The 54,839-nt window shown below is 70.9% G+C and carries 59 protein-coding genes and 3 tRNA genes (2 of these 62 running past the window's edge); 41 read left to right on the top strand and 21 right to left on the bottom strand.

Features of this window, described 5'->3' with window-relative positions:
• A protein-coding gene (locus IFU19_RS13610; protein ID WP_191926469.1) for a 1,4-dihydroxy-2-naphthoate polyprenyltransferase crosses the window boundary here: on the top strand, positions 1 to 746 show its 3' portion. The gene continues 226 nt to the left of window position 1, outside the view; only the last 746 of its 972 coding nucleotides appear in the window; the start codon falls outside the window, past its left edge; its stop codon occupies positions 744 to 746.
• 31 nt (positions 747 to 777) lie between these two features.
• On the opposite strand, the gene IFU19_RS13605 is transcribed toward IFU19_RS13610, so the two are convergent.
• The gene (locus IFU19_RS13605; protein ID WP_192014397.1) at positions 778 to 1,116 is read right to left on the bottom strand and encodes a DUF4229 domain-containing protein; all 339 of its coding nucleotides are present in this window, start codon (positions 1,114 to 1,116) and stop codon (positions 778 to 780) included.
• A gap of 74 nt (positions 1,117 to 1,190) precedes the next feature.
• On the opposite strand from IFU19_RS13605, the gene IFU19_RS13600 reads away from it, so the two are divergent.
• The 3 genes from IFU19_RS13600 to IFU19_RS13590 all read left to right on the top strand — a co-directional run bounded on the left by IFU19_RS13600 (position 1,191) and on the right by IFU19_RS13590 (position 4,327).
• A complete protein-coding gene (locus IFU19_RS13600) occupies positions 1,191 to 1,607 on the top strand; it encodes a PLDc N-terminal domain-containing protein (protein WP_055938905.1) in 417 nt (138 codons plus the stop codon).
• 3 nt (positions 1,608 to 1,610) lie between these two features.
• Complete coding sequence (gene menD, locus IFU19_RS13595) at positions 1,611 to 3,407, top strand: 2-succinyl-5-enolpyruvyl-6-hydroxy-3-cyclohexene-1-carboxylic-acid synthase (RefSeq protein WP_192014395.1); 1,797 nt, start codon at positions 1,611 to 1,613, stop codon at positions 3,405 to 3,407.
• A gap of 62 nt (positions 3,408 to 3,469) precedes the next feature.
• Entirely contained in the window at positions 3,470 to 4,327 is an 858-nt protein-coding gene (locus IFU19_RS13590) for a polyphosphate kinase 2 family protein (RefSeq protein WP_192014393.1), read from the top strand.
• A 12-nt stretch (positions 4,328 to 4,339) separates the two neighbouring features.
• Here the strand turns inward: IFU19_RS13590 and IFU19_RS13585 are convergent, their stop codons facing one another.
• Positions 4,340 to 5,554: an isochorismate synthase gene (locus IFU19_RS13585; RefSeq protein WP_192211989.1), complete on the bottom strand. Its 1,215-nt coding sequence runs from the start codon at positions 5,552 to 5,554 to the stop codon at positions 4,340 to 4,342.
• Between the two features lie 150 nt (positions 5,555 to 5,704).
• On the opposite strand from IFU19_RS13585, the gene IFU19_RS13580 reads away from it, so the two are divergent.
• From IFU19_RS13580 to IFU19_RS13550, 7 genes are all read left to right on the top strand, one after another.
• Positions 5,705 to 6,268, top strand: coding sequence for a DUF402 domain-containing protein (locus IFU19_RS13580; RefSeq protein WP_192014391.1), 564 nt, complete (start codon positions 5,705 to 5,707; stop codon positions 6,266 to 6,268).
• 9 nt (positions 6,269 to 6,277) lie between these two features.
• Positions 6,278 to 7,000, top strand: a complete 723-nt coding sequence (locus IFU19_RS13575; RefSeq protein ID WP_055839048.1) for a demethylmenaquinone methyltransferase — start codon at positions 6,278 to 6,280, stop codon at positions 6,998 to 7,000.
• An 82-nt stretch (positions 7,001 to 7,082) separates the two neighbouring features.
• On the top strand, positions 7,083 to 8,144 hold the full coding sequence (locus tag IFU19_RS13570) for a polyprenyl synthetase family protein (RefSeq protein WP_055839045.1): 1,062 nt from the start codon (positions 7,083 to 7,085) through the stop codon (positions 8,142 to 8,144).
• A gap of 39 nt (positions 8,145 to 8,183) precedes the next feature.
• Positions 8,184 to 9,557, top strand: a complete 1,374-nt coding sequence (locus tag IFU19_RS13565) for an FAD-dependent oxidoreductase (RefSeq protein ID WP_070409356.1) — start codon at positions 8,184 to 8,186, stop codon at positions 9,555 to 9,557.
• Between the two features lie 210 nt (positions 9,558 to 9,767).
• Positions 9,768 to 10,730 (top strand): alpha/beta hydrolase, encoded by a 963-nt coding sequence (locus IFU19_RS13560; protein ID WP_192014389.1) that lies wholly within the window; start codon positions 9,768 to 9,770, stop codon positions 10,728 to 10,730.
• A gap of 20 nt (positions 10,731 to 10,750) precedes the next feature.
• On the top strand, positions 10,751 to 12,448 hold the full coding sequence (locus tag IFU19_RS13555) for an AMP-binding protein (RefSeq protein ID WP_192014387.1): 1,698 nt from the start codon (positions 10,751 to 10,753) through the stop codon (positions 12,446 to 12,448).
• Positions 12,449 to 12,616: 168 nt separating this feature from the next.
• Positions 12,617 to 13,411: an SGNH/GDSL hydrolase family protein gene (locus IFU19_RS13550; protein WP_342343424.1), complete on the top strand. Its 795-nt coding sequence runs from the start codon at positions 12,617 to 12,619 to the stop codon at positions 13,409 to 13,411.
• Between the two features lie 30 nt (positions 13,412 to 13,441).
• Here the strand turns inward: IFU19_RS13550 and IFU19_RS13545 are convergent, their stop codons facing one another.
• The 3 genes from IFU19_RS13545 to IFU19_RS13535 are packed head-to-tail and all read right to left on the bottom strand — an operon-like array spanning position 13,442 to position 14,725.
• A complete protein-coding gene (locus tag IFU19_RS13545; RefSeq protein ID WP_191916551.1) occupies positions 13,442 to 13,579 on the bottom strand; it encodes a hypothetical protein in 138 nt (45 codons plus the stop codon).
• Positions 13,576 to 14,217 carry a dihydrofolate reductase family protein gene (locus IFU19_RS13540; protein ID WP_191916550.1) on the bottom strand — a complete coding sequence of 214 codons (642 nt, stop codon included), beginning with the start codon at positions 14,215 to 14,217 and terminating at the stop codon, positions 13,576 to 13,578. The genes IFU19_RS13545 and IFU19_RS13540 overlap by 4 nt, the downstream gene beginning before the upstream one ends.
• Positions 14,218 to 14,236: 19 nt before the next feature.
• Entirely contained in the window at positions 14,237 to 14,725 is a 489-nt protein-coding gene (locus tag IFU19_RS13535; protein ID WP_055839030.1) for a YajQ family cyclic di-GMP-binding protein, read from the bottom strand.
• 770 nt (positions 14,726 to 15,495) lie between these two features.
• Between IFU19_RS13535 and IFU19_RS13530 the strand changes: the two genes are divergently transcribed.
• The 3 genes from IFU19_RS13530 (at position 15,496) to IFU19_RS13520 (ending at position 17,044) form a co-directional block, all read left to right on the top strand.
• Complete coding sequence (locus IFU19_RS13530; RefSeq protein ID WP_191915900.1) at positions 15,496 to 15,996, top strand: FBP domain-containing protein; 501 nt, start codon at positions 15,496 to 15,498, stop codon at positions 15,994 to 15,996.
• Positions 15,993 to 16,874 carry a PfkB family carbohydrate kinase gene (locus IFU19_RS13525; RefSeq protein ID WP_192014385.1) on the top strand — a complete coding sequence of 294 codons (882 nt, stop codon included), beginning with the start codon at positions 15,993 to 15,995 and terminating at the stop codon, positions 16,872 to 16,874. Before IFU19_RS13530 ends, IFU19_RS13525 begins: the two co-directional genes overlap by 4 nt.
• Positions 16,875 to 16,962: 88 nt before the next feature.
• Positions 16,963 to 17,044 (top strand) — tRNA-Tyr (locus IFU19_RS13520).
• Between the two features lie 133 nt (positions 17,045 to 17,177).
• On the opposite strand, the gene IFU19_RS13515 is transcribed toward IFU19_RS13520, so the two are convergent.
• From IFU19_RS13515 to IFU19_RS13505, 3 genes are all read right to left on the bottom strand, one after another.
• Positions 17,178 to 17,930: an ABC transporter permease gene (locus tag IFU19_RS13515; protein WP_192014383.1), complete on the bottom strand. Its 753-nt coding sequence runs from the start codon at positions 17,928 to 17,930 to the stop codon at positions 17,178 to 17,180.
• A 134-nt stretch (positions 17,931 to 18,064) separates the two neighbouring features.
• Complete coding sequence (locus tag IFU19_RS13510; protein ID WP_191915903.1) at positions 18,065 to 18,415, bottom strand: hypothetical protein; 351 nt, start codon at positions 18,413 to 18,415, stop codon at positions 18,065 to 18,067.
• A 77-nt stretch (positions 18,416 to 18,492) separates the two neighbouring features.
• A complete protein-coding gene (locus tag IFU19_RS13505; RefSeq protein WP_055839018.1) occupies positions 18,493 to 18,852 on the bottom strand; it encodes a DUF7882 family protein in 360 nt (119 codons plus the stop codon).
• Positions 18,853 to 19,001: 149 nt separating this feature from the next.
• Between IFU19_RS13505 and IFU19_RS13500 the strand changes: the two genes are divergently transcribed.
• Positions 19,002 to 19,430: a MarR family winged helix-turn-helix transcriptional regulator gene (locus tag IFU19_RS13500; protein WP_192014381.1), complete on the top strand. Its 429-nt coding sequence runs from the start codon at positions 19,002 to 19,004 to the stop codon at positions 19,428 to 19,430.
• Here the strand turns inward: IFU19_RS13500 and aztA are convergent.
• Positions 19,423 to 20,100, bottom strand: coding sequence for a zinc ABC transporter ATP-binding protein AztA (gene aztA / locus IFU19_RS13495; RefSeq protein ID WP_249405454.1), 678 nt, complete (start codon positions 20,098 to 20,100; stop codon positions 19,423 to 19,425). The genes IFU19_RS13500 and aztA overlap by 8 nt on opposite strands.
• Positions 20,101 to 20,155: 55 nt before the next feature.
• On the opposite strand from aztA, the gene aztB reads away from it, so the two are divergent.
• The 4 genes from aztB to aztD are packed head-to-tail and all read left to right on the top strand — an operon-like array spanning position 20,156 to position 24,413.
• Complete coding sequence (gene aztB / locus IFU19_RS13490) at positions 20,156 to 21,010, top strand: zinc ABC transporter permease AztB (RefSeq protein ID WP_192014377.1); 855 nt, start codon at positions 20,156 to 20,158, stop codon at positions 21,008 to 21,010.
• Positions 21,011 to 21,023: 13 nt separating this feature from the next.
• Positions 21,024 to 22,238, top strand: a complete 1,215-nt coding sequence (locus IFU19_RS13485) for an ABC transporter (protein ID WP_192014375.1) — start codon at positions 21,024 to 21,026, stop codon at positions 22,236 to 22,238.
• Position 22,239: 1 nt separating this feature from the next.
• Positions 22,240 to 23,148 (top strand): zinc ABC transporter substrate-binding protein AztC, encoded by a 909-nt coding sequence (gene aztC / locus IFU19_RS13480; protein WP_192014374.1) that lies wholly within the window; start codon positions 22,240 to 22,242, stop codon positions 23,146 to 23,148.
• 32 nt (positions 23,149 to 23,180) lie between these two features.
• Complete coding sequence (gene aztD, locus IFU19_RS13475; protein ID WP_192014373.1) at positions 23,181 to 24,413, top strand: zinc metallochaperone AztD; 1,233 nt, start codon at positions 23,181 to 23,183, stop codon at positions 24,411 to 24,413.
• A 3-nt stretch (positions 24,414 to 24,416) separates the two neighbouring features.
• On the opposite strand, the gene IFU19_RS13470 is transcribed toward aztD, so the two are convergent.
• Entirely contained in the window at positions 24,417 to 25,304 is an 888-nt protein-coding gene (locus IFU19_RS13470; RefSeq protein WP_192014371.1) for a LysR family transcriptional regulator, read from the bottom strand.
• Between the two features lie 99 nt (positions 25,305 to 25,403).
• Here IFU19_RS13470 and IFU19_RS13465 point away from each other — a divergent pair, with 99 nt between their 5' ends.
• Positions 25,404 to 28,862, top strand: a complete 3,459-nt coding sequence (locus IFU19_RS13465) for a bifunctional proline dehydrogenase/L-glutamate gamma-semialdehyde dehydrogenase (protein WP_192014369.1) — start codon at positions 25,404 to 25,406, stop codon at positions 28,860 to 28,862.
• Positions 28,863 to 29,033: 171 nt separating this feature from the next.
• On the opposite strand, the gene IFU19_RS16490 is transcribed toward IFU19_RS13465, so the two are convergent.
• The coding region (locus tag IFU19_RS16490) for a pyridoxamine 5'-phosphate oxidase family protein (protein ID WP_207301772.1) at positions 29,034 to 29,549 on the bottom strand (516 nt) is incomplete at its 3' end.
• Positions 29,550 to 29,630: 81 nt separating this feature from the next.
• Here IFU19_RS16490 and pdxR point away from each other — a divergent pair.
• Positions 29,631 to 31,133, top strand: coding sequence for a MocR-like pyridoxine biosynthesis transcription factor PdxR (gene pdxR, locus IFU19_RS13455; protein WP_192014367.1), 1,503 nt, complete (start codon positions 29,631 to 29,633; stop codon positions 31,131 to 31,133).
• Between the two features lie 79 nt (positions 31,134 to 31,212).
• On the opposite strand, the gene IFU19_RS13450 is transcribed toward pdxR, so the two are convergent.
• Positions 31,213 to 32,796, bottom strand: coding sequence for a phytoene desaturase family protein (locus tag IFU19_RS13450; RefSeq protein ID WP_192014365.1), 1,584 nt, complete (start codon positions 32,794 to 32,796; stop codon positions 31,213 to 31,215).
• Positions 32,797 to 32,857: 61 nt separating this feature from the next.
• Between IFU19_RS13450 and IFU19_RS13445 the strand changes: the two genes are divergently transcribed.
• From IFU19_RS13445 to IFU19_RS13430, 4 genes are all read left to right on the top strand, one after another.
• Positions 32,858 to 33,658 carry an inositol monophosphatase family protein gene (locus IFU19_RS13445; protein WP_055838988.1) on the top strand — a complete coding sequence of 267 codons (801 nt, stop codon included), beginning with the start codon at positions 32,858 to 32,860 and terminating at the stop codon, positions 33,656 to 33,658.
• Positions 33,659 to 33,910: 252 nt separating this feature from the next.
• Entirely contained in the window at positions 33,911 to 35,329 is a 1,419-nt protein-coding gene (locus tag IFU19_RS13440) for a M23 family metallopeptidase (RefSeq protein ID WP_070409374.1), read from the top strand.
• A gap of 68 nt (positions 35,330 to 35,397) precedes the next feature.
• Positions 35,398 to 35,469, top strand: a tRNA-Thr gene (locus tag IFU19_RS13435).
• A gap of 33 nt (positions 35,470 to 35,502) precedes the next feature.
• Positions 35,503 to 35,576: transfer RNA gene (locus tag IFU19_RS13430), tRNA-Met, on the top strand.
• A gap of 404 nt (positions 35,577 to 35,980) precedes the next feature.
• Here the strand turns inward: IFU19_RS13430 and IFU19_RS13425 are convergent.
• Positions 35,981 to 36,811 carry a GAF and ANTAR domain-containing protein gene (locus IFU19_RS13425; protein WP_192014363.1) on the bottom strand — a complete coding sequence of 277 codons (831 nt, stop codon included), beginning with the start codon at positions 36,809 to 36,811 and terminating at the stop codon, positions 35,981 to 35,983.
• 30 nt (positions 36,812 to 36,841) lie between these two features.
• A complete protein-coding gene (locus tag IFU19_RS17075) occupies positions 36,842 to 37,414 on the bottom strand; it encodes a GAF and ANTAR domain-containing protein (RefSeq protein ID WP_192014361.1) in 573 nt (190 codons plus the stop codon).
• Positions 37,415 to 37,689: 275 nt separating this feature from the next.
• Here IFU19_RS17075 and IFU19_RS13415 point away from each other — a divergent pair, with 275 nt between their 5' ends.
• From IFU19_RS13415 to IFU19_RS13380, 8 genes are all read left to right on the top strand, one after another.
• Positions 37,690 to 38,040, top strand: a complete 351-nt coding sequence (locus tag IFU19_RS13415) for a DUF7882 family protein (RefSeq protein ID WP_156784890.1) — start codon at positions 37,690 to 37,692, stop codon at positions 38,038 to 38,040.
• A gap of 77 nt (positions 38,041 to 38,117) precedes the next feature.
• Positions 38,118 to 38,357, top strand: a complete 240-nt coding sequence (locus tag IFU19_RS13410) for a hypothetical protein (RefSeq protein ID WP_156784891.1) — start codon at positions 38,118 to 38,120, stop codon at positions 38,355 to 38,357.
• 122 nt (positions 38,358 to 38,479) lie between these two features.
• A complete protein-coding gene (locus IFU19_RS13405) occupies positions 38,480 to 38,782 on the top strand; it encodes a hypothetical protein (protein ID WP_055838980.1) in 303 nt (100 codons plus the stop codon).
• A gap of 184 nt (positions 38,783 to 38,966) precedes the next feature.
• Positions 38,967 to 39,866, top strand: coding sequence for a helix-turn-helix domain-containing protein (locus tag IFU19_RS13400; RefSeq protein WP_192014359.1), 900 nt, complete (start codon positions 38,967 to 38,969; stop codon positions 39,864 to 39,866).
• A gap of 73 nt (positions 39,867 to 39,939) precedes the next feature.
• On the top strand, positions 39,940 to 40,722 hold the full coding sequence (locus IFU19_RS13395) for an IclR family transcriptional regulator domain-containing protein (RefSeq protein ID WP_192014357.1): 783 nt from the start codon (positions 39,940 to 39,942) through the stop codon (positions 40,720 to 40,722).
• Positions 40,723 to 40,885: 163 nt separating this feature from the next.
• Complete coding sequence (locus tag IFU19_RS13390) at positions 40,886 to 41,632, top strand: 3-oxoacid CoA-transferase subunit A (protein WP_055939438.1); 747 nt, start codon at positions 40,886 to 40,888, stop codon at positions 41,630 to 41,632.
• Entirely contained in the window at positions 41,629 to 42,276 is a 648-nt protein-coding gene (locus IFU19_RS13385; RefSeq protein ID WP_070409381.1) for a 3-oxoacid CoA-transferase subunit B, read from the top strand. Before IFU19_RS13390 ends, IFU19_RS13385 begins: the two co-directional genes overlap by 4 nt.
• A gap of 1 nt (position 42,277) precedes the next feature.
• Positions 42,278 to 43,444 (top strand): thiolase family protein, encoded by a 1,167-nt coding sequence (locus tag IFU19_RS13380; protein WP_192014355.1) that lies wholly within the window; start codon positions 42,278 to 42,280, stop codon positions 43,442 to 43,444.
• Between the two features lie 39 nt (positions 43,445 to 43,483).
• On the opposite strand, the gene IFU19_RS13375 is transcribed toward IFU19_RS13380, so the two are convergent.
• Positions 43,484 to 43,684, bottom strand: a complete 201-nt coding sequence (locus IFU19_RS13375) for a zf-TFIIB domain-containing protein (protein ID WP_192014353.1) — start codon at positions 43,682 to 43,684, stop codon at positions 43,484 to 43,486.
• Between the two features lie 122 nt (positions 43,685 to 43,806).
• Between IFU19_RS13375 and IFU19_RS13370 the strand changes: the two genes are divergently transcribed.
• A complete protein-coding gene (locus IFU19_RS13370; protein WP_192014351.1) occupies positions 43,807 to 44,742 on the top strand; it encodes an aldo/keto reductase in 936 nt (311 codons plus the stop codon).
• 84 nt (positions 44,743 to 44,826) lie between these two features.
• Here IFU19_RS13370 and IFU19_RS13365 read toward each other — a convergent pair whose 3' ends face one another.
• Positions 44,827 to 45,219 (bottom strand): PaaI family thioesterase, encoded by a 393-nt coding sequence (locus tag IFU19_RS13365; protein ID WP_070409384.1) that lies wholly within the window; start codon positions 45,217 to 45,219, stop codon positions 44,827 to 44,829.
• 124 nt (positions 45,220 to 45,343) lie between these two features.
• Between IFU19_RS13365 and IFU19_RS13360 the strand changes: the two genes are divergently transcribed.
• Complete coding sequence (locus IFU19_RS13360; protein WP_055838960.1) at positions 45,344 to 46,663, top strand: MFS transporter; 1,320 nt, start codon at positions 45,344 to 45,346, stop codon at positions 46,661 to 46,663.
• Positions 46,664 to 46,721: 58 nt separating this feature from the next.
• On the opposite strand, the gene IFU19_RS13355 is transcribed toward IFU19_RS13360, so the two are convergent.
• From IFU19_RS13355 to IFU19_RS13335, 5 genes are all read right to left on the bottom strand, one after another.
• A complete protein-coding gene (locus IFU19_RS13355) occupies positions 46,722 to 47,351 on the bottom strand; it encodes a TetR/AcrR family transcriptional regulator (RefSeq protein WP_055938683.1) in 630 nt (209 codons plus the stop codon).
• Between the two features lie 12 nt (positions 47,352 to 47,363).
• On the bottom strand, positions 47,364 to 48,773 hold the full coding sequence (locus tag IFU19_RS16905; RefSeq protein WP_342343423.1) for a dihydrolipoyl dehydrogenase family protein: 1,410 nt from the start codon (positions 48,771 to 48,773) through the stop codon (positions 47,364 to 47,366).
• 75 nt (positions 48,774 to 48,848) lie between these two features.
• Positions 48,849 to 49,103, bottom strand: coding sequence for a hypothetical protein (locus IFU19_RS13345; protein ID WP_055938680.1), 255 nt, complete (start codon positions 49,101 to 49,103; stop codon positions 48,849 to 48,851).
• A gap of 173 nt (positions 49,104 to 49,276) precedes the next feature.
• Positions 49,277 to 50,119 (bottom strand): NAD-dependent epimerase/dehydratase family protein, encoded by an 843-nt coding sequence (locus IFU19_RS13340; protein ID WP_192014349.1) that lies wholly within the window; start codon positions 50,117 to 50,119, stop codon positions 49,277 to 49,279.
• Positions 50,120 to 50,249: 130 nt separating this feature from the next.
• Positions 50,250 to 50,678, bottom strand: coding sequence for an Asp23/Gls24 family envelope stress response protein (locus IFU19_RS13335; protein ID WP_055838946.1), 429 nt, complete (start codon positions 50,676 to 50,678; stop codon positions 50,250 to 50,252).
• A gap of 122 nt (positions 50,679 to 50,800) precedes the next feature.
• Between IFU19_RS13335 and IFU19_RS13330 the strand changes: the two genes are divergently transcribed.
• From IFU19_RS13330 to IFU19_RS13305, 6 genes are all read left to right on the top strand, one after another.
• The gene (locus IFU19_RS13330; RefSeq protein ID WP_192014347.1) at positions 50,801 to 51,343 is read left to right on the top strand and encodes an RNA polymerase sigma factor; all 543 of its coding nucleotides are present in this window, start codon (positions 50,801 to 50,803) and stop codon (positions 51,341 to 51,343) included.
• 4 nt (positions 51,344 to 51,347) lie between these two features.
• Entirely contained in the window at positions 51,348 to 51,920 is a 573-nt protein-coding gene (locus IFU19_RS13325) for a hypothetical protein (protein ID WP_055838940.1), read from the top strand.
• Positions 51,917 to 52,237: a hypothetical protein gene (locus IFU19_RS13320; RefSeq protein ID WP_055838936.1), complete on the top strand. Its 321-nt coding sequence runs from the start codon at positions 51,917 to 51,919 to the stop codon at positions 52,235 to 52,237. Before IFU19_RS13325 ends, IFU19_RS13320 begins: the two co-directional genes overlap by 4 nt.
• Before the next feature lie 69 nt (positions 52,238 to 52,306).
• Positions 52,307 to 53,155, top strand: a complete 849-nt coding sequence (locus IFU19_RS13315) for an SDR family oxidoreductase (RefSeq protein WP_055938671.1) — start codon at positions 52,307 to 52,309, stop codon at positions 53,153 to 53,155.
• A gap of 128 nt (positions 53,156 to 53,283) precedes the next feature.
• Complete coding sequence (locus tag IFU19_RS13310) at positions 53,284 to 54,288, top strand: pyridoxal-phosphate dependent enzyme (RefSeq protein WP_192014345.1); 1,005 nt, start codon at positions 53,284 to 53,286, stop codon at positions 54,286 to 54,288.
• Positions 54,285 to 54,839, top strand: the 5' portion of a protein-coding gene (locus tag IFU19_RS13305) for a cystathionine gamma-synthase (protein ID WP_192014343.1). It continues 606 nt past the right edge of the window; 555 of the gene's 1,161 nt are visible here — the first part of the coding sequence; the start codon lies at positions 54,285 to 54,287; its stop codon lies off the right edge, out of view. The genes IFU19_RS13310 and IFU19_RS13305 overlap by 4 nt, the downstream gene beginning before the upstream one ends.

Genomic DNA, 54,839 nt, shown 5'->3' with positions numbered 1-54,839 from the left:
TAGCCTGTCTCGCCGTGGCGTTCGCTCTGCAGATCGGCGTGAACTACGCCAACGACTACAGCGACGGCATCCGCGGCACCGACGACGTGCGCGTCGGGCCCGGCCGTCTCACCGGCGGCAAGAAGGCGAAGCCGCGGACGGTGCTGATCGTCGCGCTGGCGTTCTTCGCGCTCGCCGCCCTGATCGGGCTGGCCCTGGTCATCCGCACGGGGCAGTGGTGGTTGCTGCTGGTCGGCGCCGTCTGCATCGTCGCCGCGTGGTTCTACACCGGCGGCAAGCGCCCGTACGGCTACAACGCGATGGGCGAGCTGTTCGTCTTCGTCTTCTTCGGCCTCGTCGCGACCCTGGGCACGACGTGGCTGCAGGTGCAGTCGTTGCCGCAGGAGGCCTGGCTGGGCGCGGTCGCCGCGGGTCTGCTCGCCTGCGCGGTGCTGCTGGCCAACAACCTGCGCGACATCGAGCAGGACCGCCTCGCGGGAAAGCGCACCCTGTCGGTGCTCATCGGCCGCCGTGCGACGCAGGTGCTGTTCACCCTGTTCGTCCTCGCGCCGTTCGGGATCGCGGTGTTCCTCGCGTTCGTGTACCCGGTGGCGTGGCTGACCCTGGTCGCCCTGCTCGGCGGACTCGCGGCGATCCTCATTGTCTGGACCTACCGCACCCCGCGCGAGCTCATCACGGCGCTGCAGGTGACGAGTTTCACGTCGGTCGCCTACGGCGCCCTGCTCTTCTGGGCCTTCGCGTTCTGAGCCCCCGGCGGGTTCGCAGAACGCGCAGGGGTCAGCGCAGCGGAGCGTCGCCCTCGGAAGTGCCGGTCGCGGGCGCGTCATCGTGCCGCGTGGCATCGACCACCGCGTCTTCGGTGTCGGCGTCGGTCTCGGCGCCCGTACGGCGCCCGGTGGCGGTGCGCTGCGCGCGACGCTCGGCCAGACCGCCGGTGACGCTGTCGAGCGGACGACGCAGGAACAACAGCGACAGGCTCAGTCCGATGAGGGCCGCGAAGATCGCCGCGAGCCAGGGCAATTCCTGGAACACGGGGAAGAACAGCAGCACGACGAGCGGTACGAGGAACGCGAGCAGTCGCAGCACGGTGTAGACGAGGGCCGAGCGAGCACGCATGCCCCCATCCTACGGCGGCCTCGGAAACCGCCGGCGCCCGGCCCGCGTCCAGCGGGCACACGTACACTCAGGTCATGGCACGGTTGCTCCTCATCCTCGCGCTCGTGGCGACCGTCTTCTGGGTGTACACGATCGTGGACTGCGCCGTGCAGCCGGCGGGACGTCACCGCGGCGTCAACAAGGGCGCATGGATGGCCATCGTCATCCTGCTGCCGGTGCTCGGCGGCATCCTGTGGTTCGTCATCGGTCGCGGTCGTGCGAGTCAGCCCGTGGTGAGACGCGCTCCCGACGACGATCCCGAGTTCCTGGGCCGTATGTCCGACACCGCGCGCGCCGATCAAGACGAGCGCATCCGGCGGCTCGAAGAAGAGCTGGCGCAGCTCGACTCCGAAGCCGACGACCCTCGCGCCCCGAAGCCCACCGACGACCCGGGCGACATCCCGGGCAAGGGCGACGACGACACGCTCGGCCAGCGCGGCTCCGTCGGCTGAACCATGACCTCGTCGAACGACCGCTCCGCCGCGCCCGCGACCGACGCCGCCGCCGCTCTGCTCGCGGGCCTCGTGTCGCGCGGGGTGCGGCACATCGTCGTCAGCCCGGGGTCGCGCTCGCAGGCGCTCGCGCTCGTGGCTGCCGACCTGGAACGCGCGGGTCTGGTTCACCTGCACGTGCGCATCGACGAGCGCGTCGCCGGCTTCACCGCCCTCGGGATCGGACGTGAGACCGGGATGCCGGCGGTCCTCGTCTGCACCTCGGGCACCGCCGTCGCCAACCTGCTGCCCGCCGCCCTCGAAGCCCATCACGCCGGGGTGCCGCTGGTGCTGCTCACCGCCGACCGGCCGCCCGAGCTGCGCGGCGTCGGCGCCAACCAGACCACGCGCCAGCCGGGGCTGTTCCGCTCGGCGGTGCGGTTCGAAGCAGACCTCCCCGTTCCCGAGACCGTCGACGACGACGGGTCGTCCGCCCAGACCGCTGACGCCGACGCCCTGGCGGCTGCGACGCTCGCGGCCGCGCTCGGTGAAGGCGCCCGGGTGCCCGGACCCGTGCACCTGAATGTGCCGTTCCGGGAGCCCCTCGCCGGCGCCGTTCCCGCGTGGCTCGCCGCGCGGGCGGCATCCGGGATCGCCCCCTCGTCCGACGCGCAGAGCGACGCGCTCGGCGACGCGGAGGCGTCGGGAGCGCTGTACCAGGGCGGCGGCGGCATCGGTGTCGCCGACGTGGCCCCCGAGGTCGAGGACGCCCACACGCTCGCGCCGGGCCCGCGCACCATCGTCGTCGCTGGAGCGGATGCCGGAGCGGCGGCCGAGCAGTTCGCGCACGACGGGGGCTTTCCGCTGGTGGCCGAGATCGTCAGCGGGGCTCGCTTCGGTCGGCAGATCGTGCACGGCTACCGGGCCCTGCTGAACGACCCGGCCCTCGGGGGACGCATCGAGCGCGTGGTCGTCTTCGGGCGTCCCACCCTGAGCCGCGAGGTGACGCGCCTGCTGTCGCGCGACGACGTCGAGGTGATCGCCGCCCGCGGCCCCGGAGAACCCGTCAACCTCAACGGCGCGACGATCGCCGTCGACCTGATCCGCCCTCACCCCTCGTCGGGAGACCGCGCGTGGCTGGGGGAGTGGATGCGTGCCTCGCGCGACGCTGCCGTCGATCTATCGCCCCCGGCTCCCGATGCCGACGGCCTGGCCTCGGCCGTTCCGCACGAGCGGCTGGGCGCCCTGAACGCCGAGGTGCAGGTCATCCGTGCCCCCCTCGACCGGGCGACCCTCGTCGACGCGGTCTGGCGGGCCACCTGGCCCCACGATCGCCTCATGTTCGGCTCCTCGCGTCTGGTGCGCGTGGCCGACGAGGTGCTCGGCGGCAAGAAGGTGGCCGTGCACTCCAACCGCGGCCTCGCCGGCATCGACGGCACCATCGCGACGGCGACCGGCGTCGCCCTCGCCAGCCAGATCGAGGAGCGCCCGGGCGTGACACGCGTGCTGCTGGGCGACCTGGCCTTCCTGCACGACGTGGGCGCGTTGCTGCTGCCCCCGGGGGAAGACGAGCCGCGCCTGCAGGTGGTGGTCGGCAACGACGGCGGCGGCACGATCTTCGACGGCCTCGAGGTGGCCGGCATCGCCGGCTCCGACGCGATGGCGCGCGTGCAGTACACCCCGCACACCGCGCGCCTCGAGCAACTGGCCCTCGCCTTCGGCTGGGAGTACCACCGCTGCACCACCCGCGTCGCTCTCGACCAGGTGCTCACCTCGCCGACCGGCGGTCGCCAGCTGATCGAGGTTCCGCTGCCGCGTTGACGGGCGGGACGTCGACGCGTCAACCACTGGCGCGCGCCGCCGACGCCCCACACGATGGGGACATGAGCACACGCCGCAGATGGTCCACGCCCGCCGCCGACGCGCTGCGCGTCGAGCCCGGATTCCGCCTCACCGACATCGACCCGCGATCGACGCCCGGCTACGACGGCGACAAGACCGACGGCAAAGCCGACCTCGACGCGGGCCGCGAACCCCTCGAAGCCCTGCAGGAACGCCTCTTCGCTCAGAGCGTGGCGGGCACCGCGACCGGCTCGGTGCTGCTGGTGCTGCAGGCCATGGACACCGCGGGCAAGGGCGGGATCGTGCGCCACGTCGTCGGCACGGTCGACCCCCAGGGCGTGGAACTCGCGTCGTTCAAGAAGCCCACCGCCGAGGAACTCGCGCACGATTTCCTGTGGCGCATCGAGAAGCGCCTGCCCGACGCGGGCCACCTCGGCGTCTTCGACCGTTCGCACTACGAAGACGTGCTGATAGGCCGGGTGCGCGAACTCGCCCCCGCCGACGAGATCGAACGACGCTACGGCGCGATCGTGAATTTCGAGGCGGAGGCGGCCGATCTCGGCATCCGAGTGGTCAAGGTCATGCTGCACATCTCGAAGGACGAGCAGCGCGCGCGTCTCGCCGAGCGCCTCGACCGTCCCGACAAGCACTGGAAGTACAACCCGTCCGACGTCGACGAGCGGGCGCTCTGGGACGACTACATGCAGGCGTACCAGGTGGCGATCGAACGCACCTCGACACCCGTCGCCCCGTGGCACGTGATTCCGGCCGACCGCAAGTGGTACGCCCGCCTGGCCGTGCAGCAGCTGCTCATCGACGCGCTCGCCGACATCGACCCGCGGTGGCCCGCGGTGGACTACGACGTCGAGGCCGAGAAGGCACGCCTCGCGGCATCGTGACGCTCAGTCGGATCAGGCGAGGGCCTCGACGATGGGGCGGAACTTGACGCGGGTCTCGAGCAGCTCCGACTCGGGAACGCTGTCGGCGACGATCCCCGCACCGGCATAGGCCGTGATCGGGGCGGTGGAAGAGGACGGCGCCGCGCGGTCGACCTGCGCGCACCGCAGGGCGATGGCCCACTCGCCGTCGCCCGACGCTCCCGTCCACCCGACGGCGCCGGCGTAGCGGCCGCGATCGAAGGGCTCGAGGCGGCGGATGACATCCATCGCCGCGGCGGTGGGGGTGCCGGCGACGGCGGCGGTGGGGTGCAGCACCGAGATCAGGTCCAACGACGACGCGTCCTCGCTGAGGGTGCCCTCGACATCGGTCGCGAGATGCCAGACGTTGGGCAACTTGAGGGTGAAGGGCTGCTCGGCCGCCGCGAGCGCCGAGGTGTGCGGGCGCAGCGAGGTGAGCACGCTCTGCACCGCGAAACGGTGCTCCTCTTGATCTTTCGAGCTGCGCGTGAGGGCGAGGGATGCCGCGACGTCGGCGTCGGCGTCGCCGCCGCGCGCGGTGGTGCCCGCCAGAACGCGGGCGGTCACCGTGCCCTTCGACACGGTGACGAGTGTCTCGGGGCTCGCGCCGATCAGACCGTCGACCGCGAACACCCAGCAGTCCGGATACCCCTCGAGCAGCGACCGGACGAGCCGGCGCAGGTCGGACCCGGCCGGAACCGTGCCCACGATGTCGCGTGCGAGCACGACCTTGCCCACCTCGCGGGCGCCGATGGCCTCGATGGCCGTGCGGACGGCATCCTGATACCCCTCGGCACTCTGGCGACCGGGACCCAGGGTCGCCGACCAGTGGGGGCCGAAGGGCGAGCGCGGGGGCAGCTCGGGTTCGGGTTCGTCGGGGGTGTCGTCGAAGGCGAGGCGGGTGACCCAGGCGCGTCCGCCGTGGCGCCCGACGATCATGCCGGGAACGCGCAGAACGTTCTCGCGCTCCGAGCGGGGGTCGAACACGAACGAACCGAAGGCGACGAGTCCGGTGCCCGGCAGCTGCACGGGGTCGTCGACCTCGGCGGCGGCGGCGATCGCCCGCCAGCGCGCCGAGATCGTGGCATCGCCCGGCTGGTGCCCCGTGTAGCGCAGCGTCAGCAGGTCGCCGAAGGCCGCCAGCGATTCTCCCCGCCGCGTCCAGAACAGGGGATCGTAGGGGGTCGTATAGGCGAGCACGTCGTCCATGGGGGGCAGCTCGCGCGTGACCACGCGCAGGCGCGGCACGACGTCATCCGCGGGTTCCAGCACGTCTTTCAGCGTAGACCCGCGGCGCCGGCCGAGGCCGCGGACGCCGGGCGCGGAGACCGACGCCGGACGGCGTTTTAGACTCCGAGCATGGACAATCGCCCCGCTCCCGGCACCCGCCTGCTGTTCGAGTGGCGCAAGTGGGACGGTTCACCGCACTGGGTGCAGGACAGCGTCTACCTCGGCTCCGACAAGTGGGGCGAGTGGTTCGGCCAGCAGGTGGGGTGGCGCAGCGAACGGCCCGGCGCGGCCTTCGTCTGCCGTGAGCCCAACGTGACCCTGGTGCCGGCGAGCGCCGACTGGGCCTTCACCCACAACGCCGCACCGCATCCTGTCGCGGTGTACATCGACCTGGCGTGGGATGTGCGCTGGGGCGACGACGGCGTGCCGCGCGGCATCGACATGGACCTCGACGTCGTGCGCCGTACCGACGGCCGCGGCACCTGGGTCGACGATCGCGACGAGTGGGACGAGCACCGCGTGCGCTACGGCTACCCGGCCGAGATCGTGACGCACCTCGAGGCGACGGCGCTCGATCTCGAGCACCGCGTGCGCGAGGGGGTCGCCCCGTTCTCGGATGCCGTCACCCGGCCCTGGCTCGATCGGCTCGCGGCGCTGGCAACCCCCGGCGACCGCCCGGGTGACCCGGCCTAGACTCGACGGGTGAGCAGCGACCCCAACCGCGCCGACCTCGGTAAAGACCCGCAGCGCGTCAGCGGCATGTTCGACCAGGTGGCAGCGGCCTACGACCGCACCAACACCGTGCTGAGTCTCGGCAACGACCGTCTGTGGCGCGCCGCGACGCTGCGCGCCGTGGCCCCGCAGCGGGGGGAGCGCATCCTCGATCTGGCCGCCGGCACCGGCACCTCGTCGATGGCGTTCGTCCCGAGCGGTGCGCACGTCGTCGCCGCCGACTTCTCGCGCGGCATGATCGCCGAGGGGCGCCGCCGTCACGGCGACGTGCCCAACCTCGAGTTCGTGCAGGCCGACGCCACCGACCTCCCCTTCGCCGACGCGGAGTTCGACGCGGTGACGATGTCGTTCGGTCTGCGCAACGTCAACGACCCGCGCCGGGCGCTGCGAGAACTGCGCCGGGTCACGCGTCCCGGAGGACGCATCGTGGTGTGCGAGTTCTCGCATCCGCCGTCCCCCGTCTTCAACGGGCTCTACCGCTTCTACAACGACCGGGTGCTGCCGATCGTCGCGCGCTCGGTCAGCTCGAACGCCGAGGCCTACGACTACCTCAACGAATCGATCCGCGACTGGCCCGATCAGCCGACGCTCGCGCGGTGGATGCGCGACTCCGGCTGGGACGACGTGGCCTACCGCAACCTGACGTTCGGCATCGTGGCGCTGCACCGCGGCGTCGTCGCGCAGAGCGCGTGACGCGCCGGAGGCCCCGGCCCGGGGTGTCACCCCGTCGAGATACTCGCGGCGGGGCGCAACGGCGCCAGGATAGGGTGAAAGCGTGACCCCGAGACCGCCCGCGGCCGGCACCCGCCTGTCGGGCAAGCTGGGCCTGAGTGACCGCATCTTCGCAGGCCTGCGTTCGCGCACCCTGCTCTCCACCGTCGAGGCCGGTCTCGCCCAGGTCGAGGGCACCCTCGAGGGCGAAGTCCGAAGCGCCGACCGTCTGGCCGACGTCACCGCCCGGTACCTGTACGAGGCCGGCGGCAAGCGCGTTCGCCCGATGCTCGCCATCCTCACCGCTCAGCTCGGTCGCGGAACGACGCCCGAGGTCATCGAGGTCGCCACGGCGCTCGAACTGACGCACCTGGGCTCGCTCTACCACGACGACGTCATGGACGGCGCTGACAAGCGCCGCGGGGTGCCCAGCGCCCAGACGGTGTTCGGCAACAACATCGCGATCCTCACCGGCGACCTGCTGTTCGCCCGCGCCAGCCAGCTCATGGCGCGTCGCGGTGAGCGCGCGATCCAGCTGCAGGCCGACACGTTCGAGCGTCTCGTGCTGGGCCAGATGCACGAGACCGTCGGCCCGCAAGAGGGCGACGAGCCCGTCGACTTCTACCTCAGGGTGCTCGCCGACAAGACCGGTTCGCTGATCGCCGCGGCCGCCCAGTCGGGCGTCATCTACTCGGGCGCCCCCGAGGAGTTCGAGAAGCCCATGGTCGTGTTCGGCGAGAAGGCCGGTGTGGCCTTCCAGCTGCTCGACGACGTGATCGATCTGTCTCCGGATCCCTCCGAGACCGGCAAGGTGCCCGGCACCGACCTGCGCGCGGGCGTGCCGACCATGCCGTACCTGCTGCTCGGTCACCGCTCCGACGCGGCCTCGGCCGACCTGCGTTCGCGCATCGACGAGGGCCAGGAGCGCATCGCCGCCGGGGCAGACCCCTCGATCCTCGACGCCGCACTCGCGGAGCTGCGCGATCACGAGACCACGCACGAGACGCTGAAGCTCGCGCACCAGTGGTCGCAAGAGGCCATCGACGCCCTCGCACCGCTGCCCGACGGCGCCGTGCGTGAGGCGCTGACGCGCTTCGCCCGCGCGGTCGCCGACCGCTCGGCCTGAACTTTTCCCACCCCCCCCGATCCCGATCGAGAGGACCCCATGACCAAGCTGCGCCTCGCCATCGTCGGAGCCGGCCCCGCCGGCATCTACGCGGCCGACATCCTGCTGAAATCCGAGCGGCAGTTCGACGTGTCGATCGACCTGTTCGAGCAACTGCCCGCACCCTACGGTCTCGTGCGCTACGGCGTCGCCCCCGACCACCCGCGCATCAAGGGTGTCGTCACGGCGCTGCGCGAGGTGCTCGACCGCGGCGACATCCGCCTGTTCGGCAACGTGCGCTTCGGCGAGGACATCACCCTCGACGACCTCAAGCAGCACTACAACGCGGTGATCTTCTCGACCGGCGCGATCCGCGACGCCGACCTCGACATCCCCGGCATCGACGCCGAGGGCTCGTACGGCGCCGCCGACTTCGTGAGCTGGTTCGACGGCCACCCCGACGTGCCGCGCGAGTGGCCGCTCGAGGCGGAGTCGCTCGCGGTCATCGGCAACGGCAACGTGGCGCTCGACGTCACGCGCATGCTCGCCAAGCATGCCGACGACCTGCTGCCCACCGAAGTTCCCGACAACGTGTACCAGGGGCTCAAGGCCTCGCCCGTCACCGACGTGCACGTCTTCGGCCGCCGCGGTCCCGCGCAGGTGAAGTTCACGCCTCTCGAGCTGCGCGAGCTGGGCGAGCTGCGCGACGTCGACATGGTCGTCTACGACGAGGACTTCGACTACGACGAGGCGTCGCTGGCCGCCATCCAGACCAACAAGCAGGTCAAGGTCATCGACCGCGTCCTGCAGCAGTGGCGCACCCGCCCGGGCGTGAACAACTCCGGCGGAGAAGCGTCGCGACGCCTGCACCTGCACTTCTGGGCCAAGCCCGTCGAGGTCGTGAAAGACGCCGAGGGTCGGGTGGCCGCGTTCCGGTACGAGCGCACGAAGCCCGACGCCGAGGGGGGCGTCGTGGGAACGGGCGAGATCCGCGAGGTGCCGATCCAGGCCATCTACCGCGCGGTCGGCTACTTCGGGTCGCCGCTGACCGGCGTGCCCTTCGACGAGCGTCACGGCGTCATCCCCAACCACGAGGGTCAGGTGCTCGCTGCCGACTCGAACGACCGCCTGCCGGGCGTGTACGCCACCGGGTGGATCAAGCGCGGCCCCGTCGGCCTCATCGGACACACCAAGTCGGATGCCATGGAAACGGTGCGCCACGTCATCAACGACCAGGGCGAGTGGTGGCAGCCGGCCCACCCCGAAGAAGAGGCCATTCCGGCCCTTCTCGAGGAGCGCGGCGTGCGCTGGACCGACCTCGACGGCTGGCACCGCCTCGACGAGCACGAAGTCGCCCTCGGCGCCCCGCACGAGCGCGCCCGCGTCAAGGTCGTGCCCCGCGACGAGATGATCTCGATCTCGCGCGGCGAGTAACCCTCACATACGCACAGCGAGCCGCCCCCGTCCCTCCGGACGTGGGCGGCTCGCTGTCTTTGAGGCGCCGACGGGCCGGGCCGAACTCCTGAGTCATCGCGCGCCACAGCCCCCTCGGCGCGCCGGCGAGCCCGCACGGCCCGACTTCTCAGGAGTTCGGCCCGCCGTGGGGGTATGCCGGCCCCCGCCCCGCATGCCTAGGCTGGGGCGATGGGGGAGTGGCATCCGGACGTCTTGGGCGACGGCTTCGAACAGCAGACCCTGCCACTCGGCGACGATGCCGAGGGGAAGGTCGTGGCGACGCTCGTGCGCGCGCGGCCGCACGCCGGCGCCCGCCTGTTCGGTGAGTTCCGCGACATCGACGTGCTGTACGTGCACGGGTGGTCGGACTACTTCTTCCAGGTCGAGCTCGCCCGGTTCTTCACCGATCGCGGTGCCCGATTCTCGGCGCTCGACCTGCGAAACTACGGCCGGAGCCTGCGGCCCGGGCAGGCGCCGGGCTACGTCGCGGCCCTCGACGTGTACGACGCCGACATCGCGGCGGCCCTGGATGCCCTGGGCACCGCGCGCGAGGGGCGGCGGCTTGTGCTGCTCGGACACAGCACGGGAGGACTCACGCTGACGCTCTGGGCGGCGCGGCATCCGGGGGTCGCCGACGCCCTCGTTCTCAACAGTCCGTGGCTGGAGCTGCAGCTCGGCCCGCTCGGACGCCAGGCGCTCGCCCCGCTGGTGAACGCCCGCGCGCGATTCGACCCGCTCGGCACGCACCCGGTCGTCGATCTCGGCTTCTACACGCGCGCGCAGCGGGAGCTGGGGACTTTGCCCGACAGTCCCGAGGGCTGGCGCCCGGCGCAGGGATTCCCCACCCACCCCGGCTGGTTGGCCGCCGTCATCGCGGGGCACGCGCGGGTGGCATCCGGCGTCGACGTGGGATGCCCCACCCTCGTGCTGTTGTCGCAGCGCTCGACCTCGGCGCTCAGCTGGAACGACACGATGCTCTCGAGCGACTCGGTGCTCGTCGTCGACGACATCGCGCGCGCGGCCACCCGCATCGCCCGCACGGTGACGATCGCGCGCATCGACGGGGCGCTGCACGACGTGTTCCTGTCGGCGCCCGAGGCGAAGGACGCCGCGTTCACCGCGCTCGAGACCTGGATGACGCAGCTAGCGTAGAACGCGATCGAAGGAGCCCCATGATCCCCACCGCCGCGTCCGCGACCGAGCGCTACCGTGCCGCACGAGACGAGCTTCTGGCCGCGCGCACCGATCCGGCCCGGGCGGCGGGGTTCACCTGGCCGGTGTTCGACGGTGCCTTCAACTGGGCGATCGACTGGTTCGACCCGATGGCGCGGGGCAACGAGGCACCCGCGCTGATAGTGGTCGACGACGACGGCACGCGGCACCAGCGCACGTTCGACGAACTCGCGCGGCGGTCCGATCAGGTCGCCGCCTGGCTGGCGTCCCGCGGGGTGGCCCGTGGCGACGCCGTGCTGCTCATGCTCGGCAACCAGGTGGAACTGTGGGAGGCGCTGCTCGCCCTCATGAAGCTCGGCGGGGTGATCGCTCCCACCACGACCGCGCTCGGCACCGCCGATCTCGCCGACCGCATCGAGCGCGCCGAGATCCGTCACGTGGTCGTCGGGGCGGCGGACGCCGCGAAGTTCGACGATCTGCCCGAGGGACTCGGCCGCATCGTCGTGGGCGGCACCCACCCGGGCTGGGCCGCGTACGACGACGCGTTCCTCACCGAGGCGCCGCCGGCCCGGCATCCGGGAACCACCGCCGATGACCGCCTGCTGCTCTACTTCACCTCGGGCACCACCTCGAAGCCGAAGCTCGTCGAGCACACGCACGCCTCGTACCCCGTGGGACACCTGACGACGATGTACTGGCTCGGGCTCGAACCCGGCGACGTGCACCTCGCCATCAGCTCGCCGGGGTGGGCGAAGCACGCGTGGAGCTGCTTCTTCGCGCCGTGGATCGCCGGGGCGACGGTGCTGGCGCTGAACTTCGCGCGATTCTCGGCCGAGCGGCTGCTGGAGGAGCTGGAGAGCGAGGCTGTCACCACGTTCTGTGCGCCGCCGACGGTCTGGCGCATGCTCATCCAGACCGACCTGTCGGGGCGTCGCGGGAGACTGCGCGAGGTCGTCTCGGCGGGCGAGCCGCTGAACCCCGAGGTCATCGCCGCGGTGCAACGCACCTGGGGGCTCGACATCCGCGACGGGTACGGGCAGACCGAGATGACGGCGGTCGTCGCCAACACTCCCGGGGCGCCGCTCGTGCCGGGATCGATGGGGCGCGCGCTCCCCGGATGCCCGGTGGTGCTCGTCGATCCCCTCAGCGGCGCGCGCGCCGACGAGGGCGAGATCTGCCTCGATCTGACCGAGCGTCCGCTGAACCTGATGACGGGATACGTGGGCGACGCCGAGCGCAACGCCGAAGCCTTCGCCGGTGGTCTCTTCCACACCGGCGACGTGGCCCGGCGCGACGAGACCGGCAGCATCACGTACATCGGGCGCACCGACGACGTGTTCAAGGCCTCGGACTACAAGATCAGCCCGTTCGAGCTCGAGAGCGTGCTCATCGAGCATCCGGCGGTCGTCGAGGCAGCCGTGGTCCCCGCGCCCGACGCGGTGCGCCTCGCGGTGCCGAAGGCGTACGTGGTGCTGGCCGCGGGATATGAGCCCGGCGACGAGGTGGCCCTCGACATCCTGCGCTACGCCCGCGAGAAGCTCGCTCCGTACCAGCGCGTACGCCGCATCGAGTTCCACGACCTGCCGAAGACGATCTCGGGAAAGATCCGCCGCGTCGAGCTTCGTCAGCGCGAAGAGGCCGCCGCGCGCGGTGAGGTCGTGTGCGTGGAATGGACGGATGCCACCCTGCGGGGCTGATCCGCGCGCCGCAACGGTTCGCGCCGGCCCCGTCGGCGTGTGAACATCGACTCATGCACCTGCACGACGACCGGCTGACCGCGCGCTCTGCCGCGGCGACCCCTGCCGCGGTGACCAGACACGCCGTCCTGCGGTGCGGCGCGCGCGGCGGGCGGGGCTGAGTCCGCCGTGCGACAGCGAGTGGCGTGGCTGATCGGCGCGGGCATCGTGCTCGTCGCGATCGGTGTTGCCGTGCTGCTGGTCATGACCGCCGGTTCGCGCGCGGAGCCGAGCTCTCCGGCGACGGCGACGCCCTCGGCATCCGTCACCCCCACGCGATCGGCCACCCCCACGCGGTCGGCGACTCCCACGCGAACCCCCACCCCGACAGCCACGCCGACCCCCACGGCGCGGCCGGGAACGGCTCTCGTGACGCGCGGCGAGGGCGGCACGGTGCGCATGCTCGTCGCCGGCGACTCACTGGCCGCGGGCTTCTTCGCGTCGCAGAAGGATCGGGGCTTCACCTCTCTCGTGGCGGATGCCGTCGGCCCGGTCGAGATGACCACCGCGGCCCAGGCGCACCAGACGCTCACCACCGTCGCCGCCATCACCGACGTGCCCGACGATCTCGATCTCGCGGTGATCGAGCTCGGGACGAACGACGTCGGCCTGCCCACTCCGGTGGCCGACTTCGAGCAGCAGTACGTCGGACTGCTCGATCGCATCCGCGCCTCGTCGCCGAAGGCCGCGCTCGTCTGCCTCGGTACCTGGACGAGCGACGGCGCCGCGTACGACGAAGCGATCGCCCGCACCTGCGCCGCGCGGGGCGGGGTGTACGTCGGGCTCGCCGACGCCTTCTCGACTTCCGCGTACCACGGTCCCGAGGGGCGCGACTCGTTCGCCGGTGCCAGCGACTATTTCCACCCGAACGACACCGGGCACCGCGCGATCGCCGACGGCGTGCTGAAGGCCCTCACCTACTGAGCCGCCCGCGCGAGCCGTGAGCGCCGCGCGTCACACCGGTTCGGTCGTGCGGATGAGGCCGCAGCTCACACACGACCACGCCACGAGAAACCGCTCGTCGTCGAGGATCTCGAACGAGAGCGGGTCGCCGCAGGTGGGGCAGGGGAGCGGGCTCGGCCGGCTGGTCATCGTGAGAAGGTCACGTGCACGACGCCGCTCTCGGCGACCTCGGTCGTCACCGTGTAGCGGCGGTCAAGATCGCGGAGGTCGTCCCACAGGCGCGTTCCCCGCCCCAGGATCACGGGGCGGATGGCCACGTGCAGGTGGTCGACGAGGTCGGCCTCGAGGGCCGCGCGTACCACCCCGACACCCCCGCCGATGCGCACGTCGGCGTCGCCGGCGGCCGCGGAAGCCCGTGTCACGGCATCCGTGATGCTCTCGCAGACGAAGGTGAATCGCGTGCCGTTCGCGAAGTCGATCTCGGGCCGCTCGCGGTGCGTGAGGACGAACACCGGTACGCGGAACGGCGGCTCCTCGCCCCACCACCCCCGCCAGTCGGGATCGTCGGGGAAGGCGTGCAGGCCGAACATGCCCGCGCCCATCACCTCGGCGCCGATGCCCTCGAAGTACGCGGCGGCGTACCGGTCGTCGACGCCAGTCGTCCCCGCGCCCGACGTGTCGCCGAAGACACGCTCACGGAACGTTCTCGTCGCCATGTAGTCCGCGACGAGACGCCCCCAGTCCTCGCCCATCGGATTCTCGGGCGACGGGTCGGCGGGCATCGCCACCCCGTCGATCGAGATGTTCAGATCGACGCGGACGGGCAAGGTGTGCTCCGGGGAGGGGTTACCGGTAGTTGGTGAACTGCAGGTCGACGTCGAGGTCGGCGGCCTTGAGCAGGCGCTGCACTTCCTGCAGGTCGTCGCGCGACTTCGACTGCACGCGCAGTTCGTCGCCCTGGATCTGCGACTTGACGCCCTTGGGACCCTCGTCGCGGATGATCTTGTTGACCTTCTTCGCGTCGTCCTGCGAGATGCCCTCCTTCAGCGTGGAGGTGATGCGGTACTCCTTGCCGCTGGCGACGGGCTCACCGGCATCCAGGCTCTTGAGCGAGATGCCGCGCTTGATGAGCTTCGTCTGGAAGACGTCGAGGACGGCATTGGCGCGCTCCTCGGAGTTCGCCTTGATGACGATGGAGTCGCCGCTCCACGCGATGGACGCGTCGGTGCCCTTGAAGTCGTAACGCTGCTCGACCTCTTTGTGAGCCTGGTTCAGCGCGTTGTCGGCTTCCTGTCGGTCGATCTTGGAAACGATGTCGAAGGAAGAATCAGCCATGGTCCGATTCTATTCGCGGGCCCCCGATCCACACCCCCTCGACATCGCCCGCCCCGTCTCGGTATGCGCGCTCGTAGACTCGACCGACCCGGAGCGTGACGTTCAGGGCGTCTACGGGAGCCCCTCAATGGCGCGACGAGCGAGATCGCATCCTTGCGCCTACGTGGATGGTGCATCCCGCGAGCAGGACGAGCATCAGGGCCGGGAACCAGATGTTCGCGTCTTCAGCTGCCTGCGTCCGCACGACCCAGGGCTTGTTCACGTTGAAGGTATCCGTCGGACGAAAGAAGGCCGACACCGTTCCGTCCGAACCAGGAGCACCGTCCAAGACAACGCCGTGCAATCGAGAGCTGCCATCGTCGCTCACCCATCGGCCGATGCTCCGGCATCCCCCGCGGTTCTCGACGCACCGCTCCTGAGTAAAGGTGCCCCACGTCGATGGCTCGGTGCGATCGAGCATCATCGTGGTCGCGACTACGGCGACAACGATCGTCAGGACGACAAGTACAGTCAGCCCGATCCAGTTTCTTATGGGGCTTGTGGGACCATCCGCGCCCCGGTCGCGACGCCGCAACACAGCAGCCTTTCATGAGTGTTCTCGGACGCGGCAACGCAGGTTGTGGAGCGATCCCGCGTCGTTCGACCGTTATCGGGAAACGATGTCGAAGGAAGAATCAGCCATGATCCGATTCTATTCGCAGGCCCCCGATCCACACCCCCTCGACATCGCCCGCCCCGTCTCGGTATGCGCGCTCGTAGACTCGGATGCCATGCGAGCACTCACCGAGAACGAGCTCCGCGCCGCGTTCGTCAACGCCACGCCGGACGAGGTGCGCGTTCTGGCGCTTCCTCACGACTTCGTGCTGACCGACTGGGATCATCTCGACTTCCTCGCCTGGCGTGATCCGAGCACGCGGGGCCGCGGATACCTCGTGATCGAGCGCGACGCGGAGCCGATCGGAGTGCTGCTGCGCGCCGCCGACGGGCAGTCGCGCGCCCGGTCGTCGATGTGCAACCTGTGCCACACGATGCAGCCCGGTGATCAGGTGACGTTGTTCACCGCACGCAAGGCCGGCGCGGCCGGTGAGCACGGCGACACGGTGGGCACCTACATGTGCGCCGACCTGTCGTGCCACGAGACGGTGCGCCTGGCGGCACCCCTCGCCCCGAGCGAGATCCGCGCGAGCGTCGACCGAAAGATCGACGGCACGCGGCGCCGCACCGAGGAGTTCGTCGCGCGCGTGCTCGAGACCGCCGAGGTGACGCGATGAGCGGGCGGGTCGTCGTCATCGGTGACGCCCTCATCGACGAGCTGCGCGACGAGACGGGTGTGCGCGAGTTCGTCGGCGGCGCGGGCCTCAACGTCGCGGTGGGGCTCTCGCGCCTGGGCGTTCCGGCATCGCTCATCGCGATGGTGGGCGACGATGCGGCGGGCGAGCAGATCCGCGATTTCCTCGCCGAGCACGGCGTCGAGCTGCTGGCGAGTCCGTCGGAGCACGGCTCGTCGCGCGCGGTGAGCACCCGCTCGCCGGGCGGAGAGCCCGAGTACGTCTTCAACGACGCGGCCCAGAACCGACGGGTGCGCTACGGCGACGCGGAGCGCGCGGCGATCGCCGACGCCCCCATGGTCGTGGTCAGCTGCTTCCCCTTCGACGACGCGGAGCAGACCCGCCTCCTGATGGATGCCACGGCCTCCCCGTCGACGCCCCTGGCCATCGACCCGAACCCGCGCAGCGGCATGCTGCACGACCGCGCCGCGTTCGTGCAGGGCTTCGAGCGGGCGGCATCCGGAGCCCTTCTGGTGAAGGTGGGCGACGACGACGCGCAGCTTCTCTACGGCGGCTCGCTCGACGACCTGCGCGTGCGACTCGTCGGCCTCGGCGTGGGTGCCGTGCTGGCGACCTATGGCGCGGGCGGCGCCGCGATCGACGCCGCCGGAACCTCGGTCGCGCGGGGGATCTCGGAGCTTCCCGGCCGCATCGTCGACACGATGGGTGGCGGCGACGCCGTACTGGCGACCACCGTCGCGCTCGTGCGCGACCGCCTTCCGGTCGACGCCGAGGAGTGGGATGCCGTGCTCACCCGCGCCATGGATGTCGCCGCCGCCACCTGCCGCCACGAGGGCGCCCTGCTGCGCACGCCGGAGTGACCCCACCGTGGTTGGAGGCACCCTCTGCGAGATAGTAGAGTGGTTTCTCGCGCCTCTGGTCGACTGAACAAGCCGGGCGGGCGCGCATGGCGAGTTACCCAAGCGGCCAAAGGGATCTGACTGTAAATCAGACTGCATTGCATTCGGGGGTTCGAATCCCTCACTCGCCACAAAACGTCCGTCTCTCGAGACGGACGTTTCCTGTTTCAGGAGAGTGCGTCCGGAGCGCCCCTCAGCTGTCTGCGCTCGCTCACGCAGCGCTCGGCCCCACTCCGGACGCTGAAACGGGTAGAGCGACAGTTGTCACACCGGCGCCCTCGGTGGGCGGTTGAGTGCCCCGCCCGTGAGCCGAATCGCGGTGACCGACGTGATGGCGCCCGCTGCCATGATCGCCGCGAGGACGACCAGCTGAAATCGTCCTGCCTCCACGGGTGAGAGTCCGCCGAAGATCGCTCCCACGAACGCTCCGGGCAGAACGACCACGCCGGTCGTCTTGACCTGGTCGATCCCGGGGAGGAGGGCGTCGTGTACCGCGCGCCGCCCGAGGTCGCGGGTGGCGCGGCGAGGTGTCGCTCCCAGCGCCAACCAGGCCTCCACTTCGGGCCAGCGGTCAGCGCGCAGCTGCGCGAAGGTGCGACCGGTCACCGAGGCGACGGTCATGGCGTTGCCGATCACCATCGCCCCGACCGCGAGAACGAACCGAGGTGAGTATTCGACGGCGCCGGTGAGGAACACCACGCTTCCGGCCACACCCACCCCGGCGAAGAGGGCAAGCGCTGTCCTCCATGCCTGAGAGGGCGGATCTCCGATGCGACTCGTCGACACCGACACCGCCACCAGGAACATCACGACGAGCGCGACGCCCACCCAGACGGCATCCTGGATGACCCCCGTCAAGATGACGCTGAGAAGGGTGAGCTGCACGGTCGCCCGCACGAGAGCAAAGGCCGGACCGTGCCACCGCGGCACTCCCGAAGCGAGCAGGATGCTTACTGCGATGCCGGCGAGAACCACAATCGCCACCGCCGTGCGCACCAGCACATCGACTGTAGGCATGCCGAAAGAGTACTGGCGGTGCGGAACATCGTCGTCTGCCTGGCCTACGTGCACGGGCGCGACGGGTACCGCGAAGCGTTCGCCGATCTGCGGGCACAGTTCCCAGACTTGTGATGCCGGGAGCTCGGCTCACGTCAGACCGAGGCGGCGAGCAGGGTCTTGGACTTGCCGTTCAAGAAGTTGACGAGCGCGCCGAGCACGTTCACCTCGTTGCCGAGGTTGACCAGCGCGACGGCGTCCAGCTCGATGGTGGCGTCTCGCGCTTCCATCATCGCCGTCCAGATCCCGTCACCGCCGGTCACGGGCTGCAGGTAGGTCACGGTCTTCGCCTCGCTGAGGTCGACGACGATCAGACCCGAGTCGGGATCGGTTTCGTCATCCTGCTCCAGGAGGCGGATGTCGCTTCCCGTCAGGTAGCCGAGGGCGCGGAATTCCGCGAGCCACTCCTCGAGCAGGTCCTTGTTCAGCAGGCGGCGTACCGGCACGGCTCTCTCCGATTTCTTCGCGCGAGATCGCGCGTCACCACATTATGTCGGGTGCGGAGAGGTTCGGCTTCGTGCGTTCAGGCGGCGCGCATCGATCGCACGGGCGTGCGGGCGGGGGTGCGGGTCGCCTTCTCGGCGACCTCCCACTCGCGCACGTCGATGACGAGACCCGATGCGGCGTTGGACTGGTCGGCCAGCGTGCGCAGGTACTCGCCCACCAGCTGCTCGGGCTCGACGGATTCGAACACGAACCGCAGGGGGATCGAAGGCTGCAGCCAGATGGTGGAGCGTCCGGGATCCTGCTCCGTGCCGGTCCAGGTGAACGTGAACGACTCGCCGCGGCGCAGCTTCGTCGAGGCGATGACCTTGATGTAACCCATCAGGCGATCGGGAAGAAAAATGGGGGCGGTGTCGGAACCGTAGTAAAGAGTGGCCATTGCGATCTCCTAGAGTCGGGGTCGGCGGGCTAATCACTAAAGTAGCACGTATTTCACAAACTTAATTAATTAACTGAAATGTTCACGACCTTGAGTAAGGTGGGCCTTAGCAATCGGCCGGATTGCCCCAGGACTGAGGAGGTGCGGCGTTGACGAATCCCTCCGCGTTGACCGCAGCGCTCGATGACTACGTGTCCGCACGTGATGATGCCGTCGCGAAGGCGAGAACCGACCTGTCGGTCAGTGAACTCGAGGCGACGGCTCTGTGCTGCATCGCCGACGAGCCCGGCATCCGCCCCTCGGTCCTGCGCTCCCATCTGGGTGTGACCGCAGCCGGGGTCACCACGATGGTCGATCGTCTGATCGGACGAGGCCTCGTGCGCCGCGAGCTCGATGCCGAAGACCGTCGGGTCAACCACATCCACCTCGAGATCGACATGGAGCAGGAGCCCTGGGCGGCGCTCCGGCGTTTCCCCGTCGAGGTGGACGCCGCCGTGCGCGCCGAGTCGCGCGATGTCGTCGAGGTGGCCGCCGAGCTGCTGCGTCGCATTACGGATCGCGTGCGCACCTTCAGCTGAGCGGGCGCCTCGGCGCCGTCATCGCGGACTCTGCGCCGTCGGGCCTCACGCGGCCTCCTTCGAGCCGGATGAGGTGATCGGCGTCGGCGATGAGCCGGTCGTCGTGGCTCACGCACACGACCGTCGCCCCACGGGCGACCTCGTGCGCGATGGCCGCACGGTTGAGTTGCGCGCTCGCCGCGTCGAGTCCGGTGGTCGGTTCGTCGAGCAGCAGGATGTCGGCTTCGCGGGCGAGGCCCTGGGCGAGCAGCGCTCGCTGTCGTTGTCCCCCCGAGAGTGACGAGAACGGATGCCGTGCCAGCGGCGCGATGTCGAGTCGCTGCATCGCGCCGTCGATGGCGGCCCGGTGCGCGGCGGTGAGTCGCCGGAGCGGCCCCGTGCGTCCCCACGCCCCGACCGACACGACGTCACGGACGGTGAGCGGGAGGTGGGGCGAGACGGCTGCGCGCTGCGGCACGAAGGCGCGCGTGCGCTGCGCGACCTCGACCGTGCCGGTTGACGGCTCCCGTGCGCCGGCGAGCACCTCGAGCAGCGTCGACTTGCCCGCACCGTTCGGGCCCACGATGACGGTGAGCGCTCCGGCGTGCAGATCGACGTCGACGCCGTCGAGGGCGAGGGTGCCGGAGTGGTCCACGCGCAGGGCGCGTGCGAGGACGGCGGTGAGGGGCATGGCATCCATTGTATGAGTTTGAGAATCGTTCTCATTCTCGATACGGTCGGGCATCGTGACCTGGCTCCTCGATCCCTTCTCTCTCGAATTCGTGCAGCGCGCGCTGCTCGGGGGAGTGCTCGTCGCCGTGCTGTGCGGCGTCGCCGGCACGTGGGTGATCGTGCGCGGCATGGCGTTCCTGGGCGAGGCACTCGCCCACGGCATGCTGCCCGGCGTCGCTCTCGCCACCGTGCTCGGCCTTCCGGTTCTGCTGGGGGCGGCGGCCAGCGCCGTCGTGATGAGCCTCGGCATCGGTGTGCTGCAGCGGCGCGCCCGGCTCTCGTACGACACGAGCATCGGCCTGCTCTTCGTCGGAATGCTCGCCCTCGGCGTCATCGTCATTTCGCACGCTGGCAGCTTCGCCACCGATGCCACGGCGATCCTGTTCGGCGACATCCTCGCCATCGGCGCCGGTGACCTCGTCGTGCTCGCGGTGGCGGCAGGCCTGGGCATCGCGGCGGCCGCGGTCGCCCATCGTGGCCTCGTCGCCCTCGCCATCGACGAGCGGGTCGCCCGGGTGCTCGGCCTCGGCCCGCGCGTCGCGCAGACCGTTCTCGTCGGGCTCGTCACCCTGGCCGTCGTCGCGTCGTACCAGGCCGTCGGCTCGCTGCTGGTGGTGGGCCTTCTCATCGCGCCCGCGGTCGCCGCGCGCCAGTGGACCCACCGCATCGCCACGACCATGGCGCTCGCCGCCATGATCGGGGCGGTCGCCGTCGCCGTCGGCCTTCTCATCTCGTGGCACGCCGCGACCGCCGCCGGCGCGACCATCGCCGCCACCGCCATCGCCGCAGCCGGCGTCTCGTGGGCCCTACGCGCCTGCCGTGACGCCGCGCGCCGCCGCGTGGCATCCCCTGTTCTCGTTCCCGCCTGACCGGAAAGCCCCCATGCCCGACCCCGACTTCCCCCGTCGCCTCGCGCCCCTCAGCGTGGTGTTGCTCCTCTCGCTCGCCGGCTGCGCTGCGCCTGCCGCCGCCCCCGACACCGCACCCTCGACCGACACGCACGGCGAGATCGCGGGTGCCGCCGAACTCGCCGAACCCGCGGTGGGTCTCACCTCGATCGACGGCGACGGACGCGTGTCGCACCTCGATCTGCTCGACGAGACCACGACCGGGCTCGGCACCGTGCGCTCGCCCTCGACGGTGCACTCGGACGGTCGGTACCTCTTCGCCGCCGACGACACGGGCGTCTCGATCGTCGACAGCGGCGTGTGGACCTGGGACCACGTCGACCACTTCCACTACTACCGCGCCGACGCCCGCCTGCTGGGCGACGTCGAGGGTGAGGGAACCGCTGTCGTGGCGACCTCGAACTCGTCGACCACGGGCGGGACGGGCCTGTTCTTCCCCGGATCGGGTGAGGCGGTGCTGCTCGACACCGAGGCGTTGTCGAGAGGTGAGGTCGTCGAGCGGTTCCGCCTCTCGACGTCTCCCGGTGCCGGCCTCGTCGTGCCCGCCGGATCGTTCGCCGCGGTGGCCGCGGACGACGAGGTGACCCTGCACGACGCCGACGGCGCCGAGGTCGGCGAACCGGCCGCGTGCATCCAACCCGCGGGAACGATCACCACCCGCGTCGGAGCGGTGATCGGATGCCAGGACGGCGCCCTCCTCATCAGCGTCGACGACGACGCACCCGTCGTCGAACGCATCGCCTACCCCGCGGGAACGACCGCGCCGCGGGCGACGGCCTTCGCCAACCGCGAGGGGCGCCCGAAGGTCGCCGCGGTCGCCGGGGACGCCGGGGTGTGGATCCTCGACACCCGCGAGCGCACGTGGACGCTGCTGCCCACCCCCGAGCCGGTCGTGCAGGTCACGGCGGTCGACGACAAAGACGCGAACCTCCTCGCCCTCACCCCGGACGGGCGGGTGCTCGTGCTCGATGGTGAGACGGGCGCGCAGCGCGCGGCATCCCCCGCCCTGGTGGGAGCGAGCCTCGCCGCGGGCCAGACCGTCAGCCTGGTCGCCGACCAGCAGCGGGCGTATCTGAACGGCCCCACCGAGAACCGCATGTGGGAGATCGACTTCGCCGACGACGCCCGCGTCGCCCGGGAGTTCGCGCCCGAGCGCGCGCCGCTGTTCTTTGCCGAGACGGGACGCTGACATGAAGAGAGCTCTGGCCGTCGCCCTGACCGCCGCCCTGCTCGCCCTCACCGGGTGCGCCGGGGGAGCGGCATCCGATCGCCCGCTCGTGGTGGTGACGACGAACATCCTCGGCGACGTCGTGTCGCAGCTGGTCGGCGATGACGTGGAGGTGCTCACCCTGATGCGCCCGGGCGCCGATCCGCACTCGTTCGAGATCTCGGCGTCGGAAGCCGCGCGCCTGCGCTCGGCCGACCTGCTGGTGGCCAACGGCATCGGCCTCGAAGAGGGTCTGCAGCAGCATCTCGACGCGGCGTCCGCCGACGGGGTGACCACTTTCGTCGCCGGCGACGCGGTCACGGTGCTGCCGTACACCTCGACCGATGCGGGCGGTGCCGACGATCCGCACTTCTGGACCGATCCCGCCCAGATGGCCGCGGTCGTCGACGCGCTGACCCCGGTGCTCTCGGGCATCGACGGGATCGACGCCGCCGCGGTCACCGAGCGCTCGACGGCGTACCGCGCCGAGATCGAGGACCTGGATGCCGAGATGACGGCCGCGTTCGCCGCGATCCCCGCCGAGCGTCGGGCACTCGTGACCAACCACCACGTCTTCGGCTACCTCGCCGAGCGCTTCGGGTTCCGCCTGGTGGGAGCCGTGATCCCCGGCGGCACCACGCTGGCGGCGCCGAGCACGAGCGACCTCGCTGACCTGGTGTCGGCGATCGACGAGGCCGGAGTGCCCACGATCTTTGCCGAGTCGTCGTCGCCCGACCGCCTGGTGCGCGCGCTCGCCGACGAGGCCGACCGCCACGTCGAGGTGACCGAGCTGTTCACCGAATCGCTCACCGACGCCGACGGCGGCGCCCCCGACTACCTGACCATGATGCGCGTCAACACGGAGCGCATCGCCACCGGCCTGTCGCCGTGAGCGACCGGCCACCCACCCAGAAAGAGAATCACATGCGCACCTCTTCCCACCGCCGCGGGGACGCCCTCCGTCGTGCGGGCCTGCTCACGCTCGCGGTCGGCGCGACCGTCGCCCTGTCGGCGTGCGCCGGCGGCGCCGGCACCGGTTCGGCTGCCCCCGCCACGAGCTCGGCCCCGTCGTCGACGAGCGACACCGGCACCCGCGTCGCCCTGTCGTACCCCGGCGGCATCGTCGTGCTCGACGGCGCGAGCCTCGAGACGATCGGCGACTTCTCGTCCGAGGAGTTCACCCGGCTCAACTCGGCCGGTGACGGCCGTCACGTCATGGTGACCACGAGCGAGGGCTTCCAGGTGCTCGATGCCGGCACCGCGTCGGAGCAGCCCGAGCTCACCGACCTCGTGTTCCCGGCGTCCAAGCCCGGTCACGTCGTGACGCACGGCGGCAAGACCGTGCTCTACGCCGACGGCACGAGCGACTCGACGATCTTCGACACCGACGCCCTGCTCGCCTCGACCGATGCGCTCCCCGCCGTCGAGACCATCCCGGGCGTCGAGGCGCACCACGGGGTGTCGATCATGCTCGAAGACGGGTCGTTCGTCACCACGGTCGGCAACGCGAACGGCCGCACCGGCATCGCCGTGACCGACGCATCGGGCGCGACGATCGCCCAGGACGCGACCTGCCCCGGCGTGCACGGCGAGGGCACCGCGAAAGACGAGGTCGTCGTCTTCGGCTGCGAGAACGGCGCCCTGATCTACGACGACGGCGAGATCACGAAGGTCGACGCCCCCGACCAGCCCTACGGTCGTACGGGCAACCTCTTCGTCAGCGAGACCAGCCCGCTGGTGCTCGGTGACTACAAGGACGACCGCGACGCCGAGGGCTACCTGCTGCAGCGCGTCTCGCTGATCGACACCGCAGCCAAGACGCAGACCGTCCTCGACATGCCCGCCGGCGCCGAGTACACGTTCCGCGACCTGGCCCGCGGCCCCGAGGACCGGGGCTACATCCTGGCGTCGGACGGCGCGATCCACGTCCTCGACCTCGAGAAGGGGGCCTTCACCGAGGCGTTCCCCGTGATCGACGCGTGGGAGGGGCCGGTCGAGTGGCAGGACGCCCACCCCGCCATCAAGGTGTCGGGCGACATCGCCTACGTCACCGAGCCGGCGAAGAACGCCGTGCACGCGGTCGACCTCACCAGCGGTGAGATCACCGCCACCGCGACCCTCGACGTCACGCCCAACGAGATGGCGCTCACGCGCTGAGCATCACCGACCGCCCCGGTCGTACGCCACCTGCAGTGCACCCCGCACCGCGCGTACGCCGGGGCGGTCGGCCGTTCCGCGGCGGACGGCCGTGAACACCTCGCGTCGGGGTTCGCCGGGCAGGTCGACCAGGCGCACGGGCGGATCCTCGCCGGCGAAGACGAGGTCGGGGATCATCCCCACCGCGTGACCGGATGCCACGAGCCGCGCGTGCGCGGTCAGATCGGCCATCTCGAAGCGCACGTCGGGCTCGAACCCCACCGCGCGACACTGCTGCGTCGCCCATTGACGCGCGGCCGTGCCCTCGGGCTCCATCACCCAGGCGCGCTCGCGCAGGTCGTCGAGTCGCTCGGCGGGATCGGTGCGCGCCACCGCGAGGCGGATGGCATCCCGTCCCAGCAGGCTCCGCTCGATGCCGTCGCGGTGCTCGCGCGTGTGCCCCGGGTACTGCTCGGCGACGGCGAGATCGAAGCCGCGGGCGGCCACCTCGAACAACCCTTCTTCGGGGGCGAGCTCGGCGACTTCGACGCGCAGCTGCGGTTCGGCCTCGGCCAGGGCGTCGAGAGCGCGGGGGAGGAGTCCGTGGGCGGCGGACTGCATGACGGCCACGCGCACGGGAGCGAGCGAGGGGCGCAGGTGTTCGAGCTCGGCGCGGGCCGCTTCGTCGGCGGCGAGCATGCGGGCCGCGTGTGCGGCGAGGGCCGCACCCTGCGCGGTGAGGCGCAGGCGTCGACCGTCGGGCTCGAGCAGGGCGACGCCGGCCTCGCGTTCGAGCAGAGCCAGTTGCTGCGAGATCGTCGACGGACTGTACGACAGGGCCTCGGCGACGGCCGCGAGCGTGCCCCGGAGTGACAGCTCGTGCAGCAGGCGCAGACGGCGGAGATCGAACATGGCATCCCTTCGATGACATCGAACATAACCCATCGTTAATCATCGCTTTTCTCGAATGGACGCGAGTCCCATGCTGATCACATCCGAGGAAGGACCGCCATGTCGCTCACCGATGCCCCCCGCACCACGTCCGGCACCACGCCCGAGACTCTCGTCTCACCCGCCGAACTCGCCGACGACGCGATCGCCCTCGTGCGCCGATGGCTCGCCGAGAGTCGCGACGAGCCCGTCGACGCCGCCGCCCAGCGCCTCGCCGGCGTGCTGCGCGATCCGCACGGACTCGACTTCACGGTCGGCTTCGTCGACGGGGTCGTGCGCCCCGAAGACCTGAGCGTCGCGGCGCGCAACCTCGCCGCCCTGACCCCGCTGATCCCCGGGTTCCTCCCCCTGCACCTCAAGGCCGCGATCCGGCTCGGCGCGTTGACCGCGCCGATCCTTCCCCGCGTCGTCGTGCCGGCGGCGCGCACGGCGCTCCGCTCGATGGTGCGTCACCTCATCGTCGATGCCAGCGACCGCAAGCTCGGCGACGCCATCACGTCGATCCGCGGCCGGGGCGACGGCATCCGTCTCAACGTGAATCTGCTCGGCGAGGCCATCCTCGGCAAGAAAGAGGCCGCGCGCCGCCTGGCCGGCACGCGCAAGCTCCTCGCCCGCGACGACGTCGACTACGTCTCGATCAAGGTGTCGTCGACCGTCGCCCCGCACACGCCGTGGGCATTCGACGCCGCCGTCGCCGACGCGGTGGCGGCGCTTCGCCCCCTCTACCGGGTCGCGAAAGAGACCGGCACGTTCGTCAACCTCGACATGGAGGAGTTCAAAGACCTCGACCTCACCCTCGCGGTCTTCGAGACCCTGCTCGCCGAGCCCGAGTTCCACGACGTCGAGGCCGGCATCGTGCTGCAGGCGTACCTGCCCGATGCCCTCGCCGCGATGATCCGCCTGCAGGAATGGACCGCCCGGCGCGTGGCATCCGGGGGTGCGACGATCAAGGTGCGCGTCGTGAAGGGCGCCAACCTCCCCATGGAACGCGTCGACGCCGACGTGCACGACTGGCCGCTGGCTACCTGGCCGTCGAAGCAGGCGACGGATGCCTCTTATAAGGCGGTGCTCGACTACGCGCTGCGACCCGAGCACGCGCAGCACGTGCGCATCGGCGTGGCCGGACACAACCTCTTCGACGTGGCCCTCGCCTGGCTGCTCGCGGAGCGGCGCGGGGTGACCGGCGGGATCGACGTCGAGATGCTGCTCGGCATGGCCACCGCGCAGCAGGCGGTCGTGCGCCGCACGGTCGGGTCGATCCTGCTCTACACGCCCGTCGTGCACCCGCAGGAGTTCGACGTCGCGATCGCGTACCTGATCCGCCGCCTCGAAGAGGGCGCATCGAGCGAGAACTTCATGTCGGCCGTCTTCGACCTCGACACCCACGCGGCGCTGTTCGATCGCGAGCGCGACCGCTTCCTGGCCTCGCTCGCCGACATGCCCGAGGGCGTACCGGCGTCGAACCGCGTGCAGGACCGCACCGCTCCCGCGCCCGCGGCTCCCGCCACGGGCTTCCACAACACCCCCGACTCCGACCCCGCGATCGAGGCCAACCGCGGCTGGGGCGCCGGGATCGTCGCGCGGATGCAGGACTCGACCCTGGGCAGCGACACGATCGCCGCGCACACCGTCACCGACGCCGACGCCCTCGACGCCCTGATCCGCGAGGCCGCGACCGCCGCCACCGCGTGGCGCGAGCTCGGCGCGGGGGCGCGCGCCGCGATCCTGCACCGGGCGGGCGACGCGCTCGAGAAGCGTCGCGCCGACCTGCTCGAGGTCATGGGCGTGGAGTGCGGCAAGGTGTTGGAGCAGAGCGACCCCGAGGTGTCGGAGGCCATCGACTTCGCGCACTACTACGCCGAGCAGGCCCGCACCCTCGACGACGTCGACGGAGCCCGCTTCACGCCCGTGGGCGTCACCGTGGTCACCCCTCCGTGGAACTTCCCCGTCGCGATCCCCGCGGGATCGACCCTCGCCGCGCTCGCCGCAGGGTCCGCCGTGGTCATCAAACCCGCCGCCCTCGCCCAGCGCTCCGGTGCGGTCATGGTCGAGGCGCTGTGGGAGGCCGGTGTGCCCCGCGAGGTGCTGAAGCTCGTGCAGCTGTCGGAACGCGACCTCGGCACGCAGCTTCTCACGCACCCCGCCGTCGAGCGGGTCGTGCTGACCGGCGCGTACGAGACGGCCGAGCTGTTCCGCTCGTTCCGTCCGGACCTTGCGCTGCTCGCCGAGACGAGCGGCAAGAACGCCGTGATCGTGACGCCCAGCGCCGACCTCGACCTCGCCGCGAAAGACGTCGCGATGTCGGCCTTCGGCCACGCGGGGCAGAAGTGCTCGGCGGCCTCGCTCGTCGTGCTCGTCGGCTCGGTCGCCCGCTCGCGGCGCTTCCGCGACCAGCTCGTCGACGCGGTGACCTCGCTCGAGGTCGGGATGCCGTGGGATGAGGCCTCGCGCGTGGGACCGCTCATCGAGCCGGCCAACGGCAAGCTGCTGCGGGCACTCACCACGCTCGAGCCCGGCCAGCGCTGGGTCGTCGAACCGCAGCGTCTCGACGACGAGGGGTCGCTGTGGCGCCCCGGCATTCGCGAGGGCGTGCAGGCGGGCAGCGAGTTCCACCGCACCGAGTACTTCGGACCCGTGCTGGGCATCATGACCGCCGAGACCCTCGATGAGGCCATCGAGATCGTCAACGCCATCGAGTACGGGCTCACCTCGGGCTTGCACGCGCTGGACGAGGCCGAGATCCAGCGGTGGCTCTCGCGCATCGAGGCCGGCAACGTCTACGTCAACCGCGGCACCACCGGCGCGATCGTGCAGCGCCAGCCGTTCGGCGGGTGGAAGAAGTCGGCCGTCGGCGCGGGCACCAAGGCCGGTGGGCCGTCGTACCTGTTCGGATTCGGTTCGTGGGCGGATGCCGAGACCTCGGCGCCCCGCTCGGGCGATGCGCTGGCCGCCCCGGCGCTCGCGGCCGTCCCCTCGGCCGACCGCGACTGGCTGGCATCCGCTCTCGCGAGCGACGCCGCCGCGTGGGCCGCCGAGTTCTCACTGGCCCGCGATGTGACCGGCCTGGAGTCGGAGCAGAACGTGCTGCGCTACGGCACGGTGCCGGTCACCGTGCGGCTCGACGACGCGACCGAGACGGCGCTGGTCCGTGTCGTCGCCGCCGGCGTGCGCGCCGGCGCCCCGGTGACGGTGAGCACGGCCCGCGCGCTGTCGCCCGCCGTGCGCGCGTGGCTCGAGGGCGTGGGAGTGCGCGCGAGCGTCGAGGATCCCGCCGAGTGGCAGCGCCGCGCCGCGCGCCTGGCGCGCACCGGCGGGCGGGTGCGCCTGCTCGGCGGCTCGACCGTCGCGATGGCCGACGCCGTGGGCGGCTCGCCCTCGGTCGCGATCTACGCGGGCGAGGTCACCCGCGCCGGGCGCGTCGAGCTGCTGCCGTTCCTGCGCGAGCAGGCCGTGTCGATCACGGCGCACCGCTTCGGAACGCCGCGCCGGTACGTCGTGCCGCCGCTCGTCACGCGCTGAGCGCACGCGGGCCCCGCGGCTGTCGCGGGGCCCGCGTGGGTGCTCATCACGCGGTTCCGGTGGTGGCCACCCGCGCGGCGGCGCGGCGCACCGAGTCCGGAACGCGCGTTCCGGGGTGCGTCTGCGCAGACGTCCTCGGCTCGTCGGCGACCCAGCGCAGGGGGAGGGTANGTCCTCCTCGACGAGGCCCGCGTTGTCCTTGACACTGGCCTCGACGAGGGGGATGCGCAGCACCATGGTGGCGGCGAGCTCACGGGCCGTCATGGGGCGGACGTCTTCGCTGCGGCCGGGCATGAGGTGCTCCGACAGCACGAGCAGGGCCGCTTCTTTTTCTTCGGGCGGCACGACGGATGCGACCCCGTGCACGACCGCGCACCGGTACCGCATCGAGCTGTCGAAGAGCGACCGCGCGTACTTCAGGCCCATCAGGTGGGTCACGGTGATGCAGACGGGGGTACCGGCGGCGATGCGTCGGAAGAAGTCGCTGCCGGTGGATCCGTGCAGCAGGAGGTCGTCGCCGTCTCGGGCGATGCCGATCGGCAGCGCGACCGGGCGGTCGTCGCGCACGAGGGCGATGGTGGCGGCCAGGGCGCCGTCGATCACGTCGTAGAGCGCGGCGCGGTCGGTGACCTGGTGGTGCGGAAGGCGGCGCACCCGCGTGCGCGCGGTGAGGGGAAGATCGGTCATGGTCCGAGTACATTCGCTCGCGTGGTCCATCGCATAGTCCGCTTCTCGCGCTTTCGTCTGGACCAGTGACAGACTGTCGCCGTGATCTCCCTCGGCATCCTCGATCGATCCTCCGCCGTGCCCCTGCACGAGCAACTCGCGCACGGCCTGCGCGCGGCGGTGCTCGCGGGGCGCGTCGACGGGGGCGAGGCGGTCCCCTCGACGCGGGCGCTGTCGGCCGATCTGGGGGTCGCGCGGGGGACGGTGGTCGCGGCCTACGAGATCCTCGCCGGCGAGGGGTACCTGCTCACGCGGCCCGGGGGCGGAACGGTCGTCGCCGACATCGCCGTGCGCGCGCCCGTCGCGGTCGCCGATGCGCCGGACCGCCCCGTCGTGGAGCCCGGGGTACTCGACCTGCGGCCCGGGCGCCCGGGCACGACCGGTCTCGCCGATGCCGCGTGGCGCTCCGCCTGGCGGCGGGCGAGCGCCACCGATCCCGACGCCGACGTCGCCGACCCCGCGGGCGCCATGGCGCTGCGGGCCGAGATCGCGCGGCACCTCGGGCGCACGCGCGGCGTCGACGTCTCGGCCGGCGACGTGCTGATCACGGCGGGCACCAGCGACGCGATGCTGCTGACGCTGCTCGCGCTCGCGCCGCGCGGTGACCGGCGGCGCCTGCGCGTCGGTATCGAAGACCCGGGGTACCCCCGCGTGCGCATGATCCTGCGCCGTCTGGGGATCGAGGCCGTCCCCGTGCCGGTCCGTCTCGGCTCGGGGCTCGACCTCGACGCGCTCGAGCGGCAGCGCGATCTCGACGCCGTCATCGTGACCCCGAACCATCACTACCCCCTCGGGAGTCGTCTGGATGCCGAGGACCGCGCCCGCCTGCTCGCCTGGGCCGCGCGGGACGACGTGGTCGTCGTCGAAGACGACTACGACAGCGAGTTCCCCCACGGGCGCGCACCGCTTCCGCCGCTGCACCTGCTCGATCCGGCGCGGGTCGTGCTGATCGGAAGCCTGTCGAAGGTGCTCACCCCGGCCGTGCGGTGCGGGTGGATCGTCGCGACCGGCGCGGTGGGGGAACGCATCCGCGCGGCGCGCGACGACCTCGACTCTCCCGTTTCGCTCGTGCAGCAGCACGCGCTCGCGCTGTACCTGGCCGAGGGAGCCCTCGCCCGGCACACCGCGCGGCGGCGTCGCGAGTACCGCCATCGGCGCCGCCTGCTGCTCGAGGCCTTCGCGGGTGTGCCCGGTGTCGAGCTGGCCGCCACCGACGGCGGACTGCACGCCGTGGCGCTGCTGACGGGCGGCGGAGAAGGTGCCGAGAACGCCGTGGTCTCGGAGCTGGGCGCGCGCGGCATCCGCGTCGCGCCGCTCGCGGGCTATGCGGTGGGCCATGACTCCGCCGGGTGCGCCGGTTCAGCGGCGAGCGATCCAGCCGTCGTCCCCGCGCGCTCCGAGGCGCCGGCGGGGATCGTCTTCGGATACGCCGAGCCCTCGACGGTCGCCCTCGTCGAGGCGGTCGGCGTGATGCTCACCGTTCTGCGGACGCACGCGCGCGGGGGGCGGGGCGCCGACCCGGACGCCCGGCCTCAGCCGAGCTGAGGGCTCCGCCCCCTAGGGCGCTCACCGCGGCGCGTCGTCGACCGGAGGGGCAAACCGTCGCCGAGCGCCCCCGTGTTCCTCACCCCTCCAGGATCTCGAGCGCCGCCATGGCCGCGTTCTGCCCGGCGATCCCGCTGACGGCGCCGCCGCGCTGCGCGCTCGAACCGCAGAGCAGCACGCGCGAGTGCGGGGTCGACACGCCCCACCGCGCCGCCGGCGTCGTGGCCGGCGCCGCGAGCCAGGGCCACGACAGCCCGCCGTGGAAGATGTCGCCGCCCACCATGTTCAGCGACCGCTCGAGGTCGCTCGTGGTGCGCGCCTCGATGCAGAGCCGTCCGTCGGGCGCCCGAAAGATGCAGTCGCGCAGCGGCTCGGCCAGCACCGCGTCGAGCGACTGCTGCGCCGCGGCCAGCAGGCGCGCTCCCGCGGCGACGGGATCGGTGTCGTCGATCAGGCGGTGGGGCACCTGCAGGCCGAACATCGTCAGGGTCTGTGCCCCGCTGGCCCGCAGGTCGTCGCCGAGGATCGACGGGTCGGTCAGCGAGTGGCAGTAGATCTCGACGGGAAGAGGCTCGGGGATGAGCCCCCCGGATGCCGCGACGTACGCGGCATCCAATTGGGTCATCGTCTCGTTCACGTGGAAGGTGCCCGAGAAGGCGGCCTCGGGGGTGACCGAGGAGTCGCGCAGCCGCGGCAACCGCGACAGGAGCATGTTGACCTTGACCTGCGCGCCCTCGGGCGCCTCGGCTGCGCTCGCCGGGGATCCCCCCGCGGTGAGCAGGCCGTCGAGCACGGCGCGACCGACTCCGCTCAGCACGAGCGTGCCGTGGTACACCTCGGAGCGGTCGGTCATCGTGTGCACGTCGCCGTCGGGCGAGATCGAGATCACGTCGGTGCCCGTGACGATCTCGGCGCCGGCCTCGCGCGCCGCGCGTTCGAGCTCGGCGGCGACGGCGCCCATGCCGCCCACCGGCACGTCCCAGTGCCCGGTCTCGCCGCCGATGACGTGGTACAGGAAGCAGCGGTTCTGCGCCAGCGAGGGGTCGTCCGACGAGGCGAAGGTTCCGATGAGGCCGTCGGTGAGGGCGATGCCGCGGGCGAGATCGCTGTCGAGCGAACCGCGCAGCAGGTCGCCGAGCGGACGCTCGGTTAGCGCCGTCCACAGCTCATCGTCGCCCACCCTCTCGCGCACCTCGTCGGCCGTCGGCAGGGGACCGGTCATGGTGGGGAAGATCGCGCGACCCAGCGGGGCCAGGCGCTCGCCGAACGCGGCGAACCGCTCGGCCTCCCCGGTCTCGCCGAGGGTCCGCGCGAACGAGGCGGCGGTGGCCGCGGCATCCTGGGTGTCGACGAGGATGCCACGGGTCGGGTCGTGCGGGTCGGGCGTGTACGACGAGTAGCGACGCCGACGCAGGTCGATGCGCAGCCCCAGATCGTCGATGATCTTCTGCGGCAGCAGGCTCACGAGGTACGAGTAGCGCGAGAGGCGGGCATCGACCCCGGCCCACGGGCGCTCCGACACGGCGGCACCGCCCACGGCATCCGATCGCTCGATCACCACCACGCGGCGCCCGGCGCGGGCGAGATAGGCCGCGGCGACGAGGGCGTTGTGCCCTCCTCCCACGATGACGACGTCGTACCGGCGAGTATCCGAAGCGGTCATGCCTCCACGCTAACGACGGCGACGACTTCTGCGGAGGGGGTGGCGCAGTAGCGTGGATGCCATGACTCTCGCTGCGGAACTGCTCGACATCGCCACGCGGATCGTTCGGGAGGCGGGCGAACTCGCGCACCGTCGCCGCATCGAGGGGGTGACGGTGGCCGCCACCAAGTCGGCCGCCGCCGACATCGTCACCGCCGCCGATCGCGAGGTCGAAGCCTTCATCCGCGCAGAGCTCGCGCGGGTGCGTCCCGACGACGGCTTCTTCGGCGAGGAGTCCGGCGCCGACGTGGGGACGAGCGGCATCACCTGGGTGGTCGATCCGATCGACGGCACCGTCAACTACGCCTACGGCATTCCCGCCTGGGCCGTGAGCATCGCCGCGGTCGAGGGTACCGCCGACACCGCGACGTGGACGGCGATCGCCGGCGTCGTCTTCAACCCGGTGACGGGTGAGCTGTTCCGCGCCTCGCGCGGCGGGGGAGCCTGGCTCGGCGATCAGCGTCTCTCGGTCTCGGCCCACGTGGGAGAGGCGGGCGGTCTGGTGGCCACGGGCTTCGGATACAACCCCGCGACGCACGGTCCGGCGCTGGCGCAGCTGTCGCGCGTCATGCCCATCGCGCGCGATGTGCGCCGTATCGGCGCGGCCTCGCTCGACCTGGCCTCGGTCGCCGCGGGCCGCATGGACGCCTACTACGAGCGCGGGACGCAGCCCTGGGATCACGCGGCGGGAGCCCTCCTCGTCGAGGAAGCGGGCGGGGTCGTGGGTGGCGCGCCGGGTGGTCGTCCGGGGAACGGAATGGTCATCGCCGCGGGCGCGGCGTTCTACGCGCGCCTCGAGCCGCTGCTCGATATCGAGGGGTGACGCCCGGGGCGCTCATGGCTTTCCCAGACCGCCCGAGGTAGTGTGGTTACCTGTTCGTTATTTTCCGCGACCCGAACCCGCGGAAACGGCCAAGCCCCACAGCCCGAAGCCGTCGCGCTTGCGACACGACACGAGAGCCATCGCGCGTTGCCGTCAGAAGCCTTTTCGACTGAGCCTGCCCATACTCGGCGGTCTCGTCGCCCCCTCGCTGTTCCCGCCTCCGAAGCCGCTCCCCGGCTGACCCGCGCCGAGATGCGCCGCCTCACGGTGGGTGACACCGCGCAGAGCGACGACTCGCGCAGCGAGGTCGCCGCGACGGCGATCGACGACGCGGCCCCCACCGCACAGATGTCGTCGGAGCCCGCCCCGGTCGACGCCGAGGTCGCCGCGCAGTCCGAGATGCTCGAGACCGTCGCCGCCGCCGTCATCGAGACGGTCATCGCCGCGACGATCGAGCCCACGCTCCCCGAGGTCTCGGCGCCCGATGCCGCTGCCGACGCCGACGCCCTCGAGGTCACCGTCGTCGACGAGCGCCGCACCGCCGACGCCGATGTCGCCGTCATCCTGCAGAGCGCCGACACCGACGTCGCCACCACCCCCGTGGCGCTGCCCACCTCTCCCATCACCCTGCCCGTGACGCGACGCGCGCGTCGTCGTCCGCAGGCCGCGGTCATCATCGACAGCACCCAGGCCGATGACGCATCGCCCGCCGTCGAGATGCCGGATGCCGCGTCGCCCGAGGGCCATGGCGTGCCCGCGACCCCGACGGCCACCGATGACGACTCCGCCGACGAGTTCGCCTCGGCCGCCCGTCTCTTCGCGTTCACCGGTGAGACCGCCGTTCAGCGGCCCGCGCCCGTCGCCACGGCATCCGAGCCCGTCGTCGAGGGGCTGCCCGCCGCGGCCGCCGCTCCCCGCACGCGTCGGAACGTGCGCCGCATCGCGACCGCATCGTTCTCGGTGGGCGTCATGGGCGTCGTCGGCCTGCTGACCGTGGGCATGACCATGCCGGTCAGCGCGCTCGCCTCGGCGAACGGCACCGACAGCGTCACCGCCCCCGCGACCGCCACGACGCGCCTCGCGCTCGGTGGCGACGTGCAGGGCGGCGACGCCACGGACGCGATCCAGGCGTACGTCGCTCCCGCGCAGGCGCAGGCCGCCGTGGTCGACCGTGCCGATGGATACAGCGCGACGACGTACGCCAAGATGGCGGCCGACTCGGGCATCACGAACCCCTCGAACTTCTACGTCAACGACCCGACGGCGCCCATCCAGTGGCCCTTCGCCGTCGGTGTGCCGATCACGTACGGCTTCGGCATGCGCGACGGAACCATGCACGAGGGTGCCGACTTCGTTCCCGGCGAGGGCTCGCCCGTGCAGGCGATCGCCGACGGCACCGTGCGCATCGCGACCGAGCAGGGCGGCGCCTTCGGCGTCACCGTGCTCATCGATCACGAGATCGACGGACAACTGGTCTCGAGCCGCTACGGACACATGCAGTACGGCTCGCTCCAGGTCACGCAGGGTCAGCACGTGAAGGTCGGCCAGTTCCTCGGACGCACCGGCAACACGGGTCGGTCGTTCGGTGCGCACACCCACGTCGAGATCCTGCAGAACGGCACCACGCCGATCGACCCGATCGTCTGGCTGCGTCAGCACGCCGGAGGGTGATCAATCGATTCGTGTGAGAGTGTCGCGGTCTGATATTCTCTTCTAGTTGCCCGGAGTGATCCGGGTACGCCCCGATAGCTCAGTGGCAGAGCACTTCCATGGTAAGGAAGGGGTCGTCAGTTCAATCCTGACTCGGGGCTCAAGGCATTCTCATCGTCATCGGAATGCTGTGCGGCGGGGTAGCTCAGTTGGTGAGAGCGCACGACTCATAATCGTGAGGTCGCGGGTTCAAGCCCCGCTCCCGCTACGTCAGCCCCCGGAATCGTGCGATTCTCGGGGGCTTTTTCGTGTTCGCGGGTACGGTCAACCCCGCGCAGACCCCGCATACTCACAAACGCTCTTGACCTCCATGCCGACGCGGAGGTCATTCTCGGCGACGTTCTCGACCTTCACGCCGGCGCGAGGTGATTCTCGATGCCGGGGTCGAGGCGTTTCGGAGGATTATTCCCCGCCGCCAGTAAGGGGGCGGTTGTGTGCCTGACGGCGGGGACATTCCAGACGCTACACGTCTTTGTCCCCCAAATGGGGGACAAGGCTTTCTTTTCTGAGAGAACGCAGCGATGAGCCCGTGGCAGTAACCGCCGCGCGCGACAGCGCGAATCCCCCGTCTCGCGCGGTCGGTCGAGGTGCAGGGCGAGGAACGCGCGAGCGTCAGAACGTCTTCTCGTCGCCGTCCTGACGACCCCGTGCCTCCGGCGCCCGTACTTCGGGGGAGCCCCTGTCGATGAGAGACGGGCGGGCATCGTCCGTCACTCCACCCGGAGCACTGCGGCCCTCCGTCGCGTCCTCGATCACTCGTCGAGCGACATCCGACAGCTTCTGCTGAGTGCTTCGAGCGCGTTCACGCAGCTGGTGGAAGGCGGCATCCATATCGATGTGATGAACGTGCGACAGGATCCCCTTCGCTTGTTCGATGACGATCCGACTGTCCAGCGCACGTTGCAGCTGCCGACGCGCGAGGTCGGCTTCGCGAAACGCCCTCTCGTGCAGAATGCCGATGGTGGCGATGTCCGCCAGTCCGCGAGCCGCCAACGCGTCATCGGCGCTCAACGCTGCGGCTTGATCGCCGAAGAGGTTCAGGGAGCCGATGACCTCGTCACGGAGCCTCAACGGGATCGCGTGCATCCATCGATACCCGAGTTCGCCGGCTGCGCGAGCGAACCGCGGCCACCGCTCCTGGATGCCGGCGATGTCGACGACGGTGACCGGCTCTCCCGAGTGGTACGCGTCTACGCACGGCCCCTGGTCTTCACTCAACTGCAGAAGGCTGATGAGCTGACTTCGCTCGCTGGTCGACGCCACCACCTCGAGGTTTCCGTCGGCATCCGGGATCAGGATGCCGACTCCCGCCACGTTCAGGGTCTGGGCGCACCGGGTGACCAGTCGGTGCAGAAGGTCGACGACGTCGTAGCCGCTGACCATCGTGTCGGCGAGTTCGACGAACGTATCGACCAGTTCTCTCTCTCGCGTCGTCTTCGTCATACCGGAAATGTACTTTCCTTTGCTCCGCAGTCAGACCGAAAAATCGATGTCACGTCGGATGATGGCCTCCGCGACGTCGGGAATCGACGTGCCCGTGGAAAAAGCGTGGGCGCGTATCACGACAAGCGCATCGGTCGAGGGCACCCGCAACTGTGCCATCACCATCCCCGTCGCTTGATGAATGAATCGCCCTGGCAGACCCTGCGGGCTGGGAGGAAAATTCAGTTCGGTGAGAATCCGATCGACGACGCGAACGGCAGCGACACCCGCCATCGCCCAGGCATTCTCGACCTGCCGCGTATTCAAGGCGTGCGCGGTCGTCGCATAGAGATCGACAACCCCCACATCTATTGCTCCCACCGTCATCGGGAACGCGTACATGGCTCGAATCCGGTGAGCATGAGCCGCGGTCAGAAGAGCGGACCACGCAGCGGGGTGAGCGTGCTCCACGTCAGGGAGGAGCGTCGGAACTCGCGCCGTCTTCGCCTGCCAGCCGGGCCCGAATCCCAGATCGAGCTGTGTCTGCTCGAGTTCGGTGGCGACATCGTCGCTCGCGCAGACAATGCCCAACTCGAACGGATCGCTCAGCGTCGAGATGGCCACGTGCTGGACGGGAAGAGTCGACACGAACCACATGCACAGGGACGCAGACGAGGGTGCAGACGTCGACATGATGCTCCTGACCTGGGCAAACGGCAGGACCTAGGTCTCGGGAACGCCTCGATCTCACTGTACGGCCTCCCGCCCACTCCTTTGCGTCGACTTTCTGCGAGCGGTTCGACGCGGCCCTTGATCTTTCGGAGCCGGTCGCCGTATTGTGTGCGCAGTTGTCCCCAGTCCCCGGCCGACTTTCTTTTTCGCGCGGATCGGGGCACGTCGTGGGGCATTTGTTTTATGGTTCGGCTCGCGAGCCGATATTCCTCTCAGATCTTCCGCTTGCGTATCTGCAAGTCGTCGCGGTCGCGAAACTCCGTCGACGCGAGAAATTTCTGGCCTCGTGGTGTCACCCCCGCGATACCGCGGGGGACCATTCCTCTCTCTGGTTTCACCCCTCGATACCGTTGATGTTCGTCATCGGCGCGGCGCGGGAGATCCGCCTCGATCCGGCGATACTGGACCGACTGATGGCGGACGCCGCCTCGCCGACCGGTCTCACCCTCGACCGCGTGAATCCGATCGCGACACCGACGGCCGCCCCGTTCGTCACGGCGTCATCGGGATCGCGTTGAGGTGCTCGATCAGCCGGCTGGGCGGTGCCGCCGTCGCGGGGTGGCGCGTCGAGGAGCCCGGCCATTACGTGCTCGTCATGGATGAGCGCGTTCTCGGACACGTCGTCGATACGCCCGATGGCGATTTCATCTCCTTCGACGCGACGGCGACACCGATCGGACGACACCACACGCTCGCCGGCGCCCAGGCGCGCACGGTCGAGGCGAGCGGCGCACGTCGCAGCTCCCCGGCGACGTTCTCCCGCAACCTCCTCGCCGTCGGGGGTTCGTCTCTGCTGGTGCTTCTCGCTCTCACCGGCATGGTCTTCCTGCGATGACGTCCTGCGCCCGGCCAACTCGCCCGGAGGGTGGCGCACCAGGCCGCCTCGGGTGCGCCGCGCCCTTTCGAGATAGCGCAACCCCGGTCTCGAACGCCGACGACGGGCCTAGGTTTCGGGGTATGTCCCACACCATCGAACGGCTGCACATCAGCGTTGAGGGTGTCACACATGCGCTTGCGCCCCTCGAGACGGTCGGCAATCTGAAACGGGATATCACCGAAGTCGTTCGAGCCGGGGGAGGGTTCGTCGACGTGTCCGTCGACGGAGGCCAGCGGCTCAGCATCTTCTTCAGCTCCACGACCCCGGTGACGATCTCGGCGAAGACGGTGCGGGTGGATGCCGACATCATCGACGCGACCCGTCCGACTGCGCATGTGGGCGACATCGATCCGTACGCCAGCGGCTACGTGGACCTCATCTAACGCAGCAGGCCGACCCTGGCGACGCACTTCGACCCCGGCATCCGCCGGCGGGAGACGTTCCGGCAAGACGGCGCGCCGCGTGCGGGCCGGGTCGGGATCCGCCCTGTGGTCCGTTTGCACCTCTCGCAACGTCATGTGATCTGCTCGAAGCCTGTCCATCGCAGCTCACTCCGAGAGGTCCCCCATGCGCCCGTTCCCCGTCCCGCCCCGTCAGGTCCTGATCGGCGACGCCGCGGCGTTCGTCGGCGTCACTCCCCGGGCGATCCGGCACTACCACCAGGTCGATCTGCTGCCGGAGCGTGAGCGGGGCGCCGACGGTCGCCGCCGCTACGGGTACGAAGACGTCATCCGTCTGCTCTGGATCCGGCGGATGACCGACGCCGGAATCGCCCTCGACGACATCCGCGAGGCCTTCGCCGACGCGGCGCCGGGCGGTGACGGCGGTGCCGAGGCGGTCGAGAGCGTCCTCGCGCGCCTGGACGATGCCCTTGCCGCGCAAGAAGCCGAGTTGCGGCGCAAGCGCGCTGCGGTGCAGCGGATGCGCACGCACGGCAGCCGGCGTGGGCTGCTCGACGACATCGTCTCGCGCCGCCTCGAGGGCGCTCCCGAGGGCTCGCTCCGCCAAGACGACCTCGACGTGCTGCTGGTCACCGAGCGGATCTTCGGTCCGCTCGGCGCCGCCGTTCAGGCGGGCCGTTTCGTCGCCCTGGCCTTGCACCCCGATCTGCGCGCCGAGTCCGACCGCGTCTCTGCCGCCGAGGAGGCGCTCGACGACCTGGTCGCCGTCGATGACCCCCGGGTGGCGCAGATCGCCGCCGAGCGGCACGCTTTCGAGACCGCGCTGATGCGCGTCATCGAAGAGTCCGGCCAGTTCGAGGAAGACGATGCCCTCTTCGAGGCCTGGGACGAGTCGCACCCGCCCGAGGGCGTCGACACGGTGCCCGACCCTCACCCCGCGAGGCAGGCGCGCGCGCAGAGCGCGGCCGACATCATCTGGGCGATGCCCTACGACTTCTCTCCGGCCCGCCTCCGCTGCATGGAACTGGCGGTGCGCCTCGGGTCGTCGGAGGCGACGGCCCCCTGAACGGGCGAACGCAACCGCCCCTCGCGCGTGCGCCCGACGAGCGTGCGGCCGACGCCCCGATAAAGTGAGCCGCGTGAGCGCGACGGGCGACGGCGAGGGTGCGACGGGCGAGTTCGTCCAGTCGCTGGCCCGCGGCCTCGAGGTGATCCGCACCTTCGATGCCGAGCACCCGGCCCTGACCCTCAGCGAGGTGGCCCGTCGGGCGGAGCTCACCCGTGCGGCGGCCCGACGTTTCCTGCAGACGCTCGAGACCCTCGGGTACGTGCGCGCCGACGGTCGCGTCTTCTCGCTCACCCCGCGCGTGCTGGAGCTGGGTTTCAGCTACCTCTCGGCCCTGTCGCTGCCCGCTCTCGCCCAGCCCCACCTGGAACACCTGTCTCGCGAGGTCGGTGAGAGCGTCTCGGCGGCCGTGCTCGACGGCGCCGAGATCGTCTATGTCGCCCGCGTCCCCACCCGTCGGATCATGAGCGTCGGCATCACGATCGGCACGCGGTTCCCCGCGTACGCCACCAGCATGGGGCGCGTGCTGCTGGCGGCGATCCCCGCCGAGCGTGCGGGCGAGGTCGTCGCGGCGTCGCATCCCGAGCGCCTCACCCCGCGCACCCGCACCGACGTCGACGCGATCGTCGCCGAACTCGACGCGGTGCGCACCCAGGGGTGGGCGCTCGTCGACGGCGAGCTCGAGGAGGGCTTGCGGTCGCTGGCCGCTCCGCTGCACGACCGCTCGGGAGCGGTGGTGGCGGCGGTGAACATCTCGGCGAGCGCCCGCGGCGACGCCGACGCGTGGCGCGACGCCTGCCTGCCAGCCCTGCGCGCCGCCGCCGCCGAGATCGACGCGGACATCCGACTCGTCTGACCGGGCGCCGCTGTCCCGCGGCGCGACCGAGCGCGGGTCCGGATGCCATGGATTCGTGCGAGGTGCCGTGCTCGATCGACCCTTGTCGCCCGCGCGCGGCGGGAGTACAGTGTTCGCCAGACGTACGAGTGTGCGCCAGGCGAACAACCGGAAGGTTCTCCGCATGATCGACAAGACCGTTCCCGACCTCGCAACCGCCGTGGCCGGCATCTCCGACGGTGCGACCGTGATGATCGGCGGCTTCGGTCGCGCAGGTCAACCCGTCGAACTGATCGACGCGCTCATCGCGCACGGCGCGAGCGACCTCACCGTCGTCAACAACAACGCCGGCAACGGCGACACGGGCCTGGCCGCTCTGCTCGCCGCGGGGCAGGTGCGCAAGATGATCTGCTCGTTCCCCCGCCAGAGCGATTCGTGGGTGTTCGACCGGCTCTACCGTGAGGGTGAGGTCGAGCTGGAGCTCGTGCCGCAGGGCAACCTCGCCGAGCGCATCCGCGCCGCGGGCGCCGGCATCGGCGGATTCTTCACCCCCACCGGCTTCGGCACGCAGCTGGCCGAGGGCAAAGAGACGCGGCGCATCGGCGACCGCGATTACGTGCTCGAGTACCCCATCCACGCGGATGCCGCGCTGATCAGCGCCCGCGCCGCAGACCGGTGGGGCAACCTCGTCTACCGCGAGACGGCGCGCAACTTCGGACCGATCATGGCGGCGGCCGCCGCGACGACCATCGTCCAGGTCGACGAGGTCGTCGAACTCGGCACCCTCGACCCCGAGACCGTCGTCACCCCGGGCCTCTACGTCGACCGCGTGGTCTCGGTGGGTGAGCGTCGGTGGCTCCGCGAGGGAGCTTTCGTCGGTGGCGTCGACATCGAGGGCCGGGCTCTGGCCGAAGAAGGGGCAGCACAGTGACCACCCGCATCTCCCGCACGGATCTCGCCGCGCGCGTGGCATCCGACATCCCCGAAGGCGCCGTCGTGAACCTCGGCATCGGGGCGCCCACCCTCGTGGCCGACTACCTGCCCGCGGGTCTCGAGATCGTGCTGCACACCGAGAACGGCATGCTCGGAATGGGCCCCGCGCCCGAGCGTGGACGCGTCGACCCCGACCTCATCAACGCGGGCAAGCAGCCCGTGACCGCCCTCGCGGGGGCGGCGTACTTCCACCACGCCGACTCGTTCGCGATGATGCGCGGCGGCCACCTCGACGTCTGCGTTCTCGGTGCCTTCCAGGTGTCGGCGGGGGGAGACCTCGCCAACTGGTCGACGGGTGAGCCCGGCGCGATCCCCGCGGTCGGTGGTGCGATGGATCTCGCCATCGGCGCGAAGGACGTTTTCGTCATGACCGACCTGCTCACCAAGTCCGGCGATCCCAAGCTCGTCGCCGCGTGCACCTATCCGCTCACCGGCGTGGGGTGCGTCTCGCGCGTCTACACCGACCACGGCGTCTTCGACGTCACCGCCGAGGGCTTCCGCGTACGGGAGCTCTTCGGCGACAACACGCACGCCGAGATCGAGACCCTGCTCGGTCTCACCCTCATCGAACAGGACGCCTGACATGCCCGCTTCGTTCGTCTACGACGCCGTCCGCACCCCCTTCGCGCGCCACGGCAAGGCCTTCGCCGACGTGCGCCCCGACGATCTCGCGGCGACCGTCATGGCATCCGTCGTCGAACGCACGGGGATCGACCCGGCCCGCATCGAGGACATCGTCTTCGGCGACGCGAATCAGGCGGGCGAAGACAACCGCAACGTGGCGCGCTTCGGCGCGCTGCTCGCGGGCTTCCCCTCGTCGGTGCCCGGCACGACCATCAACCGGCTGTGCGGTTCGTCTCTGGATGCCGTGATCCAGGGCTCACGGGCGATCGAGGCCGGTGATGCCGAGGTGATCCTCGCGGGCGGCGTCGAGTCGATGACCCGCGCGCCCTTCGTGGTCGAGAAGAGCCCGCGGCCCTTCCCCGCCGCGAATCAGACGATGTGGAACACCTCGATCGGCTGGCGCATGACCAACCCGCGCCTGCGCACGGACTGGACGATCTCGAACGGCGAGAGCGCCGAGAAGCTCGCCGAGATCTACGACATCTCGCGCCAGCAGCAGGACGCCTTCGCCGCCCGCAGCCACCGTCTCGCGGCGCCCGCCTGGGCCGAGGGGCGCTTCGACGACGAGATCGTGCAGGTCGAGGGTCACGCGCTCGCCCGCGACGAGGGCATCCGCGACGACTCCACCGCCGACGTGCTCGCCGGGCTCCGCCCGGCGTTCCAGAAGGACGGCACGGTGACGGCGGGCAACTCCTCGCCCATCAACGACGGCGCTTCGGCCGTGCTGTTGGGCGCGGAAGGGGCACTGGATGCCGAGCCCCTGGCGCGCATCGCGGGCCGCGCCGCGTTCGGCAACGATCCCGACGTCTTCGGCATCGCGCCCGTCGAAGCGGCCAACCGCGCGCTCGCCCGCGCGGGCCGCACGTGGGCCGACGTGACCTTCGTCGAGCTGAACGAGGCATTCGCGTCGCAGTCGCTCGCGTGCGCCAAGCTCTGGACCGAGCTCGACCCGGAGCTGCTCAACGAGACCGGCGGCGCGATCGCCATCGGGCACCCGCTCGGCGCCTCGGGCGGACGCCTCATCGCCCGCGCCGCGCACGAGCTGAAGCGCCGCGGCGGCGGTGTCGCGGTGACGGCGATCTGCATCGGCGTGGGTCAGGGCCTCGCGGTGGTGCTGGAGCGGTAGGGCTCCCGCCTCGACCGAGGTCGACGGAGGTTCAGTCCGTCAGGACTCGTCGGCCCAGCGATCCCGCGGGCGATCGTCGTCGTCGCCGCGCGGGGAACCGGGCTCGGACCACTCCATCTGAAAACCGCACTCCCGGCATTCATCGGCCCCGCCGCCCTCTTCGAGCAGCGGATGCATCGTCACGCCGCACGAGGGGCAGATCGGCTGCGCGCCCTCGTCGTAGGGGTCTCTGTAGGTCATGACCGTTCCGCTCGTCACCGTGGGTCGCGGGCATCGCCCGGCATCGAGGATCACAACCCCGTCGCCCTTCGGCTTGTTCCTTCGTCGATCGGGGTGTCGCTGGTCACCGCTACGGTCGTCTCATGGATGACCTCCCCGCCGCGCGACTCGGCCTCGGTCTCGCCGCCGTCGGCCGCCCGGCCTACATCACCACCGGGCGCGACGACGACCTGGGCGACCCGGACGACCGCTCCGTCGAGGCCCTGCAGCAGCGCGTGCACGCGCTGCTCGACGAGGCGTGGTCCCTCGGCATCCGCGTCGTCGATGCGGCGCGGTCGTACGGCTACGCCGAGCGGTTCCTCGGCGCGTGGCTCGCGCGGCATCCCGAGCGGCGTGCCGAGCTCACCCTCGGATCGAAGTGGGGCTACGCCTACGTCGGCGGGTGGCGAATGGATGCCGCCGTGCACGAGCGCAAAGAGCACTCGGTCGCGATGTTCGACCGGCAGTGGCCCGAGACCCTCGAGGCACTGGGATCGGCCCCCGATCTGTACCTCGTCCACTCCGTGACGCCCGAGAGCCCGGCGCTGAGCGACGCCGTCCTGCTCGGCCGACTGCGCGGGCTGGCGGGCAGCGGCGTGCGCGTGGGGCTGTCGACGAGCGGTCCGCATCAGTCACGCGTCGTCGATGCGGCCAGGGATCTGCCCGATTCGCCGTTCTCGGCCGTGCAGGCCACGTGGAACCTGTTCGAGCAGTCGGCGGCTCCCGGCCTCGCGCGCGCCCACGATGCGGGATGGACCGTGGTGGTGAAGGAGGCCCTGGCCAACGGCGAGCTCGCGACGACTCCCGCCGACCCCGACCGCGTGGCGGCGGCATCCGGAGTCTCTCCCGATGCCTTCGCGCTCGGCGTGGCACGGGCACAGCCGTGGGCCGACATCGTGCTGAGCGGGGCGAGCACGCCGGAGCAGCTCCGCCGCGGCGTCGCCGCGCGCCCGGTCGTTATCGACGAGGCCACGCGCCGAAGATGGGCGGTCGAGCCCGACGAGTACTGGCGACGCCGGTCGGAGCGCCCCTGGCGCTGATCACGGCGTGCTCCGGTCGCTCCCCGGGGCGTCGGACGGCGAGGGCGCGGCGCGGCGCGGGTCGTGCGCGGCGGAGGGCCGGGCTCAGTCGGCGTCGACGATCATGTTGGTGATGCGGGCCGTGGCGACGAGCCGATCGTCGTCGTCGGTCACGCGGATGTCGTACGTCGCGACCCGACGACCCCGGTGTGCGGGCGTGGCGACCGCGTGGAGGGAACCTGACCGCACCCCGCGGTGATGCGTGATGTTCAGGTCGACGCCGACGCACACCTTGCCCAGGGTGCTTGCGTGGATCATCGCGGCCCACGAGCCGACGGCCTCGGCCAGGGCGGCGGTGGCGCCCCCGTGCAGACGCCCGAGTGATTGGGTGTTGCCGCGGACGGGCATGTCGGCCGCCACCCGTTCCGCCGACTGCGCGGTGATCGTGATGCCGAGGCGCTCGTCGAGCGCGCCGGGGACGATGGTCCAGGGGGTCATCGTTGTCTCCTTCCGCGTCGCCCTTGCTCGGGTCGCGCACCTCTGACACTATTACTGAACGCTCGGTTGGTAATAGTGTCGATCGAGTCTTCCCGCCCCTGCCCCACAGAACGATGGAGTTCTCATGGCCTCGCAGACCGCCGCAACCGTCCCCGCCACCGGGTTGAAACGCGAGGAACGGCGCGTCCTCGCCGGCACCCTCGTGGGCACCTCGATCGAGTGGTACGACTTCTTCATCTACGCCCAGGCGGCGGGCCTCGTGCTCGCGCCCCTATTCCTGGCGCCCCTCGCGCAGTCCGATCCCGGACTCGCGCAGGTGCTGTCGTGGGCGACGATCGGCATCTCGTTCCTCTTCCGCCCCCTCGGCGCCGTCGTCGCGGGCTACCTCGGCGACCGCCTGGGGCGCAAGAAGATGCTCGTGCTGACCCTCATCATGATGGGTGTGTCGACGGCCCTCATCGGCGTGCTGCCCACGTATGCGGCCATCGGCATCGGCGCCCCCATCCTGCTCATCCTGCTGCGCGTGCTGCAGGGCTTCTCGGCCGGTGGCGAGTGGGGCGGTGCGGCTCTGCTCTCGGTCGAGCACGCGCCGGTGAACCGTCGCGGCTACTTCGGCGCCTATCCGCAGATCGGCGTCCCTATCGGCATGATCCTCGCCACGGCCACCCTGTGGATCCTCACCTCGTCGATGTCGGCCGAGGCCTTCCTCGCCTGGGGCTGGCGCGTGCCGTTCCTCTTCTCGATCGTGCTGATCGTCGTGGGCTACGTCATCCGCCGCTCGGTAGAAGAAAGCCCCGTCTTCGAAGACCTCGTGCGCCGCCGCAAGGAATCGTCGGCCCCGCTCGGCCAGCTGTTCCGCAAGAACTGGCGCGAGGTAGCCCTGACCGCTTTCGTCTTCATCGGCAACAACGCCGCCGGCTACCTGCTGATCGCCTTCTTCGCGACGTACGCGGTCACGGCGCTCGGACTCGAACGCCCCACCGTCCTGCTGGCGACGACCCTGGCATCCTTCGGCTGGCTCGTCTTCACCCTGTGGGGCGGTCGGCTCTCGGACCGACTCGGGCGCGTGCGCACCTTCCAGCTCGGCTACCTGATCCTGGCGGTCTGGGCCGTGCCGATGTGGTTCCTCATCGACACCGGGAACATCGTCTGGTACTTCGTCGCCCTGTTCGTCATGACGCTCGGCCTCGGCCTGTCGTACGGTCCCCAGGCGGCGCTGTACGCCGAGATGTTCCCCGCGAACGTGCGGTACTCGGGCGTCTCGATCGGGTACGCCCTGGGGGCGATCATGGGCGGTGCCTTCGCCCCGATGATCGCCGAGGCGCTGTTGCGCTCCACCGGAGCATCGTGGACCATCGGCCTCTACATCGCGGTGGCGGCCCTCGTCTCGCTCGCCGCGGTCTCGCTCATCAAAGAGACCAAGGGCGTCGACCTGCGGGCCTGACCCCGGATGCCGACAGAGGGGCCTCGCGCGCGGCGCGGGGCCCCTTCGGCGTGCGGGTTCAGTCCGTGCGCAGGCCGTCGAGCGCGATGCGCACGATGTCGGCGCCGAGACGGTCGCCGTCGACGCTCCCGCCGGGTCGGTACCACTCGACGACCGAGTTGATCATGCCGAACAGCAGTCGGGCGGCGACCGCGGCATCGACGTCGTCGCGCACCCCGCCTTCGGCTTGCGCGGCGGCGACGAGATCGGTGACGCGGTGGTCGAAGACGCGGCGGCGCTCGAGGGCGGCCCGCTCGACGTCGCCGTTGCCGCGCACCCGCAGCAGCAGGGTGACCGCGGGCAACTGCGCGACCAGCACGTCGGTGGCCCCCGTCAGAACGAAGCGCAGGCGATCGGATGCCGCGCCCTCGCGGGCGCCGGGCTGCTCGAGCACGGCCTCCAACGCACCGAGAGCGGCGTCGAGGGCGACCGCCAGAAGCTCCTGCTTCGACGAGAAGTGGTGGTACAGTGCCGATTTCGTCAGGCCCAGGCGGCGCGCGATGTCGGCGACGCTCGTGGCGTCGTACCCCTGCTCGTTGAACAGCTGCACGGCGACGGCGAGAAGACCCTCGCGGTCGTAACCCGGGCGGCCGCGACGCGCGGGGGCGTCGGTGGACGCGGGGGTCGTCACGGGCTCGGCAGCGGTCACGGTTTCAGTGTGTCACTCCAGCAGGGCGGGGGAGTCCGCGTGCAGCAGGGCGCGAGCGGCGTTTCCGATCACGGCGCTGTAGGTGGGATAGGCGAAACGCACGCCCGCGAGGGTGGCGACGTCGATCCCCGCCGCCATCGCGGTCGTGACCGACTGGATGACCTCGACGGCGTTCTCGCCCACCGCGTGCGCCCCCAGGATCAGCTCGCGACGACGGTCGGCGATCAGCATGAGGAAGCCGCGCTCACGGTCGTCGATCACCGCGCGGTCGAGGTCGGCGAAGTCCACCGTCGCCACGACGCACGAGGGGTCGCGGTCGCGCGCCTGCTCCTCGGTGAGGCCGACGCCGGCGTAGTCGGGGTCGGTGAACCCGCCCGCCGGCAACAGGTGGTGGGGGGTACGCCGGTTGGCGCCGAGCACCGCGTTCTCGGCCGCGGCCTCGCCCTCGAACTGCGCCGCCTGCACGAGCATGTCGCGGCCGTTGGCGTCGCCGACGGCGAGGATGTGCGGCACGACCGTGCGGAAGTACCGGTCCACCGGGATCGCCGAGCGCTCGATGTCGACGCCGGCGTTCTCGAGCCCGAGGTCTTCCACGTCGGCCGGCCAGCCGGTGGCCATGATGACGACGTCGACCTCCAGCGAGTGCGATCCGTCGGCTTCGCGCCAGGTGAGCGCGAGGGACCCCTCGTCGGTGCGGTCGATCCGCTCGACCGTGTCGATCCCCGTGCGCACGTCGACGCCGTGGTCGGTGAGCGAGGCCGCGATGGCCTCGGAGATGCGCGCATCCGAGGCGACCAGCACGCGCGGAGCGACGTCGAGCAGCGTGACGTCCGAGCCGAAGGATCGGAACACCGTCACCAGCTGCGCTCCGGTGTTGCCGGCGCCGATGACGGCGACCCGGCGGGGGAGCTCGGCGAGCGAGAGCACGTCTTCCGGTACCGTGGCCAGCTCCGCGCCGGGGATCGGCAGCCGACGGGAGTGCCCGCCGACGCACACGAGGATGTTCTCGGCGCGGATGCGGCGACCGCTGTCGAGCACGAGCGTGTGCTCGTCGGCAAAGCGCGCGCGCCCCTCGTGCACGAGGTCGACACCGGCGGCGGCGAAGCGTTCGGCCTCGCGTTTGATGGAGCGCACGGCATCCACCCGCTCGTGCACGCGCGCCACCACGGCGGGCCAATCCACGCGCGGCTCGTCGATGACGATGCCGTAGTCGTCGGCCGCGCGCGTCTCGCGCATGAGCCGCGCGGCCTTGGCGAGCACGCGGGTGGGGACGCACCCGGTGTTGACGCACGTGCCGCCCACGCGCCCGGCCTCGAGCACGACGACCGAGGCGCCCAGTTCGGCCGCACGCAGCGCCGCCGCGGTTCCCGCGGGGCCGGCGCCGATCACGGCGATGTCGTAAGAATCGGGCTCGTGGTCCACGGCATCCCCCGTCGGTGAGTGAGAGCACCAGTCAAGTGCGATCGACCCGGACGACGGTGGGGGTTGCGCGCAGGCTCAGAACCTTTCGTACAGATCGGTGGCGGTCAGACCCGTTCCGCCGATCGCGCGCACGCCCGGAGCCGGGTGCAGCTCGAACGTCTCGCCGTCGTGCAGCAGGACGGCGGTGTAGTCGCCACGGGTGTCGAGCTTGACCTCGAAGCGACCGGTGTCCATGAGCCGCAGGGTGACCACCGCGCCGCTCCGGGCGAGGAAGTTCACTTCTTTCTCGTGCGCCGTCGGAAGGGGGATGATCGGCTCGTCGGCGTCCATGGTGCGAGTCTGACACGTGCCCGCCGGGCGGGGGCCAGACTCGCGCACTCGCACGCCGCCGTGCTCACGTGGCGGATGTCGGGCGGCGGCATCCCACCCTCCGGTGCGCTGCGCCGCTGGCCCGAGATCGCCCGCGGCGCCCGCTCGAGGCGTGGCGCAGCGGGCGACTCGCCTCAGCGGTGGTCGCGCCAGGAGTGCTGCGGGTCGTACCCGAGCAGTCGGCGGGCCTTGTCGATCGACAGCAGCGTCGTGTTCTCGCCCAGGTCGCCGCGCGTCTCGACGCCGGGGAAGACCTCGTCGACGAGTTCGCCGTTGGGGCGGGTCATGACGGTGTCGGCCGCGGCGATGATGAACGTGTCGAAGCCGGCGGGCGCGTTCTCGAGCGCGCGCTGCACGGCCTGTGCACCGTCGCGGGCGTCGATGTACCCCCACAGGTTCCACTTGCGGGTGCGGGCGTCGGCGTCGAAGGGGAACTCGGCGTAGTCGTCGGGGACCATGACGTTCGAGAAACGCAGCGCGGTGATCGAGAGCTCGGGGTGCCACCGCACGAGCTCGGTCGCCAGGTGCTCTTCGAGCGTCTTCACCAGCGAGTACACCGACTCGGGACGGGCCGGGTACTGCTCGTCGACGGGGATGTAGGGCGGCGGAACATCGAAGGGGAGTCCCAGCACGGTCTCGCTGGAGGCGTAGACGATCCTCTGGATGCCGAGCCGCACGGCCGCCCAGAACACGTTGAACGTGCTCGTCATGTTGTTGTGGAACGTCGCGATGTCGGAGCGGATGCCGGGGGCGGGGATCGCGCCGAGGTGCACGAGCGCATCGAAGCCGTCGTGCTGGTCGTTCACCCCCGCGAGGGCGTCGATGACCTGGCCGTAGTCGGTCAGCTCGACCTGCACGAAACCGGGACCGCGCTCGCCGCGCACGTCGAGACCGATGACCTCGTGGCCGGCGGCACGCAGTTCACGGGCGACGACGGTACCGAGTTTTCCGGACGAACCGGTGAGGGCGATGCGCATGGGGATCCTTCGTATCGGGAGACGGTGTCGCCCAAGGTAACGGCATCCGCCGACATCGACACGGGGGTGGCCGTGACGCGCGAGGATGCGTAGGGCCCGCGAGCGATGCGCTCGCGGGCCCGTGATGGCGTCAGTTGACGCGCGCCTCTTCCTGCTCGTCCTCGTCGTCGCCGGGGATGAACACGTCGACGACGGTCACGTTGACCTCGACCGCCTTCATGCCGACGATCTCGGTGATGGCCTGCTGCACGGCAGAACGCACGTTCGCGGCCACGCGCTGGATGCGCTCGGGGTAGTCGACCTGGATCGAGATGTCGGCGGCGACCTCGGTCTCGCCCACCTCGACGCTCACGCCCTGCGCGTAGTCCTTCGCGCCGACGGCCTGGCGGATGTTGCCGATGACACGGGCAGCGCCACCGCCGAGGGCGTGGACGCCCGGAACCTGCGCCGCGGCGATGCCGGCGACCTTGGCGACGACGGGGTCGACGATGACGGTGGTACCGCCGTCGCGGCGGGCGTCGGTGCGGGTGGCGGGGGTGGGGGTGTCGGTGCTTGCCATGAGGAACATCCTTTCGTCAAGATCACGGACCGAATCGGGTCCGGGGTGTTTCGCTATGGGGACGCGCTCGGTTCGTGAAACGTCACGAACATGAGGCTGAAAGTCTGCTGACAGGAACCGCGATGCCCTCTTTGTCTTCCGCCTCCGACGCGTTCCTCGCGTCACGCGCGGCCGACGGCGACCAACTCGCCTTCGGGGTTCTCGTGCGTCGCCATGCGCCCTTCCTCATCGCGTTCGCGACGCGCCTGACGCGCTCCCGGGCCGACGCCGACGATTGCGTGCAGGAAGCACTGATCACCGCATGGCGGCGCCTGCCCGACCTCACCGAGCCCGAGAAGGTGCGCAGCTGGCTGACCACGATCGTGTCGCGCAAGGTGACCGACCGCATGCGTTCGCGCAAGATCTCGGAGCAGATCGACGAAGAGATGGTGTCGGCGGCAGACGACCCGGAGCGCGCAGTTGTGGCATCGTCGCAGATGGACGCGCTGAAGAAGGTGCTGGCGGATCTACCCGAAGAACTGCGCGTCGTGTGGGTGCTGCGCGAGATCGGCGGCCACAGCTACGACGAGATCGCCATCGAGGTGGGGGAGCCCGCGGCAACCGTACGCGGCCGACTCGCCCGGGCGCGCAAGACCGTGTTGGACCGCATGCAGGAGTGGAGGTGACCGGATGAACGAGCACAGCGACGACATCGGGGGTTCGGGCTATTCGCTCGAGGACCTCTCCGCGTACCTGGATCGCGGCCGAGTGCCGCGGATCAACGCCATCGAACGGAACGCGGAGTGCCAGGCCATCCTGGCCTCCATGCAGCGCATGGGGCAGCTCTCGCGCGCGATCGTCGACGAGCAGGCCGCGGAACCGCTCGCGGAGTCCTGGTACGACGGCATCATGCGCGAGGTGATGCGGGAGTTCCGCGCCGGCCGCGACATCCCCCTGGCGCAGTCCGACGAGGGGGTCGAACTGGTCGTCACCGAGGGCGCGATCTACGAGCTCATCCGCTCGGTGGGCGACGGCATCGAGGGGCTTCTGGTGGGCCGCGTCCGTCTCGAGCACGTCGAGCCCGGGGCGCCTCTCGACGTCCGGGTCACCGTCAGCGTGCGGTTCGGACGCGCAATGACCGAGGCCGTGGACGAGATGCGCGACGGCATCCGCTCGGCCATCGAACGGCACGGCGACCTGCGGGTCGGTCGTGTGGACGTCACCGTCGGCGACGTGCACCTCGACGAGGGAGAAGACGAATGACCGGGATCTCCGCCGCGGAACTCGCGCCGCGCATCGACCTCGCCGTCACGGCCGTCGAGGGCGTGCGAGAGAGCTATTCCGCACGTCCCGTGGTGACGCGGGCCTACGAGCACGTCGCCGACGTCGAGGGGTCTCTCGCCGAGGTCGAACAGGCCGGTGGGGCCCGGGCCATCACCGTCTGCGTCGGCGTCTCCGCCGACGACGACGCCGGAGCCGTGGCATCCGCCGTCGCGATCGCGGCGCGGGGGGCCGCGCGCGACGAGGTGCCCTCGACCGTCCGCGTGCGCGTCGCGCGACTCGTGGCGCCCGCTTCGTAGGACGTTCGCGGCCGCGTGTCGGTGGAGCGGCCTACGCTGGGGGGACCGCTCACACCTCCCGGAGGCCGTATGTCCACGCCGCCCCTCATCGCCGTCACCGGATCCACCGGAGCCGTGGGAGGTCGCGTCGCCCGCGACCTCGCCGCCCGCGGCATCCCGCAACGTCTGCTGGTGCGCGACGCCTCTCGCGCCCCCGCCCTGGCGGGCGCCGAGGTGCACGTGGCCCGGTATTCCGATGCGGATGCCGCCCGCGCGGCGCTGCAGGGCGTCGACACGCTCTTCATGGTCTCGGCCTCCGAGACCGCCGACCGGGTCGATCACCACCGCACCTTCGTCGAGGCCGCCGCGGCCGCGGGGGTCGGCTCGATCGTCTACACCTCGTTCTTCGCCGCCGCTCCCGACGCCGTGTTCACCCTCGGGCGGGACCACGCGGCGACCGAGGACATCATCCGCGCCTCCGGCATGCGGTGGACGTTCCTGCGCGACAACTTCTACATGGACATGATGGAGCTCTTCGCCGGCGACGACGGGGTCATCCGGGGTCCCGCGGGCGAGGGGCGATGCTCGCTCGTCTCGCGCGCCGACGTCGCGGCCACCGCGGTGTCGGTGCTGCTCGATCCCGCCGCCCACGCCGATGTCTCGTACGACCTGACCGGCCCCGAGGCGCTGACGATGGCCGAGGTGGCCGAGAAGATCTCGGCGGTCCGCGGGCACCCGGTGCGCTTCGTCGACGAGACGATCGACGAGGCGTACGCCTCGCGAGCCGCGTTCGGTGCGCCCCGATGGCAGGTCGATGCCTGGGTGAGCACGTACACCTCGATCGCCGGCGGCGATCAGGCCGGGGTGTCCGGCGACGTCGAGCGGGTCACCGGCCGGCCGGCGCAGAGTTTCGAGGAGTTCCTCGGCGCCGTCTCCTGACGACGTGCGGGTCGGCTATGCTGGCCGCGTGCTGACCTGTCGCTGTTGTCGCTGAACGCCCTCGCGTTCTCTTTTCGACGACCCCGTCAGCCGCGCCCCCGGGCGCATCGACCCACCAGGACCCCACCGTGCGTTACGCCCAGAGCGTCGCCGACCTCGTCGGCAACACCCCCCTCGTCCGTCTGACCCGCGTCACCGACGGCATCGCCGCCACCGTGCTGGCGAAGATCGAGTACTTCAACCCCGGCGGTTCGGCGAAAGACCGCATCGCCGCGAACATCGTCGACGCCGCCGAGCGCGACGGCTCGCTCCGCCCGGGCGGGGTGATCGTCGAACCGACCAGCGGCAACACCGGCGTCGGCCTGGCACTGGTCGCCCAGCAGCGCGGGTATCGCTGCGTGTTCGTGGTTCCCGACAAGGTCGCCGAAGACAAGCGCGCCGTGCTGCGGGCGTACGGCGCCGAGGTCGTGGTCACTCCTACGAACGTCGAGCCGGAGGACCCCCGCTCCTACTACAGCGTCTCCGACCGTCTGGTCCGCGAGATCCCGGGCGCCTTCAAGCCCAACCAGTACGGCAACTCGAACGGCCCGCGCAGCCACTACGAGACCACCGGTCCCGAGATCTGGCGCGACACCGACGGGCAGCTGACCCACTTCGTCGCCGGAGTCGGCACCGGCGGCACGATCAGCGGGTCGGGTCGGTACCTGCGCGAGGTCGCCGGCGACGGCGTGCGGATCGTCGGGGTCGACCCGGTGGGCTCGATCTACTCGGGCGGCGACATCCACGGCTACGACGTCGAGGGGGTCGGCGAAGATTTCTGGCCGACGGCCTTCGACCCCACCGTGGTCGACGCGTACGAGCGCGTCTCCGACGCCGAGTCGTTCGCCATGACGCGGCGCCTCGCCCGAGAAGAAGGCCTCCTCGTGGGCGGCTCCAGCGGCATGGCCGTGGTCGGCGCCCTCCGCGTCGCGCGCGATCTCCCCGCCGATGCCGTTGTCGTCGTGATCCTCCCCGACCACGGACGCGGGTATCTCAGCAAGATCTTCGACGACGACTGGATGATCCAGCGCGGCTACGACGTTGCACCCGTGGCATCCCTTCTTCCGACCCCCACCGAGGAGCACTCCGCATGAGCACCCACGACGCCGCCCGCGGCTTCGACAGTCTCGCCGTCCACGCGGGCCAGGCGCCCGACGAGACCACCGGCGCGGTCATCCCGCCCCTCCACGTCTCGACCACCTTCGCCCAGGACGGCATCGGCGGACTCCGCGGCGGCTACGAATACGGCCGCAGCGGCAACCCCACGCGAACGGCGCTCGAGACGCAGATCGCCGCCCTCGAGGGCGCGACCCGCGCGCTGTCGTTCGCTTCGGGCCTCGCCGGCGAAGACGCCCTGCTGCGCGCGGCCCTCGTGCCCGGCGACGAGGTGCTGCTCGGCAACGACGTCTACGGCGGCACGTACCGGCTGCTCGCCCGCGTGCTCGGGCCGTGGGGCGTGAAGCTGCGCGTGGTCGACATGAGCGACCTGGATGCCGTGGCGGCGGCGATTGAGGAACGCGCGCCCCGCATGGTCTGGGTCGAGACCCCCAGCAACCCGATGCTGCGCATCACCGACATCGCGGGTCTGGCGAGCCTCGGCCACGCGGCCGGCGCGATCGTCGTCGTCGACAACACCTTCGCCTCT

This window comes from Microbacterium sp. CFBP 8794 (assembly GCF_014841235.1).
In the GTDB taxonomy this organism is placed as follows: Bacteria; Actinomycetota; Actinomycetes; order Actinomycetales; family Microbacteriaceae; genus Microbacterium.
This window is presented reverse-complemented; position numbering and strand designations above follow the sequence as displayed.

What these genes read in the sequence shown, in the direction of transcription:
- IFU19_RS13605 (WP_192014397.1), bottom strand. Translation starts at nt 1,116, where the DNA reads ATGCGTGCTCGCTCGGCCCTCGTCTACACCGTGCTGCGACTGCTCGCG.
- IFU19_RS13600 (WP_055938905.1), top strand. Translation starts at nt 1,191, where the DNA reads ATGGCACGGTTGCTCCTCATCCTCGCGCTCGTGGCGACCGTCTTCTGG.
- menD (WP_192014395.1), top strand. Translation starts at nt 1,611, where the DNA reads ATGACCTCGTCGAACGACCGCTCCGCCGCGCCCGCGACCGACGCCGCC.
- IFU19_RS13590 (WP_192014393.1), top strand. Translation starts at nt 3,470, where the DNA reads ATGAGCACACGCCGCAGATGGTCCACGCCCGCCGCCGACGCGCTGCGC.
- IFU19_RS13585 (WP_192211989.1), bottom strand. Translation starts at nt 5,554, where the DNA reads ATGGACGACGTGCTCGCCTATACGACCCCCTACGATCCCCTGTTCTGG.
- IFU19_RS13580 (WP_192014391.1), top strand. Translation starts at nt 5,705, where the DNA reads ATGGACAATCGCCCCGCTCCCGGCACCCGCCTGCTGTTCGAGTGGCGC.
- IFU19_RS13565 (WP_070409356.1), top strand. Translation starts at nt 8,184, where the DNA reads ATGACCAAGCTGCGCCTCGCCATCGTCGGAGCCGGCCCCGCCGGCATC.
- IFU19_RS13560 (WP_192014389.1), top strand. Translation starts at nt 9,768, where the DNA reads ATGGGGGAGTGGCATCCGGACGTCTTGGGCGACGGCTTCGAACAGCAG.
- IFU19_RS13555 (WP_192014387.1), top strand. Translation starts at nt 10,751, where the DNA reads ATGATCCCCACCGCCGCGTCCGCGACCGAGCGCTACCGTGCCGCACGA.
- IFU19_RS13545 (WP_191916551.1), bottom strand. Translation starts at nt 13,579, where the DNA reads ATGACCAGCCGGCCGAGCCCGCTCCCCTGCCCCACCTGCGGCGACCCG.
- IFU19_RS13535 (WP_055839030.1), bottom strand. Translation starts at nt 14,725, where the DNA reads ATGGCTGATTCTTCCTTCGACATCGTTTCCAAGATCGACCGACAGGAA.
- IFU19_RS13530 (WP_191915900.1), top strand. Translation starts at nt 15,496, where the DNA reads ATGCGAGCACTCACCGAGAACGAGCTCCGCGCCGCGTTCGTCAACGCC.
- IFU19_RS13525 (WP_192014385.1), top strand. Translation starts at nt 15,993, where the DNA reads ATGAGCGGGCGGGTCGTCGTCATCGGTGACGCCCTCATCGACGAGCTG.
- IFU19_RS13515 (WP_192014383.1), bottom strand. Translation starts at nt 17,930, where the DNA reads ATGCCTACAGTCGATGTGCTGGTGCGCACGGCGGTGGCGATTGTGGTT.
- IFU19_RS13505 (WP_055839018.1), bottom strand. Translation starts at nt 18,852, where the DNA reads ATGGCCACTCTTTACTACGGTTCCGACACCGCCCCCATTTTTCTTCCC.
- aztA (WP_249405454.1), bottom strand. Translation starts at nt 20,100, where the DNA reads ATGCCCCTCACCGCCGTCCTCGCACGCGCCCTGCGCGTGGACCACTCC.
- IFU19_RS13485 (WP_192014375.1), top strand. Translation starts at nt 21,024, where the DNA reads ATGCCCGACCCCGACTTCCCCCGTCGCCTCGCGCCCCTCAGCGTGGTG.
- aztC (WP_192014374.1), top strand. Translation starts at nt 22,240, where the DNA reads ATGAAGAGAGCTCTGGCCGTCGCCCTGACCGCCGCCCTGCTCGCCCTC.
- aztD (WP_192014373.1), top strand. Translation starts at nt 23,181, where the DNA reads ATGCGCACCTCTTCCCACCGCCGCGGGGACGCCCTCCGTCGTGCGGGC.
- IFU19_RS13470 (WP_192014371.1), bottom strand. Translation starts at nt 25,304, where the DNA reads ATGTTCGATCTCCGCCGTCTGCGCCTGCTGCACGAGCTGTCACTCCGG.
- IFU19_RS13465 (WP_192014369.1), top strand. Translation starts at nt 25,404, where the DNA reads ATGTCGCTCACCGATGCCCCCCGCACCACGTCCGGCACCACGCCCGAG.
- IFU19_RS13450 (WP_192014365.1), bottom strand. Translation starts at nt 32,796, where the DNA reads ATGACCGCTTCGGATACTCGCCGGTACGACGTCGTCATCGTGGGAGGA.
- IFU19_RS13445 (WP_055838988.1), top strand. Translation starts at nt 32,858, where the DNA reads ATGACTCTCGCTGCGGAACTGCTCGACATCGCCACGCGGATCGTTCGG.
- IFU19_RS13440 (WP_070409374.1), top strand. Translation starts at nt 33,911, where the DNA reads ATGCGCCGCCTCACGGTGGGTGACACCGCGCAGAGCGACGACTCGCGC.
- IFU19_RS13425 (WP_192014363.1), bottom strand. Translation starts at nt 36,811, where the DNA reads ATGACGAAGACGACGCGAGAGAGAGAACTGGTCGATACGTTCGTCGAA.
- IFU19_RS13410 (WP_156784891.1), top strand. Translation starts at nt 38,118, where the DNA reads ATGGATGAGCGCGTTCTCGGACACGTCGTCGATACGCCCGATGGCGAT.
- IFU19_RS13405 (WP_055838980.1), top strand. Translation starts at nt 38,480, where the DNA reads ATGTCCCACACCATCGAACGGCTGCACATCAGCGTTGAGGGTGTCACA.
- IFU19_RS13400 (WP_192014359.1), top strand. Translation starts at nt 38,967, where the DNA reads ATGCGCCCGTTCCCCGTCCCGCCCCGTCAGGTCCTGATCGGCGACGCC.
- IFU19_RS13390 (WP_055939438.1), top strand. Translation starts at nt 40,886, where the DNA reads ATGATCGACAAGACCGTTCCCGACCTCGCAACCGCCGTGGCCGGCATC.
- IFU19_RS13380 (WP_192014355.1), top strand. Translation starts at nt 42,278, where the DNA reads ATGCCCGCTTCGTTCGTCTACGACGCCGTCCGCACCCCCTTCGCGCGC.
- IFU19_RS13375 (WP_192014353.1), bottom strand. Translation starts at nt 43,684, where the DNA reads ATGACCTACAGAGACCCCTACGACGAGGGCGCGCAGCCGATCTGCCCC.
- IFU19_RS13370 (WP_192014351.1), top strand. Translation starts at nt 43,807, where the DNA reads ATGGATGACCTCCCCGCCGCGCGACTCGGCCTCGGTCTCGCCGCCGTC.
- IFU19_RS13365 (WP_070409384.1), bottom strand. Translation starts at nt 45,219, where the DNA reads ATGACCCCCTGGACCATCGTCCCCGGCGCGCTCGACGAGCGCCTCGGC.
- IFU19_RS13360 (WP_055838960.1), top strand. Translation starts at nt 45,344, where the DNA reads ATGGCCTCGCAGACCGCCGCAACCGTCCCCGCCACCGGGTTGAAACGC.
- IFU19_RS13345 (WP_055938680.1), bottom strand. Translation starts at nt 49,103, where the DNA reads ATGGACGCCGACGAGCCGATCATCCCCCTTCCGACGGCGCACGAGAAA.
- IFU19_RS13340 (WP_192014349.1), bottom strand. Translation starts at nt 50,119, where the DNA reads ATGCGCATCGCCCTCACCGGTTCGTCCGGAAAACTCGGTACCGTCGTC.
- IFU19_RS13335 (WP_055838946.1), bottom strand. Translation starts at nt 50,678, where the DNA reads ATGGCAAGCACCGACACCCCCACCCCCGCCACCCGCACCGACGCCCGC.
- IFU19_RS13330 (WP_192014347.1), top strand. Translation starts at nt 50,801, where the DNA reads ATGCCCTCTTTGTCTTCCGCCTCCGACGCGTTCCTCGCGTCACGCGCG.
- IFU19_RS13325 (WP_055838940.1), top strand. Translation starts at nt 51,348, where the DNA reads ATGAACGAGCACAGCGACGACATCGGGGGTTCGGGCTATTCGCTCGAG.
- IFU19_RS13320 (WP_055838936.1), top strand. Translation starts at nt 51,917, where the DNA reads ATGACCGGGATCTCCGCCGCGGAACTCGCGCCGCGCATCGACCTCGCC.
- IFU19_RS13315 (WP_055938671.1), top strand. Translation starts at nt 52,307, where the DNA reads ATGTCCACGCCGCCCCTCATCGCCGTCACCGGATCCACCGGAGCCGTG.